Below are 57671 nucleotides of genomic sequence, written 5' to 3' on the forward strand. Positions count from 1 at the left end.
CGTTCCGGACCTGCGCGAGCAGGGCGTCCCGGACGGATTGTCCTCGGCGATCGAGCGTTCCATGTCGGTGGACCCGCAGGCCCGGCCCGCGACCGCCGCCGAGTTCGGGGAGCTGCTGCGCGAGGTGCAGGCCGACGAGGGTCTGCCGGTGGACGAGCTGCCGGTAGCCGGGGAACTCGAGCCGGGCTCGGAGCCCGGTCACCCTCCGTCGCCGTCCGTGTCGGAGCGGCGGAGCACCTACCGGTCCGGCGTGCGCGCCACCACCCCGCCGGTGCCGGCGACCCGGTTCCGTCCGCCGTCGACCACACGCCGGCTCGTGCCGCGACGGCGCCTGCTCGCCGTCCTCGACACGGAGCAGCGCCGGAAACTGACCGTCATCCACTCCCCGCCGGGATTCGGCAAGACCATGCTGGCCCTGCAGTGGCGCTACGCGCTCACCGAGAGGAACGTGCCCGTCGCGTGGCTCAACGTCGACCACGACGACAACAACGTGGTGTGGTTCCTGGCCCACCTCGTCGAGTCGATCCGGCAGGTGCGGCCCTCGCTGGCCCGCGAGCTCGGCCAGGTGCTCGACGAACACGGCGACGAGGCCGAACGTTACGTGCTCACCTCACTCATCGACGAGATCCACAGGGCCGGTGAACGACTCGTCGTCATCATCGACGACTGGCATCGGGTCGACGACCCCGCGACGATCGCCGCGATGGCCTTCCTGCTCGACAACGGCTGCCACCACATGCAGCTCGTGGTGGTCGGCCGGACCCGCGCGGGACTGCCGACGAGCCGGATGCGGGTGCGCGACGAGCTCGTCGAAATAGACTACGAGGCATTGCGATTCGACGAGTCCGAGGCGCGGACCTTCCTCGTCGACCTCGCCGGGCTGGACCTCGACGACGACGAGGTCGCCGACCTGACCGCCGCCACCGACGGGTGGGCGGCCGCGTTGCAGCTCGCGGCGGTGTCGCTGCGCGGACGCGAGGACCCCGGGGAACTGATCTCCCACCTGTCCGGCCGGCACCGGGCGATCGGCGACTTCCTCGCCGAGAACGTGCTCGAGTCGCTGCCCCCGGACGACGTCGAGTTCCTGCTCACCACCGCGGTGACCGAACGCATCTGCGGCAGCCTCGCCACCGCGCTCACCGGGCACGAACGTGGTCAGGCCCTGCTCGAGGACCTCGAGGACCGGGACCTGTTCCTGCACCGGATCGACGAGGACGGCCGCTGGTTCGGATATCAGCCGTTGTTCGCCGAGTTCCTCCGGCAGCGGCTCGAACGCGAGCACCCGGAGCGCGTCCCGGCCCTGCACCGGACCGCGTCCGAGTGGTACGAGGGCCATGCGATGGTCGGCGAGGCGGTCGACCACGCCCTCGCCGCGGGCGACGAGGACCGCGCCGTCGACCTCGTCGAGAAGAACGGGCGCCGGATGATCGAGCACGGGCACGCCACCACGCTGCTCGGGCTCGTCGCCAAGCTGCCGCGCCGCGCCGTGGCGGGCCGGATCCGCCTGCAGCTGTCGATCGCCTGGGGGAACATCCTGCTGCACCGCTCGGCGCCGGCGCTGCACGCGCTGGACGTGGTCGAGGCGGCGGTCGCGGCCGACGGTGTGAACGCCGAGGAGGCGGCCGACATCGCCGTCGAGGTGGAGGTCGTGCGCAGCATCGTCGCCCTGCGCTGCGACCGCCTGGAACGCGCCGACGATCTCGTCGAGCACTGCCTGGCCCGCGCCGCCACCCTGCCGCCGCTGGTGATCTCGTCCGGGCTCAACGTCGCCACGTTCGCCGCGGTCTACCGGGCCGACTACGACGAGGTGGTTCGGCTGCAGCAGGTGGCGCAGCCGTACCACGAACTCAACGAGGGCCCCTACAACACCATGCACGCCCGCGCCCTGCTGGGGCTGGCCGCGGTCGAACAGCTCGACGTCGCCGGGGCCGAGGAGCATTTCCGCGCGGGACTGCGCGCGGCGCGGCGCGGCAGCGGCCGGCACTCGTCGGCCGCGGTGCTGGCCGGGTCGATCCTCGGTGAGCTGCTCTACGAGCGGGGCGAGCTCGACGAGGCCGAGCGGCTGCTCGACGACGGCTTCGCCCTCGGCTCGGAGGGCGGGGTCGTGGATTTCAAGATCTCGCGGTACGTCGTCGGTGCCCGGCTCAAGGCCGTGCGCGGCGACCGCGAGGCGGTGGTGTCGCGACTGGCGGACGGCGCCCGTGCGGCCGCCGCCATGAACCTGGAGCGGCTCGCGGCGGCCGTCGAGAACGAACGCGTCCGGCTCGGTCTCGGGCCGCTGCCGTCGGCGCCGCGGCAGCAGCCGGTCGCCTACGGGACGCGGCCGCGCCCCGACCACGGCACGGCGGCGTGGACCGCGCAGCTCGAGGAGGCCACGGCCATCCGGGGGCTGCTCGCCGATCCCACGCCGGAGAACACCGAGCTGGCGTGCCGGTGGGCCGGCGAGTGGGTGCAACTGCTGCGCGGCAGCCGCCGGGCGCGCAGGCTGCTGCGCGCGGAGCGGCTCGAGGTGGCCTGCCTGGCCGCGGCCGGGCACGACGAGGAAGCGGCGACCCTGCTGGCCTCCGTCGCCGCGCGGTGCGAACAGGCGGGTCTGCTCCGGTTCCTGCCCGACGGCGGCCCGCTCGTGCTCGACGTCGCGCGCCGGCTCGCGGACGAGCTCACCGCGGGCAGGGGCCGCGCCGGTCGCCCGGACGTGTCCCCGGCGTTCCTGCTGGACGCGGTCGACACGGGCGCCGTGCACCTCCTGTAGGCGCCTGCGGCGCCGGTGTGTCCTTCGGGTCGCCAGGGCAGCCCAAAGGACACACCGGCAGCTCCGCTGCCTAGCGCCAGACGGAGTCGACGTCGGTGGCCTCGCCGGCCGGCGGGGCCGGCGGGCCCGCCGGGGTACGGGAGAACCGGGGCGCGGGGGCGTGCTGGGTGACGCCGTCGAGCTCGATCAGCGAGCCGCGGGCCGCGATGTGCGGGTTGGCCGGGGCCTCGCCGAACGTGAGCACGGGGGAGACGCACGCGTCGGTGCCGTCGAAGATCGCGGCCCATTCGTCGCGGGTCTTGGACAGGAACTTCTCGGTGAACAGCTTCTTCATCTGCGGCCACGCCGAGGTGTCGAGCTGCTGCGGCAGCTCGGCCGGATCGAGCTCGAGGCCCTGCAGCAGCAGCGCGTAGAACTGCGGCTCGATGGAACCGACGGCCATGTACCTGCCGTCGGCGGTCTCGTACACGTCGTAGAACGGCGCGCCGGTGTCGAGGAGGTTCACACCGCGCTCGTCCGACCACACGCCGCGGCCGCGGAACGCCCACATCATGTGCGAGAGCGCCAGCGCGCCGTCGACCATCGCGGCGTCGACGACCTGCCCCTTGCCGGAACTCTGACGCTCGACGAGGGCGGAGAGGATGCCGAAGATCAGGAACATCGAGCCGCCGCCGAAGTCGCCGACCATGTTCAGCGGCGGCACCGGCCGCTCACCCTTGCGCCCGATGGCGTGCAGCACGCCCGTCAGGGAGATGTAGTTGATGTCGTGGCCGGCGGCGTGGGCGAGCGGGCCCTCCTGGCCCCAGCCGGTCATCCGCCCGTAGACCAGGCGCGGGTTGCGGGCCAGCGCGACGTCCGGGCCGAGCCCCATGCGCTCGGTCACGCCCGGGCGGAAGCCCTCGATGAGGACGTCGGCGCGCTCGATCAGCCCGAGGACCTTCTCGACCTGCTCGGGATCCTTCAGGTTGGCCTCGACGACGCGGCGGCCGCGCTGGATCTGGTCGCGGTGACCGGCGGGCGGGATCAGGCCCGGCCGCTGCACGCACACGACGTCGGCGCCGAGATCGGCGAGCAGGGTGGCGGCGTGCGGGCCGGGGCCGAGTCCCGCGAACTCGACGACGCGGATACCCGCGAGCGGACCCTTCTTCTCAACAGCTTCAGCGGACACTCGTCGAACCTCACTCGGGGTGCGTTGGGACCATTCCACGAGGAGGCTACCTTAGCGATCGCTAGAATGTGCCGGGGGTCACGGCACGTCGCCTATCCCTCGTAGAGATCCCCCTCGTTCAGCCGGGTGGCCTCGAACGCCTCCTCGAGGGTGTCGTGCCGGTACACCGAGACGACATGGTCGCCCACCACCCGGAATGCGATCGCCTCACTGCGCGGGTGCTCCGGATCGGCCGCCCACGTGGCGGTCTCCTCGACCACGACGATCCCCTCGTGCACGAACATCCGGCCGGGCCGGAACGTCACGCCCGCCGTCGTCGCCCACTCCCGCAGCTCGTCGAGGCCCTGATCCTCGTCGTCGTCCCCGGTGGGGAGCACGATGTCGTCGCTCGACAACGCCAGCAGGGTCTCGATGTCGTTGGAATTGACAGCGTCGTGCCAGGCCAGGACGGTCGCGATCTCGGAGGTGCTCATACGAGCAGATGCTAGTACCCCGGACCCGCCACGCACGGGTTGCCGCAACCTTGCCTGGCCGCGGGGTGAGGCGCACAGTGGTTCCCATGACGATCCGCGGTCAGCTCGTGAGCTTCCTGCCCAGTACCGATCTCGACATCTCGGAGATGTTCTACGTCGACACCCTCGGCTTCGAGAAGCTGTCCCGGGACCACTTCACGCTGATTCTGGACGCGGGCGGCGGCTCGCCCGTGCGGGTGACGCTGGTGCAGTCCCGCGCCGATACCGGTTACACCGCCCTGGGGTGGCGGGTACCGAACCTGAACGAGACCGTCGAAGCGCTGCGCGCCAAGGGCGTCGAATTCGTCCGGTACAACGGCATGGCCCAGGACGAACACGACGCGTGGACGTCGCCCGAGGGCATGCGGGTCGCGTGGTTCCGCGACCCCCACGGAAACGTGCTGTCGCTGATGGAGGCCACCGGCTAGGGTCGACGTGGCCGCGAGGGGGCGGTTCTCGTCGACGCCACTCGCGTGATGCCGCGACCACGTCCCCCTCAGCGCAACCGCGACCGCGTCAGCTGCACCCGCTGGTGCTGCCGCACGACGGACAGGCGTGGCAGGAACCCGAGCGCTGCATCTGCACCCCGCACTGCATGCAGTACGGCGCGTCGCTTCGGCGCGCACGACCCTGCCGGGTGTCGGCCACCGCGTCGTCGAAGACGGGCGCGCTGCGCTCGGCACCGGTGCGGATGCCGAGTTCGGCCCGCTCGTCCGCGTCGAGGTACTCCACTGCCAGGCGCCGGAAGATGTAGTCCAGGATCGACGTCGCGATCCGGAGGTCCGGATCGTCGGTGATGCCCGCCGGCTCGAACCGCGTGCTGGTGAACGCGTTGACGAACGTGCGCAACGGAACCCCGTACTGCAGGCCGTAACTGACCGCCATCGAGAACGCGTCCATGATTCCGGCCAGGGTCGAGCCCTGCTTGGCCACCCGCAGGAACATCTCGCCCGGACGGCCGTCGTCGTACTGGCCGACGGTGACGAAGCCCTTGCAGTCCGCGACGCGGAACTCGAAGGTGCGCGACCGGCGCAGCCGGGGCAGCCGTTCCCGCCGCGGCGCCGGGGCCGTCGCGGCCGGGGCCGCCGTGGCCGACAACGGTTGGCCCAGTTTGCAGTTGTCGCGGTACACCGCGATCGCCTTGAGCCCGAGCCGCCACGCGTCGAGAAACAGTTCCTCGATGTCGGCCGCCGTCGCCGACTCCGGCAGGTTGACCGTCTTCGAGATCGCGCCGGACAGGAACGGCTGCACCGCGGCCATCATCAGGACGTGGCCGCGCGGCTCGATCACGTTGTCTCCCATCGACGTCGCGAACACCGGCAGATGCTCGGGCCGCAACTGCGGCGCGCCGACGACGGTGCGGTGCGTGTCGATGTGGGTGATCAGCTCGGCCACCTTGTCCGGGGGATAACCGAGCCGCGACAATGCCCGGGGCACCGTGCGATTGACGATGGACAGCGTCCCGCCGCCCACCAGCTTCTTCGTCTTCACCAGGGCCAGATCGGGTTCGATGCCGGTGGTGTCGCAATCCATGGCCAGGCCGATCGTGCCGGTCGGCGCGAGGACCGTCACCTGGCTGTTGCGTACCCCGTGTTCGGCGGCGAGGGCGCACGCGGTGTCCCAGTCCTCCCGCGCCGCGGCGAGAACGTCGGCGGGCGCGACCTGTTCGTCGATGTCGTCGACGGCACCGCGATGACGGGCCAGCACCGCCAGGGTGTGCTCCCGGTTCTCGGCGAATCCGTCGAACGGCCCGAGCCGGCGCGCGAGCCGTGCCGACACCGCGTACGCGTGCCCGGTCATCAGCGCGGTGAGCGCCGCGGCGTACGCCCGTCCGGCGTCGCTGTCGTACGGCAGCCCCAGGGCCATCAGCAACGCCCCGAGATTGGCGTAGCCGAGGCCGAGTTGCCGGAACCGGCGCGAGGTCCGCGCGATGCGGTCGGTGGGATAGTCGGCGCGGCCGACGAGGATCTCCTGGCCGGTGAGCACGACCGCGACGGCGTGCCGGAACCCGGCGACGTCGAACGTGCCGTCGTCGCGCAGGAACGTCAGCAGGTTCAAGCTCGCCAGGTTGCACGCCGAGTCGTCCAGATGCATGTACTCCGAGCACGGATTCGAGCCGTTGATCCGGCCCGTCGCGGCCGCGGTGTGCCAGCGGTTGATGGTGGTGTCGAACTGCAGGCCCGGATCGGCGCACTCCCACGCCGCGGCCGCGATGCGGTGCAGCAGTTCGCGGGCCGGCACCGTGCGCACCGTCGCCCCGGTGGCCACCGCGCGCAGCGGCCACTCGGCGCCGTCGGCGACGGCCTGCATGAACTCGTCGGTCACCCGCACCGAGTTGTTGGCGTTCTGGTACTGCACCGAATGGATGTCGCGACCGTCGAGTCCCATGTCGAAGCCGGCCGCGGCCAGCACCCGCGCCTTGCGTTCCTCGATCGCCTTGCAGTCGACGAACTCCTCGATATCGGGATGGTCGACGTCGAGGATCACCATCTTCGCGGCCCGGCGCGTCTTGCCGCCGGACTTGATGGTGCCCGCCGACGCGTCCGCGCCGCGCATGAAACTCACCGGACCCGACGCGGTACCCCCGCCCGCCAGCGGTTCGGCCGACGACCGGATGCGCGACAGGTTCACGCCCGCCCCGGACCCGCCCTTGAAGATCACCGCCTCCTGGCGGTACCACTCGAGGATCGAGTCGATGCTGTCCTCGACCGACAGGATGAAGCACGCGCTGGCCTGCTGCGGGGTGCCGGGCACCCCGATGTTGAACCACACGGGGCTGTTGAACGACGCCCGCTGCGTGAGGATCAGGTACGTCAGCTCGGCGGCGAACGCCTCCGGGTCGTCGAGATGACCGTCGGCCGCACCCCACGCGGTGACGGTGTCCACGATGCGGGCGACGACGTCGCGCAGCGAGCGTTCCCGCGCCTCGGTGCCGAGGGTGCCGCGGAAGTACTTCTGCGTGACGATGTCGGTGGCGATCTGCGACCAGGCGGCGGGAAACTCGACGTCGCGCTGCTCGAACACGACCGCGCCGGTGCCGTGGTGGACGATGCGGGCGTCGCGCCGCTGCCAGTCCACCTCGTCGGCCGGGTCGACGCCGGCCGTGGTGAAGAACCGTCCGGTGTCCGACTCGAGGTTCGGTTCTGCGACGTCCATCGCGTCCTCCAGGTGCGACCTGCGGGGCACATATAGTCCCCTCATGGTCTCACCCCGAATCGGCACCCCGCTCACTCCCGGCGCCCTGCGCGTCATGCTGCTCGGCGCAGGTGAGCTCGGCAAGGAGGTGGTCGTCGCGCTGCAACGGCTCGGTGTCGAGGTGATCGCGGTGGACCGGTACCCGAACGCGCCGGGGCACCAGGTGGCGCACCGCGCGCACACCGTCGACATGAGCGACCCGCAGGCCCTGCTCGCGCTCGTCGAGGCCGAACGACCCCACCTGGTCGTGCCCGAGATCGAGGCGATCGCCACCGACGCGCTCGCGATCGTCGAGGAACGCGGTCTCGCCGAGGTGATCCCGACCGCGCGCGCCACCCGGCTGACCATGAACCGGGAGGGCATCCGCCGCCTCGCCGCCGAGGAGCTCGGGTTGCCCACCTCCCCGTACCGCTTCGCCGAATCCCTCGACGAGGTCCGCGCCGCCGCGGCCGAGGTCGGCTTTCCGTGCGTGATCAAGCCGGTGATGTCCTCGTCCGGCAAGGGCCAGTCCACGGTCCGCACCCCCGACGAGATCGCCGCCGCCTGGGACTATGCGCTCGCCGGCGGGCGCGTCGACCTCGGCCGGGTCATCGTCGAGGGCTTCGTCGACTTCGAGTACGAGATCACCCAGCTCACCGTCCGCGCCGTCGGGCCGTCCGGGGAGGTCGAGACGTTCTTCTGCGAACCGATCGGGCACCTGCAGCGCGCCGGCGACTACGTCGAGTCCTGGCAGCCCCAGCCGATGAGCGAGCGGGCCCTGGCCCGGTCCCGGGAGATCGCGGCGACGGTGACCGGCGCGCTCGGCGGCCGCGGCGTCTTCGGCGTCGAACTGTTCGTCGCGGGCGACGACGTGTTCTTCTCCGAGGTGAGCCCCCGCCCGCACGACACCGGCCTGGTGACCCTGCGCTCGCAGCGCTTCTCCGAATTCGAGCTGCACGCCCGCGCGATCCTGGGCCTGCCGGTCGACACCGCGCTCCTCGCGCCCGGGGCGTCGGCGGTGATCTACGGCGGCATCGACGCCGCCGGCATCGCGTTCGAGGGCGTCGCCGACGCGCTGTCGGTGCCCGAAACCGACCTGCGGCTGTTCGGCAAGCCCGAGTCGTTCGTCCGTCGTCGCATGGGTGTGGCGGTGTCCACCGGCCCGGACATCGAGACCGCGCGGGCCCGCGCGGTCGAGGCGGCGTCGCGCGTGCGGCCGGTGGCGCCGTGACCGCCGGCGCGGAGGTCCTCGTCGGGCTCGCGATCCTCGTCGGCCTCGTCGGCATCGTCGTGCCGATCCTGCCGGGCACCCTGCTGATCTTCGGGGCGATCGCGGTGTGGGCCGTCCTCACCGGCGGCACCGTCGGGTGGACGGTCTTCGCCGTCGCGACGACGGCCCTGCTGGTCACCGGCATCGTGAAGTACACGTGGCCGGGAGGACGGATGCGCCGCGCCGGGGTGCCGACCCGCTCGATCGTCGCCGGCGGTCTGCTCGGCATCGTCGGCTTCTTCGTCGTCCCGGTGATCGGTCTGCTGCTCGGTTTTCTGCTCGGCACGTACCTGTCCGAGGTGCAGCGGCACCGCACCCACCGCGACGCCTGGCTCTCGACCGTGTACGCGACGAAGGCGGTGGCGCTGTCGATCCTCGTCGAGCTGTTCGGCGGTCTCGTCGCCGCCGGTGTGTGGCTCGGCGCGGTGCTGCTCACCTGAACGTCGCAGCCTCCGGATACGGCTGTGGCCGAATGTCACATCGTGTCGATCCAAACGACGCGATGTGACATTCGGCCACGGCGGGGGAGCGGGTGGCGTCAGGCCTTGTGCGGCTCCGAGGCGCGGAACATGTCCTCGCGCTCGACGACCTTGACGCGCTCGCGGCCCTCGGCCTCGCCGAGGCTGCGCTCGTGCGCGTCGAGGCGGTACCAGCCCTGCCAGGTGGTGTAGGGCAGCTGCTTGTCCTCGAGGAAGGCGACGATCGCGTCCTCGGACGGGTCCTCGGGGGTATTGAGCAGCCCCTGCGCCCGGTCGGCGAGCAGGTTCGCGACGGTCTCGTTCGCATCGCCCTTGGTGTGGCCGATCAGGCCGACGGGGCCGCGCTTGATCCAGCCGGTGACGTAGGTCGCCTGCAGGTAGCGGGCGGTGCCCTCGGCGGCGTCGTCCGCGACGACGCGTCCGGCCTCGTTGGGCACGGTGCCGGCCTGCTCGTCGAACGGCAGCTTGGCGATGTTCTGCGACAGGTAGCCCACGGCCCGGTACACGGCCTGGACCTCCCAGTCACGGAACTTGCCGGTGCCGCGGACGTTGCCGGTGCCGTCGAGCTCGGTGCGCTCGGTGCGCAGGCCCACGACCTTGCCGTCCTCGCCGAGGATCTCGGCGGGGGACTCGAAGAAGTGCAGGAACAGCTTGTGCGGGCGGTCGCCGACGTCGCGGATGGCCCAGTCCTGCAGGGTGTTGGCCACCATGTCGACCTGCTTGGAATTGCGGCGCGCCGCCTCCGAGCCCTCGTCGTAGTCGATGTCCTCGGGGTCGACGATGACCTCGATGGTGGGCGAGTGGTCGAGCTCACGCAGCTCGAGCGGGGTGAACTTGGCCTGGGCGGGACCGCGGCGGCCGAACACGTGCACCTCGACGGCCTTGTTGTTCTTCAGGCCCTCGTAGACGTTGGCGGGGATCTCCGTCGGCAGCAGCTCGTCGCCGGTCTTGGCCAGCACCCGGGCGATGTCGAGGGCGACGTTGCCGACGCCGAGCACGGCGACCTTCTCGGCCTCGAGCGGCCAGTCGCGGGGCACGTCCGGGTGGCCGTCGTACCAGGAGACGAAGTCGGCGGCGCCGTAGCTGCCGTCGAGTTCGATGCCGGGGATGTTCAGGGCGCGGTCGGCGTTGGCGCCGGTGGAGAAGATCACCGCGTCGTAGAAGCGGCGCAGGTCCTCGAGGGTGATGTCGGTGCCGTAGTCGAGGTTGCCGAGCAGCCGGACCTGGGGCTTGTCGAGCACCTTGTGCAGCGCGGTGATGATGCCCTTGATGCGCGGATGGTCCGGGGCCACGCCGTAACGGATGAGACCGAACGGGGCGGGCATCCGCTCGAACAGGTCGATGCTGACCTCGGTGTCGGACTTCATGAGCGCATCGGCGGCGTAGATACCGGCGGGGCCGGCACCGACGATCGCGACGCGAAGGGGACGAGTCTGATCGGTCATCAGGGGTCAACTACCTCTTCGGTGTGCGGACGGACGTGGTTCAGCTTAATTGAGGAAGGGAGCCGGCAGGGGTGGCTGCCATGGGCACGCGGGAGCGGCAGAAACTGCGCGACGAACCGGGCGTGACGAGAAATCGCTTCAGCGACAACACATGTGGGCGCTCACTCGACACAGGTCGACGGCGAGACGTCGAACGAGGTGCGTAGAGGCCATGGGCAATTCCTACCTCGAGAGGGTTTATTGGGGCAAATGCGCCCGCGGGGGGCCGTGCCCGCGCGGCCTAGGATCGCCCCATGGCAGCCGAACGCGCACCCGAACCCGACCCGGACGAAACGGACCGCAGCAGCGCGACGCCGTTCCTCGCGGCGCTCGCGATCATCGTGGTGCTCGTCGTCGGGGTGTTCGTCGCCCAGCTGGTGTCGCCGTCGGACAGCAGCACCTCCGGGACCGAGCTCGTCGTGCGAACGGTCGACGACTACGTCCGCGCGCACAACGCCGGCGACGCCCCCGCGCAGGACCGCTTGCGCTGCGACGGGCTCCCTGCCGACCGGGCCCCGCTGGCCGGCGTGGACGGCGAGGTGCAGCTCGAGGGCGTCGAGAACGTCGAGACGGACGGCGACCGGGGAACCGCCGACGTGCGCGCCCGGTTCGACGGGAACGAGCAGACCGCCACGTGGCAGTTCGTCCGGATCGACGACGTCTGGCGGGTCTGCACCTTCTGATCGGGGACCGGCGCCACCCGCCCGCCTGGTCGGCTCGCCGCGAACTGTGAAAAGCTGGTGCGGTGAGCTACGCAGGTGATATAACGCCGCAGCAAGCGTGGGAGCTGCTGCGCGAGAACCCGGACGCCGTGCTCGTCGATGTGCGTACCGACGCCGAATGGAAATACGTGGGGGTCCCCGAGACCTCCCCCATCGGGCGCCGCACCGTTTTCGTCGAGTGGGTGCGCTACCCGGACGGTGCCCGCAACGCGGGGTTCGTCGAGCAGCTGAAGGACGCCGGCGTGACCGGCGGGCCGGTCGTGTTCCTGTGTCGCTCGGGACAGCGGTCCATCGCGGCCGCGGAAGCGGCCACCGCGGCGGGCCTGGCCCCGTCGTACAACATCGTCGAAGGATTCGAAGGCGGCCTCGATGCCGAGAGGCATCGCGGAGCCGAGGGCTGGCGGGCCGCGGGCCTGCCGTGGAGGCAGTCGTGAGCGCAATTCCCAGGGGCGGCGCCTTCGAGCGGCCGCTGCCGGCATCGGTGCGTCCCGCCACGCTCGGCGTGCGCGGCGGCACCATGCGGTCCGGATTCGAGGAGACCTCCGAGGCGATCTACCTCAATTCCGGTTTCGTCTACGAATCGGCCGAGGCCGCGGAGCAGGCGTTCACGGGCGACGTGGACCACTTCGTCTACTCCCGGTACGGCAACCCGACCGTGAAGATGTTCGAGGAGCGGCTGCGGCTGCTCGAGGGCGCCGAGGGCTGCTACGCCACCGCCTCCGGCATGTCGGCGGTGTTCACCTCCCTCGCCGCGCTGCTCGGCAAGGGTGATCGCCTGGTCGCGGCCCGGAGCCTGTTCGGCTCCTGCTTCGTGGTGTGCAACGAGATCCTGCCCCGCTGGGGCGTGGAGACGGTGTTCGTCGACGGCGAGGACCTCGACCAGTGGGAACAGGCGCTGTCCGTGCCCACGACCGCGGTCTTCTTCGAGACGCCGTCGAACCCGATGCAGACCCTCGTCGACGTGCGCCGGGTCTCCGAGATGGCCCACGCCGCCGGTGCCAAGGTGGTGCTCGACAACGTCTTCGCCACGCCGCTGCTGCAGCGCAGCCTGGATCTCGGCGCCGACATCGTCGTGTACTCGGGCACCAAGCACATCGACGGCCAGGGCCGCGTGCTCGGCGGGGCGATCCTCGGCCCGCAGGACTACATCGACGGCCCGGTGCAGCAGCTCATCCGGCACACCGGCCCGGCGCTGAGCCCGTTCAACGCCCACACCCTGCTCAAGGGCCTCGAGACACTGCCGCTGCGGATCCGGCACTCGGTGGAGTCGGCCGGGCGGATCGCCCGCTTCCTCCAGGACCACGCCGCGATCAAGTGGGTCAAGTACCCGTTCCTCGAGTCGCACCCGCAGTACGACCTGGCGCGGTCCCAGATGAGCGGCGGCGGCACGGTCGTGACCTTCGAGCTGGACGCCCCGGAGGGCGAGGGCAAGAAGCGCGCGTTCGAACTGCTCGACGGGCTGCGCATCGTCGACATCTCCAACAACCTCGGCGACGCCAAGTCGCTGATCACCCACCCCGCGACGACGACGCACCGGGCGATGGGTCCGGAGGGCCGGGCGGCAATCGGCCTGTCCGACGGTGTGGTCCGGTTGTCGGTGGGGCTCGAGGATCCGGAGGACCTGCTCGAGGACTTCGAGCAGGCGCTGAAGTAGCTCGCTGCCACGTCGGGGGCGACAGCCACGTCGAGGCCGTACCGGCATCGCGGACTCTGATCCGCCCCCTGGGCCTGCCGAGTCGATGACACCGGCCGTACCGGACACCGAAGGAGAGCCGGCTCGGCGGTCGGGTGTGCTTCGGTAACGTACAAGTCGACCCGCAACTGCGTGTCGTTCGATCGGCTCTGCACAGCCGAACTGTGGGAGGTTCCCGTGGCTGGTGGTCTCGTCGCCCTGTTGGACGACGTCGCGGCACTGACAAAGGCGGCCGCGGCGTCCATCGACGATATCGGCGCCGCGGCCGGCAAGGCCGGGGTCAAGGCGGCCGGTGTCGTCGTCGACGACACCGCCGTCACCCCGCGCTATGTGCACGGGTTCACCCCCGATCGAGAACTGCCGATCATCCGCAAGATCGCGACCGGGTCGATCCGCAACAAGCTCCTGATCATCCTGCCGGTGGCGATGCTCCTGAGCCAGTTCCTGCCCCAGGCGCTGCCCTACCTGTTGATCGCCGGTGGTCTGTACCTGTGCTACGAGGGGGCCGAGAAGGTCTACGAAGCACTCACCGGTGGTCACCACGACGAGGACGCGACTGCGGGGCAGAGCGGGCCGGAGTTCGAGAAGTCGATGGTCAGCGGCGCGATCCGCACCGACCTCATCCTGTCGGCCGAGATCATGGTGATCTCCCTGGCGTCGGTCGAGGACGAACCGTTCCTCACCCGGCTGCTGGTGCTCGTCGTCGTCGCGATCCTCATCACCGCCCTGGTGTACGGCGCGGTCGCGCTGATCGTGAAGATGGACGACGTGGGCCTGTCGCTCGCCCGACGCCGATCGTCGTTCAGTCGACGATTCGGGCGGGGGCTCGTGGCCGCGATGCCGAAGGTGATGACGGTGCTCACCGTGGTCGGGATCGCCGCGATGCTGTGGGTCGGTGGCCACATCCTGCTCGTCAACGTCGGCGAGGCAGGATTCCATTGGCCGGCCGATCGCCTCCACGATCTCGAACACTGGTTCGGCGATCTCGTGCACGGCGGCTTCGGCGGTGTGCTGTCCTGGACTGCCGGGACCGTGGCGTCCGCACTCGTCGGGCTCGTCGTGGGCGCGATCATCGTCCTGATCGCGCACCTGATTCCGAAACGGAAGAAGCGCGGCGCGGCGCACTGACGATGTCGACGTCCTCCGATGGGGCACCGGGGTGGGGAACCGGTCGAAGACGGCGTCGGGCCGCCGTCCCCGGACCCGGCGTCCTGCGATACGCTGCGGTGACCCCGCTTGCCGGCGGGGTGCCGCAGCGTATCGGTGAAGTCCGGTGTAATCCGGCACTGTCCCGCAACTGTGAGGCCGGCAGCGCGCTGCCGGACGAGTCAGGTCGGCCGGCGCGGCGGTCACGTACTGGTCCTCGGACGAAGGACGGTGTCGTGCCGCAACGGTGATCCGTTGCAGCCGTGCTGTTTTCGTCCTCCGCCTCACGGAGGATGGCTGTGCCTGCCCCCACTGCGCCCGCCCGCCGGCTGTTCGCTACCGGACTCGCCGCGCTCGCCCTGCTCGCCGCCTCGTGCGGCTCGAGCGGCGGATCCGAGCCGGCCTCCGCGCCGTCCGGCGACGGCACCTTCCCGGTCACCGTGGGCTCCGGCGACGGCGCGATCACCCTCGACGCGGTCCCCGGATCGATCGTCTCCCTCAGCCCCACCGCCACCGAGATGCTCTACGCCGTCGGCGCCGGCGACCAGGTCGTCGCGGTCGACGACCAGTCCGATTTCCCCGCGGAGGCGCCCGTCACCGCCCTGTCCGGATACTCGCCGAACGTCGAGGCCGTGCTCGGCTACGAACCGGACCTCGTGGTCGCCATGGACGACGTCGGCGACCTCGTCTCCGGCCTCGAGGCGGCCGGCGTCCCCACACTGCTGCTGCCCGCCGCCACCACCCTCGACGAGGCGTACACGCAGATGGAGCAGCTCGGCGCCGCCACCGGGCACGTCGGCGACGCGGCCGAACTCGTCGCCTCGATGCGCAGCGACATCGACGAGGTCGTCGCCGGGCTGCCCCCGCGCCCGGCCCCGCTGACCTACTACCACGAGCTCGACGACACCTACTACAGCGTCACTGGCGGCACCTTCATCGGCGGCATCTACTCGATGCTCGGCCTGCGTTCGATCGGCGACGCCGCCGGAGCCGACGCCTACCCGCAGCTGTCCGCCGAGTACGTCCTCGACGCCGACCCCGACCTGATCTTCCTCGCCGACGGGCAGTGCTGCGGTGTCACCCCGGACACCGTGGCCGCCCGCGCCGGCTGGGGCGAGCTGACGGCCGTCCGGTCCGGCCAGGTCCACGTGCTCGACGAGGACGTCGCCAGCCGCTGGGGACCCCGGGTCGTGGACCTCGTGCGGCACCTCGGGACGATCGTGGCCGCCGCGCCCGCGTCCGAACCCGCCGCGCAGCCCACCCGGTGACCCGCGCCGCGCGCCACCCGGCCCTGGTGCTCGGCGCGGCAGCCCTCGTCCTGGTGGTCGCGCTGCACGTCGGGGTGCTCGTCGGCCCCGCCGGGCTCACCGTGCGCGGCGTGTTCCTCGAGCTGATCGACGCCCTGCCGTTCGTCGACGTCGACTCCGGACTGACGACGCGGCAGCAGGCCATCCTGTGGAACATCCGGATGCCGCGGGTGGCGCTCGGCGCGCTGGTCGGCGCGATGCTCGCCATCGCGGGTGCCACCTACCAGGGGGTGTTCCGCAACCCGCTGGCCGACCCCTACCTGCTCGGCGTGTCGAGCGGGGCGGGCCTGGGCGCCACCCTCGCGATCGCGCTCGGCGGGGCGCTCGGCGCCGCCGGGGTGCCGGTCGCCGCGTTCGCCGGCGGCCTGGTGGCCGTCGCCGCCACGTACGCGCTCGGGCGCAGCGTCGGCGGGATGCGTTCGGAGGTCGTCATCATCCTGGCCGGCGTCGCGGTCGCGGCGTTCGCCAATGCGGCGCAGACGTTCGTCCAGCAGCTCTACGACGACACCCTGCGGCAGGTGTACACGTGGCTGCTCGGCCGCCTCAGCACCGACGGCTGGTCCGACGTGGTCGTCGTGCTGCCGTACGTCGTGGTGTCCGCCGCGGTCATCCTGCTGCACCGCCGGATGCTCGACGTGATGGCGGTCGGCGACGTGGAGGCCGCGAGCCTCGGCGTGAGCCCGGCCCGGGTCCGGCTGGTCCTGGTGTGCGTGGCCACCCTCGGCACCGCCGCCGTGGTCGGCGCCAGCGGGCTCATCGGCTTCGTCGGAATCGTGGTGCCGCACGCGATCCGGCTGATCGTCGGCCCGGGGCACCGGCTGCTGCTGCCGCTGTCGCTGATGATCGGGGCCGCCTTCCTCGTCCTGGCGGACGTGCTGGCCCGGACCGTGATGTCCCCGGCCGAACTGCCCATCGGCGTGGTGACCGCGGCCGTCGGCGCCCCGTTCTTCCTCGTCGTGCTGCGCCGGCATCGGGGGGTGTCGTGAACGCCGTCGACTGCCGCGGCCTGAGCGTCGCCCGCGGCGGCAAGACCGTCCTGCACGGGGTGGACCTGCTTGTCGGACAGGGGGAGTGGGTCGCGCTCGTCGGGCCCAACGGCGGTGGGAAGACCACGCTGCTGCACGCGCTCGCGGGCCTGGTGCCCGCGACCGGCCGGATCCGCGTCGGCGGCCTGGACCCCGCCCACGCCGGACGCCGGGCGATGGCCCGGACGGTGGCGCTCATGCCGCAGCGGCCGGTGGTGCCCGAAGGCATGACCGTCGCCGACCTGATCCGGCTCGGCCGTACCCCGCACATGCCGCGGTTCGCGACCGAGTCGGCGCACGACCGCGAGGTGGTCGAGTCGGTGCTCGACCGCCTCGACCTGCGCGGGCTGGCTGCGCGGCCGGCGACCGAGCTGTCCGGCGGTGAGCTGCAACGGGTGGTGCTCGGGCGCGCACTCGCGCAGGAGCCGAAGGTGCTGCTGCTGGACGAGCCCACCAGCGCCCTCGACATCGGCCACCAGCAGCACGTGCTGGACCTGGTGGAGTCGATGCGCGCGGAGAACGGGCTCACCGTCCTCGCGGCCATGCACGACCTGACCTCGGCGGCGCTGTACGGCGGACGGCTGGTGCTGCTCGCCGACGGCCGCGTCGTCGCCGACGGCACGCCCCGGCAGGTGCTGACGGCCCGGCGGATCGCCGACGTGTACGGCGCGCGCGTCGAGGTGCTGGACCGACCCGGTTCCGGACCGGCCATCGTTCCGGTTCGCGGGAGCTGTTCCGGCCGAACCGAATCGGAGGGTTCGTGATGGAGGTCCTGCTGCTGGGCACGGGTGCGGCCGACGGCTGGCCGAACCCGTTCTGCACGTGCGCATCGTGCTCGGACGCGGCCGCCCGCGGCGAGATACGCGGGCAGACGGCGGCGCTGGTGGACGACGTCCTCATGCTCGACTGCGGGCCCGAGGCGCCGCGCGCGGCCCTGCGCCACGGCCGCACCCTCGCCGGGGTGCGGCACATCCTGCTCACCCATTCGCATCCCGACCATCTCGGCCCGCAGGCGCTGCTGTTCCGTGCTTGGGCGACAGTGGATTTCGAGATCGAGGTGATCGGACCCCCCGACACGCTGGACCAGTGCCGGGACTGGGTGGGTCCCACCGACGCGGTGCGGTTCGTGCCCGTCGCGGCCGGGGACGTGCTGACGGTGGGCGAGTATCGGGTGCGGGTCCTGCCCGCCGCCCACCGGGTCCTGAGAGAGGGAGACTCGGTGCTCTACGACGTGCAGGGCCCGGGCGGCGACCGGTTGCTGTGGGCGTGCGACACCGGCCCGCTGCCCGCGGACTGGTTCGAGCGGGTCGCCGGCGCGGGGTACGACGCGGTCTTCCTGGAGGAGACGTTCGGTGACCGCATCGATCTGGGGGACGCGCACCACACGCTGCCCGCGTTCGGCGAGACGGTGGGGGCGCTGCGCGCGTGCGGGGCGGTGACCGAGCGGACCGATGTGGTGGCCGTGCATCTGGGGCACCACAACCCGCCGGTCGCGCAGTTGCGGATCCGCCTGGCGGCCTGCGGGGCGCGACCGGGCGACGACGGTGAGGTGACGACGGTGGGACAAACGACCGGCAAAGCCGCTGCGACGCAGCGCACCCTGGTACTCGGCGGTGTCCGCTCCGGCAAGTCGCGGCACGCCGAGGAGTTGCTCGAATCGTTCCCGGCGGTGACGTACGTGGCGACCGGCGGCACGCGCGACGGCGACACGGAGTGGGCCGAGCGGGTGGCGCTGCACCGCGCCCGTCGGCCGCGGTCGTGGACGACGGTGGAGACCGACGACGTGGCATCCGTACTGCGCGGGTCGCGCGAGCCGTTGCTGATCGACTGCCTCGGGACCTGGCTCACCGCCCGCCTGGACCGTCACGACGTGTGGTCGGGCGGCGACGTCACCGCGGTCGAGGCGGACGTCGAGGAGTTGCTCGAGGCGTGGCGTTCGTGTGCCGCGCCGGTGGTGGCGGTCAGCAACGAGGTCGGCAGCGGCGTGGTGCCGCCGACGGCGTCGGGCCGGCTGTTCCGCGACCTGCTCGGGCGGCTCAACGCGCGCGTGGCCGCCGAGTCGGAGGCGGTGACCTTGGTCGTGGCGGGTATTCCGATGCGGTTGCGCTAGAGCATCGAACTTCGTTCTGTGCAAGTCGGATTCCCGGTCACACATAAACCTCCGATCGCACACGATTGTGTGCAGATGTGATCTGGAACACAGCCGTAACTGTTTAGTGACCCTTCGCATCGGGCGTGTTATCGTTCCGAAACGAACTGGGGTCCGAGCGGGGGTGTCGGTCCACAGTGCCCTTCGGGGCAGCACGCCAACGACACCTGAATCCGCCTGTGCGAGAAACCGACCGGTATCTCGCCCGACCTGACCAGAAGGCACATCCGAATCGACCGCGGCGGCCGCCCGCGGCCGTGATCAGCCGTGCCCGGGGGCGCCCGGGTAACCGCACACCTGAGTAGGGGAATGAATTGAGCATCAAGCACACGTCCGGCCTCCGCCGCGGCGCACGCATCGGTGGTGTCGCAGCTGCTGCTGCGATCGCCCTGGGCTTCCTGTCCGCGGGTGCGGCTAACGCCGACACCTTCGTGCCGCTGCCCGACGGCGAGATCGTCGCCGCGAACGGCAATGCCATGATCAAGCGCACCGCGGAGAGCGCCCTCATCTCGCCCTCCTTGGCTGCTAACGGCGCTGGTCGCGTGGCGTGGGTGTCCGGAACGATCGAGGTCGACGTCAAGGGCCTTCCCGCCGATCTCAAGGCCGGCCCGACCAATGGCGGCATCGCCACCGGTGATCCCACCGGTACGCAGGGCACCAACGGCACCTCGACGAACGAGGTTCCGCACCTGACGACCGGATACATCATTGGTTGCCAGATGGACATCACGGGCCTGAAGGGCAATCTCGGTGCCGGATTCGACATGGGCCCCTCGTCGGGTGGCGGAAGCCTCAGCGGCTCGATCAGTGTTCCGATCTCTGCAGGTCAGGTGAAGTTCGCGCGCATCGACGGCAAGGACATCCTCAAGGACGGCAAGTACAGCTACCGGTACCAGGACGCCCAGATCGAGGTTCAGGGCTGCGGTGGCTACGCACAGGCCCGCGCGTACACGGTCCTCGAGGTCACCGGAGCCAACTACTCCAAGACCACCCTGTACGGCCAGCCGTTCAGCATCGGCTGATCGCCACCGCCCTTCCCTCCGGCTTTTCGCTCCCGCGAACATCGAACCCTCGAGAGAGAGAACATGAAGACCAGCATCGCCAACGGCCTGCGCCGTGGTCTGAAGGCGGCCGGCATCGGCGCCACCGTCGCCGTCGCCATCGGATTCGCTTCTGCCGGTGCGGCAAACGCCGACACCTTCGTCCCGCTGCCGGACGGCAGCATCACCGAGACGCTGAACGGCACCACGGTGACCGTCAGCCGCGTCGGTGAGACCGCGAATATCTCCCCGTCGATGGGCGCGACGGCGCTGCACCGCAACGTGTGGGTCTCGGGCACCGCCAAGGTCGAGATCAGCGGCCAGGGTGCCGAGAAGGCCACCACCAAGTTCCAGCCGGGCTACATCGTCGCCTGCCAGATCAACCTGGGTGGCACCGCTGGCGGCGGCGCCGGCGTCAAGGCCGGCTACGCGGGTGAGAGCGCCTCGATCACCCCGTCGATCAACGGTAACGGCACGGTCACGCTCGGCCCGGGCCAGGCCCAGGACTTCAAGATCCTCGACCGCACCATCGCGAACGCCTTCGACGAAGAGCAGCATGTTCCGTTCAACGTCGTGAAGGGCCCGAACGGCAGCGTCACGTGGACCGATTCGACCCTCGCCGTGTCCGGTTGCGCCGGCTACGCGCAGGCTCGCAACTACATCAAGGTCACCGTCGACACCGGGACCAATGTCCAGCAGGTCACCCTCTGGGGCCAGCCCTTCAGCATCGGCTGAGCGAGGCGCCTTCAGAGGTGAGCAGCCCCGCCGACGAGAACCTCATCCTCTCGTCGGCGGGGCGTCGTCGCTGCCCGGTCCGGTGGGGGCCGGGCAGTGGCGTCATGGATGAACGGTGACGGGGAGGTTGTTGCGGCATCGCCCGAGTGGCATGCGCGACAACCTCCCCTTCGGCGTCGAAACCGCCCGCTCGATGCCGCTCAGAACGGATTCGCGGTGCGCCCCACCAGTTCCGCGATCGATTCGATGACGCGGGTGGGCCGGTAGGGGAACATCTCCACGGACTCCCGGGTGGAGATGCCGGTGAGGACCAGCAGTGTCTGCAGGCCCGCCTCGAGGCCGCAGACGATATCGGTGTCCATGCGGTCGCCGATCATGAGTGTGTGCTCCGAGTGCGCGCCGATCGCGCGCAGGGCGGACCGCATCATCAGGGCATTCGGCTTGCCCACGAAGTACGGTTCGCGGCCCGTCGCGCGGGTGATCAGGGCCGCGACGGCCCCGGTGGCGGGGAGCGAGCCCTCCCGCGACGGCCCGGTCGGATCCGGATTGGTCGCGATGAACCGGGCACCCCGCTCGACGAGCCGGATCGCCGTGGTGATCGCCTCGAACGAGTACGTGCGGGTTTCCCCCAGGACGACGTAGTCCGGATCGCTGTCGGTGAGGACGTAGCCGATGTCGTGCAGGGCCGTGGTCAGCCCCGACTCGCCCACCACGTAGGCGCTGCCACCGGGGCGCTGATTCGCCAGGAACGTCGCCGTCGCCAGCGCCGACGTCCAGATCGACTTCTCCGGGACGTCGAGCCCGGTGCGCAGCAGCCGGGCCCGCAGATCCCGCGGAGTGCGGATCGAGTTGTTGGTGAGCACCATGAACGGTGTGCCGTTCTCGCGCAGCTCGGTCAGGAACGCGTCGGCGCCGGGAATCAGGTGTTCCTCGTGGACCAGGACGCCGTCCATGTCCATCAGGTAGTTCCAGACCGGCGCGGGTGTGGGTTCGTCGCTCACCGTTCGAGTGTGTCACCGACCGCTCAGGCCAGCAGCCGGTACAAGCCGATCAACCCGACCACGACGATGACGGCACGCAGCGCCGTGGGCGAGAGCCGGCGGCCGTACCGGGAGCCGAGGGCGCCGCCGATCAGCGAGCCCACGGCGATCAGCGCCGCCACCGTCCAGTCGATCCGGTCGAACGCGACCAGCGTGTAGGCGGTGGCGGCCACGACGTTCACCAGCAGCGAGAGCAGATTCTTCGCGGCGTTCTGCCGCTGGATGTGATCGTGCAGCAGCGCGCCGAACAGGCCCATCAGCAGGATGCCCTGCGCGGCCGTGAAGTAGCCGCCGTACACGCCCACTGCGAAGGTGCCGACGATCAGCGCCGTCATCCGGGCGGGGCCGATCTGCTCCTCCGGGCCGCCGGAGCGGCGCAGCACCCACTGCTGCAGCTTCGGCTGGAACACGACGAGGAGCAGCGCCAGCACGAGCAGGACGGGCACGATCGTCTCGAAGGCCGACTCGGGCAGGTTCAGCAGCAGCCACGATCCGAGGACCGCGCCGGAGACCGACGCGGGGATCTGCCACCGTAGCCGGGGCCACTGTCCGCGCAGCTCCCGCCGGTACCCCCACGTGCTCGACACCCCACCCGCGACGAGCCCGACCGCGTTGGACATCGTGGCGGTCACCGGCGGCAGGCCGAAGGCGACGAGGGTCGGGAAGGTGATGAGGGTCCCGGAACCGACCAGCGCGTTGATCGCGCCGGCGCCCAGCCCGGCCAGGGCGACGAGGAACAGTTCGAGCGGTGTCACCGAGCCGACCTTACGGTAGGCGCCGCCGTGGCCTGTCGTCGCCACCCCGGAGCGTCGGGTGCCACCGAATATGCTGTCTCGACAAGGCTTTCGCGTGGATCGACGGCGGACGGCACCGGCCGCCGCGGGTGCCGGTGTCCCGCCGTCGTGGCCCGCCGGTGCACCGTCCCAATTCCGGACACTCCCCGTCCGCGGGAGCCGCCCACCCCTCCCGCCGGTTCGGGGGCCGAACGGCCCCGTTCCGGCGACGCGCGCTCGAATCCGCAGGTCGAGGGGCGTCCGGGGGCGGGAGATGAGCCACGTCATAGCGGGTGTCCGAAAGTGGCACACTTCACATCCTCGGGTCCGGACGCATGCTCTTCCTCATTCGAACCGCATCACCGCAACCCGAAACGGGGGACACCCGATGGACAGACTCATCAACATCGACAACGGTGGCACGCTCACCGACATCTGCGCCTGGGACGGCCACGAATTCAGCTTCACCAAGACCCTCACCACACCGTTCGATCTGTCGCAGTGCCTGTTCGACGGATTGACGAAGGTGTCGAAGGAGATCTACGGAGCCGAGGACCTGCCTGCACTGCTGCACTCGACGGCGCACATCCGTTACTCGACCACGCAGGGGACGAACGCGCTCGTCGAGCGCAAGGGCCCCCGCATCGGCATCATCACCGACTCGGCCGCCCTTGTCGACGAGCTGCGCCGCACCCCCGAGCAGCAGGCGCTGTTCGACGACCTCGTCGGGGCCCGGGTGGCCGTCGTCGACGCCGAGGCCGCGGACCTCGAGGGGGAGCTGGTCGCCCGGGTCAACCGTCTCACCACCGACGGTGCCGCCCGCATCGTCGTCGCCGTCGGGGACACCGACGACGGACGCGAGCGGAAGCTGCGCGGCATCCTGCTGCGCAAGTTCCCGCGCCACCTGCTCGGCTCGGTTCCGTTCCTGTACTCGTGGGACTTCACCACCGACCGCACGCCGGCCCGGCGGGTCTGGTCGGCCGTGATCAACACGTTCCTGCACCCGACGATGGAACGGTTCCTCTACAACGCCGAGCACCGGCTGCGCGACCACCGCGTCAAGAACCCGCTGCTGATCTATCGCAACGACGGCGCCTCCTCGCGCGTCGCGAAGTCCGTGGCCCTCAAGACGTACTCGTCCGGCCCGCGCGGCGGCCTCGAAGGCACCCGGGCGCTCGCCGAGATCTACGGCCTCAAGCACGTTCTCATGATCGACGTCGGCGGCACCACGACGGACATCGGCACGGTGGCCGGGCGGGAGATCCTCACCGACCGCCGCGGCTCGATCGCCGGCATCCCGATCTCCTTCCCGATGTCGAACGTCGAGTCGGCCGGCATCGGCGGCAGCTCCATCATCACCGTCACCGACGGGGCGATCACCGTCGGACCGGAAAGCGTCGGTGCGGCACCCGGACCGGCCTGCTTCGGCTTCGGCGGCACGTCCGCCACCATCACCGACGTCAACCTCCTCCTCGGCGTCCTAGACCCCACCACCTACCTCGACGGCGACTTCACCCTCGACGCGGACCGGGCCCGCGCCGTCGTCACCGCCACGGTGGCCGAACCTCTCGGCCTCACCCTCGACGAGGCGCTGCTCGCGATGGAGCAGGCGTACTTCACCGCGATGGGCAACGCCGTCGCGCCCGCGGTGTCGGAGGCCGACGAGACCACCATCGCCGCGTTCGGCGGCGCCGGCCCGATGAGTGCGTGTGGCGCGGCGCGGGTCGCGGGCGTACGCAGCGTGCTCGTCCCCAAGCTCGCGGCGGTGTTCTCCGCCTTCGGGATCGGGTTCTCCGACATCGGGCAGAGCTACGAGGCCGACGTCGCGGACACGGCGGAGGCGACGCTCGCCGCGGCCGTGGCCGACCTGCTGGCCAAGGCAGAACGGGACATGTTCCAGGAGGGGCACGCCCTCACCGACTGCGAACTCTCCTGGACCCTGACCACCGAGGATGCGCACGGGGCCACGGTCGACGAGGCGTCGTACGAACCCGGCGAGTGCGTCGAGCTCCTGCCCGGCGCGTCCACCGCGCTGACCCTGGTGGCCACCCGCCGGATGAACCGGATCGAGCTCCCGCACGGCTCCTTCGCCGAGGCCCGCGATCCCCGGGCGGCCGGGGAGCGCACCGTGCTCGGAGCCGGCGGCCGACGGGCGGTGCCGGTGTTCGCGCTGGCCGACCAGGAGCCCGGCGCCACCGCCGAGGGCCCGGCCATCGTCGAAGGCCCCTTCTTCACCGCCCGCGTGCAGGAGGGCTGGAAGTTCGACGTCACCGCCGGCGGCGACCTGCTGCTCACCGACACCCACTGACCGACAGAGCCCGAAGCCTGTTCGACCGCAGGCTCGTTCGAAGGATGCACGACATGCAGATCCCCATGACCGAATACCTGGTCATCGACCTCGACAGCGAACTGTGGGTGTGCCGGGTGTGCCGGCACGAACTCGGCAGCGCCCGCGGCAATTACAAGGAAGGCACCCTGGTCTACGACCGCGACCCGCGCGAGATCCACCAGCCGATCATCGATCCCGACCGCTACGAGTTCACCTTCTCGCCGGACCCGGCCTACTGCCGCATCCTCGAGTACTACTGCCCCGGCTGCGGCACCCAGATCGAGACCGAGTACATCCCGCCGGGACACCCCCCGACCGTCGACATGGAATGGGACGTCGACGCCTTGCGCGCCCAGTGGCTCGAACGCGGCACCGATCCCGGACAGGTCGTCACGTACGGCCCCGGCCAGGACGCCGAGGGCGAGTTCGAAGGCCGGCGCCACAACCACCACTAGTCACCGCGACCCGCAAGGAACCTCGTCACCATGAAACGAATCTCCGTCGACATCGGCGGCACCTTCACCGACTGCTTCTTCGCCTGGGACGACAAGTACGTCGAGGCCAAGGCCCTCACCACCCACCACAACCTGGCGCAGGGATTCAACGAGGCACTCGACCTCGCCTGCCGCCGAGCCGAACTGGACCGGGACGACGTCCTGTCCCAGGTGGATTCGGTCCGCTACGCGACCACGCTCGGCACCAACGCCCTCATCGAGCGCAAGGGCCCGCGCGTCGGTGCCATCGTCACCCACGGCTTCGAGGACACCATCCCGCTCTCCCGCGGCCGCGGATACGGCGAGGGACTCGATCCGTCGATGCAGCAGAACCTGCCGGCCGCGGAGCGGCCCGAACCGCTGGTCCACCGGAGCCTGATCCGGTCGGTCCAGGAGCGGGTCAACTCCGCCGGCGAGATCGTCGTCCCGCTCGTCGAGCAGAACGTGCGCACGATGGTGCGTGAACTCGTCGACGCCGGTGCGCAGGCGCTCGTGGTGTCGCTGGTGAACGCCACCGAGAATCCCACCCACGAGCTACGGATCATGGAGATCATCCAGGAGGAGTACCCGGAGCATCAGCTCGGCGCGATCCCGGTGCTGCTCGGCCACCAGGTCTCCGGGCGCAAGGGCGAGTACGTCCGCGCGACGTCCACCATCGTCGACGGCTTCCTGCACGGCATCATGTTCCACGCCATGAGCCAGCTCGCGAACAACCTGCGCGACTCGGGCTACGACAAGCCGATGCTCATCATCCACAACTCCGGCGGCATGGCCCAGATGAACTCGACCGATGCCCTGCAGACCATCCACTCGGGTCCCGTCGCGGGTGTCAGTGCCGCCGAGCATCTGTCGGAGTCCTCGGGGATCGGCAACATCATCACCACCGACATGGGCGGCACGTCCTTCGACATCGGACTGGTACCCGCGGGCGGCGTGAAGCACTACGACTTCCAGCCCACGATCGACCGCTGGCTGGTCTCGGTCCCGATGATCCACCTCGAAACCCTCGGCGCCGGTGGTGGTTCCATCGCAAGCTACGACCGGATCCACCACTCGGTCCGGCTCGGGCCCGAGTCCGCCGGCTCGGACCCCGGTCCGGCCTGCTACGACCGCGGCGGGCTGCGCCCCACGGTGACCGACGCCGACCTGCTGCTCGGCTACCTCGATCCGGACAACTACGCCAACGGCTTCATCAAGCTCAACCGCAAGCGGGCGGTGTTCGCCGTCGAGGAACAGCTGTGCGACGAGCTCGACCTCGACGTCATCGACGTCGCCAAGGTCATCAAGCGGTCCGTCGACGAGCAGATGGCGATCGGCATCGCCAAGGAGTTGCGGGTGCGCGGCTATCTGCCGGAGGACTTCACCATGCTCGCGTACGGCGGCAACGGCCCGCTGCACGCGTGCGGGATCGCCGACCAGGCCGGCATCCGCAAGATCCTCGCCCCGCCGTTCTCCTCGGTGTTCTCCGCCTGCGGCGCCGGCAACATGAAGCAGCTGCACATCCACGAGCGCGGCGTCCACGTGGTGCTCTACAACGCCACCACCCGCGGGCTCTACGACAGCTACGACGAATTCAACGACATCGTCGCCGCGCTCGAGGCCCGGGGCGCGGAGGATCTGCGACGCCAGGGTGTCGGCGACGGGGCGATCGAGCACCGCCTCGAGATGGACCTGCGCTACGGCAACCAGCTCGTGACGACGGCAGTGGCCTTCGACATCAACCGGATTCACGGCGTCGGTGACGTGCTCCACCTGATCCGTACGTTCTCCGACATCTACTCCAAGCGCTACGGCGAGGGGTCGGCCGCACCCGAGGCCGGCATCCGCGTCCAGACCATCAGGGTCGCGTCCTACGTCAACGGTGAGACCGTCGAGTTCGATTCCCTGCACCACGACGGGGAGCGGACGCTGCCGACGCCGGTCGGGCACCGCGACGTCCATTTCGTCGCGCATCCCCGGGCGATCACCACCGCGATCTACGACGCCGACGCGCTGAGTCACCACCACGTGATTCCCGGTCCGGCGATCGTCACCACCGAGAACACGACCTACCTCGTCGAGCCGGGCTGGCGCCTCGAACCCTCACCGCAGGGCGCCGTCTGGTTCCTCAAGGACTAGCGCAGAAACACAGGAGACACAGCCATGACCGCACTTCACGACGACCTCACAGCCGCTGCGGAGCAGCGCCTTGCAACCGCTTCGCTGAACGAGCAGGAGCAGCAGTGGGTCGACGACTTCATGGACGAGACGACGCTGTTCCTCGGGCCGGACCGGGAGATCATGCGTTCGCACCACATCACCTCCCGCAGCGAGTTCGAGCAGGAATGCCTCGCCGACGGGGTCGACCCCCTCCAGGTGGACCGCATCCGCAAGCGCCTCGCGGGCGCCCTCGACGAGGGCTTCGAGATGTGCGAGGCGATGGGCGCGGCACCGGGCGCCAAGTGGGGCGACCTCACCACGGCCATCTACACGGCGGCCGGGGACGTCACCTACCTGTCCTGCCACGGCGTGATCGCCTTCTCTGCGATCCTGCACCACCCCATCCGGTACATCATGAAGTACTGGAAGGACGAGCCGACCGTCGGAATCCACCCCGGCGACGGGTTCATCCACAACGACGCCCGCTTCGGCAACGTCCACAACACCGACCAGTCGATGATCATGCCGATCATCCGGGACGACCGCATCATCGCCTGGGTGGCCGCCACGATCCACGAGGGCGAGAACGGCGCCTGCGAACCGGGCGGCATGCCCTCCGGCTCGGAGACCCCGTTCGACGACGGCCTGCGGATGAGCCCGTTCAAGATCGTCGAGCGCGGCGAGCTGCGCCGCGACCTGCTCACCTTCCTGCAGCACTCGGTCCGCGACCCGAAGCTCCAGCTGGCCGACCTGAAGGTGAAGATCGGTGCGGTCCAGCGCATCCAGGAACGCGTCGACAAGATCATCGACGAGGTCGGCGTGGAGACGTTCGTCGCGGCGCTGCGGATCACCGTCGAGGACGTCGAGGCCGAGGTGCGCCGGCGCATCCGGGAACTGCCCGACGGCACGGTCCGGTTCAACCAGTTCATGGACTCCACCCTCAAGGAGAACATCCTCATCAAGCTCGCCTGCTCCATCACGGTCCGGGGCGACAAGATGACCATCGACCTGCGGGGCAGCGGACCGGAGATCCTGAACCGGGCCATCAACTCGCCGCTGTGCTCGGTCAAGTCGATGATGATGCAGGCCATCCTCGCGTTCTGGTGGCCGGACCTGCCGCGCTGCACCTCCGCGATGAGCCCGATCGAGATCATCTCCGACGAGCACACGTGGTCCGACGCCGGCTACGACGCCCCCATGGGCCAGTCGCTGCAGGCCTCCTTCCGCGGCTTCTCGGCGCTCCAGAATCCCTGGGCCAAGCTGCAGTTCTCCAACCCGGAGAAGTTCTCCAACGTCATCGCGCCCTGGTTCAACCAGATCAACACCTTCCTGTGGGGCGGGGTCACCCAGCACGGCGACCAGGTCGGCAACCTGTGCGCCGACCTGAACGGCATGGGCGGCGGCGCCAAGGCGTTCCGGGACGGCGAGGACGCGGTCTCCCCGCTCTTCTGCGCGATGGCCGACACGGCCGAGCAGGAGGTCATGGAGGAGGAGGTGCCCTTCATGCAGCTGGTGAGCAAGCGGATCGTCCGCGACAACCAGGGCTTCGGCAAGTACCGCGGCGGCATGGGCTACGAGATGATCGTGGCGGCCGAGGGCACCCCGCTGTGGGGCTTCATGACGGTGACCTCCGGTGCCAAGTTCTCCTCCATCAGCGGACAGTTCGGCGGGTACGGCTGCAACACCTACCCGCTCGCGACGGTCAAGGGCGTCAACGTCTACGACGAGCTGCGCCGCAACCCGGAACGGTTCGACCTGTCCATCGAGAAGGTGATGAACGAACAGCCCTTCGAGGGCGCCGAGTACAGCACCAGCCACATGGGTCTGCAGTTCGACGTCGCCAAGGACGGTGAGCTGTACATGATTTCGCAGGGCACGGGCGGAGGGTACGGAGATCCGCTCGAACGCGCCCCGGAGGACGTGGTCGCGGATCTCGAGATCGACCGGATCTCCGCGAAGGTGGCGCACGACATCTACGGCGTCGTGTATGCGCCGGACACGTTCGTCGTGGACGTCGACGCCACGGAGACGCTACGCGCGTCGATGCGGCGCGACCGGCTCTCCCGCGGTGTGCCCTACGGCGAGTTCGTCGAGAAGTTCGTGACGCCCGAACCTCCGCAGGACCTGCTGTACTACGGATCCTGGGGCGACACCGAGGAACTGACCGCCACACACTTCACCGTGCACGGCGCCGAGCGGGTCACCACGACGATCGACAAGATGCCGATCATCATGATGCCCGACCGGCGGGAGCTGAAGATCGCCGAGCTCACGGCCCGGGTGAAGGAACTCGAGTCCAAGCACGGCGAGATCGTCCACCGCAAGTCCTGAAACCGGTCCGGCCGGAGCCGGTTCCGGCCGGCTCCGGCCACCGGATCCACCCAAGCCGGGTGCCCGCACGTGTGCTCCCCTCACCGTGCGGGCACCCACTCCCTGGAGTCAGAAACATGACCATCTCGTTTCCCGCCGTACTCGACGCGCCGGTCTCCGGGCGCCGGGTCCCGCTCGTCGTCGACCATCTCGACTACAGCCGCCGGGTCCTGCTCCGCGGCAACCCGGTGCCCTGGGAGGATCCCACCGCGCTGTCGAACTTCCTCAACCAGGCCCACGGGCTGCTGCGACCGGACGTCACGCTGCTCGATCTCGGCGAGTACTACCGCCTCGCGGCGGACGACCCGCGCCTGCGCGAGGCGATGGCCGCACGGTCCCGGACCGGGTACGCGTTGCGGGCACTGCTGGCGGACGCCGCGACCGCCCGCGCCGTGGCGACGCTCGCCGCCACCGTGGCCGGCACGACGCGGCTGCCGCTGGTGCTGCAGATCCCCTCGCCGCGGGCCTGGCTGGCGGCGACCCACCCCGGAGACGTCGCGGATCTGGACGCGGACCGCGTCGAGGCCGCGGCGATGTACGTCGCGGACTGGCTGCGCGGCTTCGCCGAGGTGCCGGTCTCGGCGGTCCTGCTCGACGAGCGGATCGCGCCCGGCGCCGACGCCGCCGCGCTACCGCCGGTCGATCCGCAGTCGTACGTGCCGGTGACGAACGTGGCCGCGCACTACCGGTGGGAGATCGGACTGCGCGGCGAGGACACCGTCTCGGTCGGCGCGCACGAGGGTGACGTCCTCGGCTCCGGTTACTGGCTCGCCGACGACGCTGCCGTACCGGACGCCCGCGGAGCGTTCCGGCTCGCGCACCTGCCGGCGGATGCGGTCCCGGAGACGGTGCTCGCCCGGCTGGCCCGGCTCGACGGCCACGGTGCCTGAACGTGGACGACCTGCACACCGGTGCCGCGGGGAGCGGCACCGGCCCAGGGGCGGACGCTACCCTGGAGGCGTGACGTGCATCACGAGAGTGCCGGGGCGAGGCGCCCGATGAAGAGCGCGGACCGACGGCTGCGGGTGGCGGTCGCCCGGGCCGGATTCCTCGACTCCGGCGAACCGGACGATTCGCTGGTCTCCTCTGTCGTGTCCGCGTCGTGGCGGCGCTCCGCCGCGGCGGGCGTGCGACCGTCCGGTGGGGAGGTCCGGTTCGCGGGCGAGGTGGACCGGACCTCTCGGCTGGTCCAGTGCTCGCTGCCGGTCCTGGACCGCCTCGCGGAGGAGACCGTCGACGTCCCGGTGAGCATCGCCCTGACCGACGCCAAGGCACAGGTGCTGATGCGCCTCGACGGGGCCCGCGCCATCGGACGGTTGCTCGACCATGTCTCCCTCGCGCCGGGATTCGACTACTGCGAGGGGCAGATCGGCACCAACGGCGTCGGCACCGTGCTGGAATCCGGGCGCCCGGTGCAGATCGAGGGCGCCGAGCACTTCCACGAACGGTTCCAGCCGTTCGCCTGCTCCGGGGCGCCGATCCGGGACCCGTTCAGCGGACGCGTCGCCGGCGTCATCGACATCAGCTGCCTCACCGAGCATTCCTCGCCGCTGCTCACGACCGTCGTGCGGACCGCGGCGGCGGAGATCGAACAGAATCTGTTCCGGGACCGGAGCGCCCGCCAGCACGCGCTGTTCGACGCGTTCGTGCGGGCCGACGCTCGCGGCGGCACGGCCCTCATGGCAATCGGGAGCGCGATGTCGCTCGCGAATCCGCTCGCCCACACTCTCCTCGCGCCGGAGGACCAACGCCGTGTCGGTGAACACGTCGACTACGTCATCGGGCACCGCGCGCGCATCGACGAACTGGTCGAGCTGGGCACCGGCCTGTCCGTCCGGGTTCGCGCGACCCGGATCCTGGCGGGCGAGGACACCGCCGGATACCTCGTCGAGGTCTCCGAGGCGGCCGCGGCCGCGGCACCGCTTCCGTCCGTTCCGAACCGGGTCCGCGAGCACCGGCTGCACTCCGGGCGGGTCGGTCTGGCCGCTGCCGGCACCGATCGTCTCCGCTCGAGCGGTTCCTCCGCTCTGTGGATGCGCGCCTGCAACGAGATCGAGGAGGCCCTGTCCGCCGGGGCGAAGTTGCTCCTCACCGGCGAACCGGGCACGGGGAAGGCGTCTCTCGCGTCGGAGATCTTCCACTCCCTGTACGCCGGGGGCCGGAGCATCCTCGTGGACGGGAGCGAGACCGACCTGTCCGGGCTCACGGTGTCCTCCACCAACCCCACCCTGTACGTGCTGCGCAACATCCAGGCCATGCCCGCCCCACTCACGACGACCTTGGCCGAGACCCTGGCGGAACCCGTCCCCGAGCACATCTTCGTCGTGGCCACCATGGAGGAATCCGAGGAGCCGCCGTCCGAGACCCTGGCACCGCTGCTGGCGGCGCTCGACCGGACCGTGCACGTTCCTGCGCTGCGGCACCGCACCGACGACATCGCCGGGGTCGTGGCGCAGGTGCTCCGCAAGATCAGCGGATCGCAGAGCCGAGCGGTCGCTCCCGACGCCATGCGGGTGCTGGCGCGCTATCCGTGGCCGCGCAACATCCACGAGGTCGAGGCGGCACTGCGGAGCGCCGTCGCACAACGGCCTGCGGGCGCCATCACCGTCGAGGACCTGCCCGAATGGTGCCGGCACGGTCCGCGCAGGCAACTCAACGCGGTCGAGTCCGCCGAACGGGATCTCATCGCCAAGATCCTGCGGGAAACCGGAGGCAACCGTGTGCACGCTGCGCGCGCGCTGGGAATCTCGCGGTCGTCGCTGTACCGGAAGCTGACTCTGTTCGGATTCACCGGCGAGTAGTCACCTACGGGCGATCGTCGCGCCGCGCCGGTTGCCGCGACGAGGATCCCTGTCCGGATCTGGGACAGTTCGCGACCGCTCCTCCCGCCGAAGATGGAGATAGCACATCTCGTCGACTGCGTGAAGGAGGTAACGAGAGTCGTGAACACCACAGACGAGCCGTTCTTCAGCTGGAACACGAGGCGAATGGTCCTGCGCACCAACGGATGTCCGTTCCACGATCAGTCGGGGATCGACTCGGGCGGTCCCGAGCTCGTATCGGACGTGCCGCTGACGGTCGGAACCCGGAGAGGGCGTCTGCTCACCGTCGTGGACGACGACGAAGAGCACGTGGCGCTGGTGGTGGGCGACGTGCAGCAGCGGCATGATGTGCCGGTTCGCTGGGTGGTCGCGGAGGGCCTGCTGATCGAGGGGAGCCGCAGCCGGCTCGACGCGGAGATCCTGTTGCCCGTGTCGGAGGCCCCCGCAATTCCGGTACCGAATGTGCGGCGCCTCGCGGACCATCGGAGCCGGTACAGCGGGGCGGTGCATGCCCTCCTCGTGCATTCCGGTGCCGTGTCCGTCACCGTCGAATTCGGCCCGGCGTCGCTCCGGGCTGCGTCCCAGCTGGACCGCTCCGCGTGAACCGCCCGATCGACCCTCGGACGGGCCGATCGCGAACCACGTGCATTTCGGGCGCCGGAGGGCTTTGATGTCGGTATGAACGGCAGGACCGGCCCCGACCCGGTACGCGTGGCGGTCGGTGCCGCCGCGACCGTGGGCGACGGGATTCGTCGCATGCTCCTGTTCGGTGTCGACGCGGCACGTCGTCTACCGGGTGTGGACCCCGCGCTCGTCGCGCTCGAGGCGCGCGGCGCCGAGACCCTGCGCGCCGGGGACGAGATCGCGGACCGGTTGCTGCGCGCTGTGGTGCGCCGGGTGGTGAGCGCCGCGCTGGACGAGGTCGACATCACCGCCGTCGTGCGGGACCACGTCGACCTCGATGCCGTCGCCGAGGGCGTCGACGTCGAGCGGATCGTCGGTCGGGTGGACCTGGACGCGATCGCGGCGCGCGTCGACATCGCACCGATCCTGGACCGCGTGGACATCGACGCGGTGGCGGAACGGGTGGACGTGGGCGCGATCATCGATCGGGTGGACCTGGATGCGGTTGCGGCGACGATCGACGTGGGCGCGATCATCGATCGGGTCGACCTGGACGCCGTCGCCGCGACGATCGACGTGGGCGCGATCATCGATCGGGTCGACCTGGACGCCGTCGCCGCGACGATCGACGTGGACGCGATCATCGGGCGAGTCGACCTCATCGGCCTGGCGAACGCGGTGATCGAAGGCGTCGACCTGCCGACCATCATCCGCGAATCGACCGGGTCCATGTCCACCGAGGCGATGCGCGGCGTGCGCAGCCAGGGTATGCACGCCGACGATGCGGTATCCGGGTTCGTCGGCCGGTTGTTCGGGCGCGCCGAGATCCCGGAAGAACCGGCATGAGCAACCGGGAACCATCCCACCGACCCGCCGGAATCGTCACGAGGGGCATCGCCGCAGCCATCGACCTCGGCGTGGTCCTGACCGTGATGGGCGGGATCTATCTCGCCGTGGTACTCGTGCGGTTGCTGTTCTCGCCGCAGGAGTTCTCCTTCCCCGACGCCCACGTTCTGCTGTCCGTCGGTGTGTTCGTCGGTGTCGCGTCGCTGTACCTGACGGTGTCCTGGGCCACCACCGGTCGCACGGTCGGCGCGGTGGTGATGGGGCTGCGGATGGTGAGCCGCAACGGCGACCTCGTCGGATGGGTCCGGGCGGGGCTGCGCGCCGGGCTGTGCGTGATGTTCGGGTTCGGGCTGCTGTGGGTGGCGGTGGATCGCCGCCGCCGGTCCCTGCAGGACATCCTGTTGCGCACCAGCGTCGTCTACGACTGGAAACCCGACCTGCATCTGGCCGAGGCCGAGAGGTGACGTCGCGTCCGTCACAGGTGTCTGGGCATACTCGAACCCGGCCGGATTCGTAGACGGGTAGGAGTTCGTGGTGTCGCAGGGTCTGAAGTTGGGGTACAAGGCGTCGGCGGAGCAGTTCGGGCCGCGGGAGCTGGTGGAGCTGGCGGTGCTGGCGGAGGAACACGGGATGGATTCGGCGACGGTGTCGGATCATTTCCAGCCGTGGCGGCACAACGGGGGGCATGCGCCGTTCTCGTTGGCGTGGATGACCGCGGTCGGTGAGCGTACCTCGCGGCTGCAGTTGGGGACCTCGGTGCTGACCCCGACGTTCCGGTACAACCCGGCGGTGATCGCGCAGGCGTTCGCGACGATGGGGTGCCTGTATCCGGGGCGGGTCATGCTCGGGGTCGGCACCGGGGAGGCGCTCAACGAGATCGCCACCGGGTATGCGGGGGTGTGGCCGGAGTTCAAGGAGCGGTTCGCGCGGTTGCGGGAGTCGGTGGCCCTGATGCGCGAGCTGTGGACCGGGGAGCGGGTCGACTTCGACGGGGAGTACTACACCACGAAGGGGGCGTCGATCTACGACGTGCCCGAGGGCGGGATCCCGGTGTACATCGCGGCGGGGGGTCCGGTGGTGGCGCGGTATGCGGGCCGGGCGGGGGACGGGTTCATCTGCACCTCGGGTAAGGGGATGGAGCTCTACACCGGGAAGTTGTTGCCGGCGGTGGCCGAGGGTGCGGGCAAGGCCGGGCGGGACGCCGGGGCGATCGACAAGATGATCGAGATCAAGATCTCCTACGACACCGATCCGGAGCGGGCGCTGGAGAACACCCGGTTCTGGGCGCCGTTGTCGCTGACGGCGGAGCAGAAGCACAGCATCGACGATCCGATGCAGATGGAGGCGGCGGCCGATGCGCTGCCGATCGAACAGGTGGCCAAGCGGTGGATCGTGGCGTCGGATCCGGACGAGGCGGTGGAGAAGGTCGCGGCGTATGTCGACGCGGGGCTGAACCATCTGGTGTTCCACGCGCCGGGGCACGATCAGCGGCGCTTCCTCGACCTGTTCGAGCGCGACCTCGCGCCGCGCCTGCGCGCGCTGGCCTGACGCGGCTGCGCCGCCGGTGCGTCCTTTGGGCTGTTCCAGCCGCCCGAAGGACACACCGGCGACGACGTCGCCTGTAGGTCAGGCGGTCCCGCCGCGCAGCGTCTCGGACGGGCTGGCGCCGAACTTGCGCCGGTACGCGGCGGCGAACCGCCCGGTGTGCATGATGCCCCAGCGGACGGTGATATCGGATACCGTTGCACTGGAATCGCTTCGGGACAGATCGGTGTGCACCCGCTCGAGCCGGACGTCGGCGAGATACTCCATCGGCGTCATGCCGACGCACTCGCGGAAGCCCTGCTGGATGCGGCGGACGCTGACGCCGACGAGCTCGGCCATCTCCGCGGCGGTCCACGGGCGCGCCGGATCCTGCTGGACCGCGTCCATCACCCGTTTGACGATCCGTGGCCGCACCCCGGTCGGGCCGTCACCGTCGTCCGGTGCGGCGGCGAGCACGAGCGCGGTCGTGACGGCGCGGCAAAGTTGTTCGGCCACCTGGCCGCTGCGCAGCAGGACGTTGTCCCGCAGCGACTCGTCGGCGACCGCTCGGACGAGGCGCAGCCAGTCGGCCCCCGCTCCCGCCCGCAGATCCAGCTGCGCGGGCAGCTGCCTACCCGGACGGGGGAGCAGGCGGTCCATCTCGCGCTGCATGTAGTCGCGGTCGACCTTGAACCCGATGATCTCGCACGAACTGCTCCACCGGGTGATGACGGTGGGGGTGTCGGGTGGGCAGACCGTCGCCAGCCCGGGAGCCGACACGACCTCGTCGCGGCCGACGGCGGTGACCAGATGCCCGGTCAGGGGGATGTTGATGCCGTACGCGCCGGGATGCTCGGAACGGATCGACACGTCCACGCCGAAGCCGATCCGCGCCAGCCGCGCGGCGCCGAGCTGGGTCGATTCCAGCGACGTGCGGGCGGCGGGCCCGCGGCTGAGGAGCGTCAGCTGGTGCGGGAAGTACGCCTGGGACACCACGTCGTGCACTTCGTCCCAGTCCGTGAAGCCGCGGCTTTCCGGTGCTCGCATTCGCCCTTCCAACCCTCCCAACTGGTGCCGTGCCGGTATGTGGGCAGCTCCCCACGCTAGCACCGTACTGTGACGACGGTCACGTGCCGCCCGGATGATCCGGTGCGTTCCGAGCCCGCTTCGCAATGCGGATCGCGCCTTCGCAATGCGGATCGACGGAGTGTGATCCGGGTCATACTTTGGTTCTCGTTCCGGATCGACCTGCGATCGCACATCGTGCAGAAAGGCGGTCTCCTCATGGACCAGCGAGCACTTCGCAACATCTTCGGTCAGTTCGCCAGCGGGGTCACTGTGGTCACGTGCGCCAACGCCGAGGGCGCCCGGCACGGGGCCACGGTCACGGCCTTCACCGCCATCTCGCTGGAGCCGAGGTTGTGCCAGGTGACGCTGACGCGGACGTCGAAGGCGTGTGGCTACCTCGACGACGCGCCGTTCGCCGTGAACATCCTGGCGGCCGACCAGCTCTCCACCGCACTGCATTTCGCCGGCAGACCGCAGGCCGTCGCGCCGACATGGGACGACACCGGAATCGCACCCGCCCTCCTCGGCAACGCGGCCACCCTGATCTGCCGCCCGTGGGCCGAATACGACGGCGGTGACCACGTCATCTTCGTCGGCGAGATCGTCGACGCCTCCGTCGACGCCGAGAAGGACCCGCTCCTGTTCTTCCGCAGCACCTTCCACGACCTCGGGGACCGGTCCGGCTCGACCGCGTGGAACGGGTGCCTCGACGATCCGCACAGCGGATGGTTCGACGCCACCACCACATTCACCCCACTGCCCTCGCAGCTCGCCCGCACTGCCTCCTGACCCCGCTCCCACCTCTTTCGAAGGGAAGACCATGACCACCACCGAAGCAGCCCCCGCTACCGGCACCGTCGACCGGTCGAAGGTGAACGTCGCCGCGGACCACCCGGCCAATCAGCAGCAGACCTTCGCCTCGCGGCCGATGACCGGCGACGAGTACATCGCGTCGATCGACGACGGTCGCGAAATCTACCTGCACGGCGAGCGCGTCAAGGACTTCACCAACCATCCGGCGTTCCGCAACTCCATCCGCATGACGGCGCGCCTCTACGACGCGCTGCACACCGGCGAGCACGTCGGCACCCTCACCGCCCCGACCGACACCGGCAACGGCGGGGTGACCATGCCGTTCTTCCGCACCCCGAAGTCCGCCGACGACCTGCGAGCCGACCGCGACGCCATCGCCACCTGGGCGCGGATGACCTACGGCTGGATGGGCCGGTCCCCCGACTACAAGGCCTCCTTCCTCGGCACCCTCGGCGCCAACGACGAGTTCTACTCGCCGTTCCAGGACAACGCCAAGCGCTGGTACCGCGAGTCGCAGGAGAAGGTCCTGTACTGGAACCACGCGATCATCAACCCGCCGGTGGACCGGTCGCTGCCGCCGGACGAGGTGGGCGACGTGTTCATGAAGGTGGAGAAGGAGGCCGACGCGGGCCTGATCGTCTCCGGCGCCAAGGTCGTCGCCACCGGCTCGGCGATCACCAACTACAACTTCATCGCCCACTACGGCCTGCCGATCAAGAAGAAGGAATTCGCCCTGATCTGCACGGTGCCGATGGACGCGCCCGGCATCAAGCTGATCTCGCGGGCCTCCTACAGCCAGAACGCCAACGTCGTCGGATCCCCGTTCGACTACCCGCTGTCCTCGCGCATGGACGAGAACGACGCGATCTTCATCTTCGACAAGGTGCTCGTGCCGTGGGAGAACGTGTTCATGTACGGGGACGTGGAGAAGATCAACAACTTCCTCGGCGGCTCGGGCTTCCTCCAGCGCTTCACGCTGCAGGGTTGCACGCGCCTTGCGGTCAAGCTCGACTTCATCGCGGGCCTGCTGATGAAGGCCCTCGACGCGACCGGCGCCGGCGGTTTCCGCGGGGTGCAGACCCGTGTCGGGGAGGTCATCGGCTGGCGCAACCTGTTCTGGTCGCTCACCGACGCGATGGTCAACAACCCGGAACCGTGGATCGGCGACACCGTCATCCCGAAGCTCGAGTACGGCCTGACCTACCGGATGTTCGCGATGCAGGGCTACCCGCGCATCAAGGAGATCATCGAGCAGGACGTCGCCTCGGGCCTGATCTACCTGCCCTCGTCGGCGGCGGACTTCAAGAATCCCGAGGTGCGCCCCTACCTGGACAAGTACGTCCGCGGCTCCGACGGCATCACCGCCGTGGACCGGGTCAAGGTCATGAAGGCCCTGTGGGACTCGATCGGCTCCGAGTTCGGCGGCCGCCACGAACTGTACGAGCGGAACTACGCCGGCAACCACGAGAACGTCAAGGCCGAGCTGCTGTTCGCCGCAGAAGGCCGTGGGGACGTGTCCGCCATGAAGGGCCTGGCCGAGCAGTTCATGAGCGAGTACGACCTCGACGGCTGGACCGTGCCCGACCTCGTCGGCAACGACGACGTGTCCCATTTCCGCCGTGCCTGACCACTTCCCGGGAGACACCATGACCATCACCGAAAACCCCACCGCTGCCGCATCCGGCAACGCCGCCACCGACAAGTTCAAGGGCGAACGCTGCACCGCCGACACCTCACCGGAGCGTCTGTCCGCCATCGCGACCGAAGCCCTCGCGGGATTCGGCGCGCTGATCCGGAAACATGCCGTCACCTACGACGAGTACCGCGTGCTCAAGCAGTGGCTCATCGACGTGGGCGAGGGCGGCGAGTGGCCGCTGCTGCTGGACGTGTTCGTCGAGCACGAGATCGAGGACGTCAACTCCCGGAGGTTCCGCGGCACCAAGGGCAGCATCGAGGGGCCGTACTACGTTCCGGGCGCACCGGAACTACCGGCGCGGTGCACACTCCCGATGCGCGACGAGGATCGCGTCCACCCCCCGCTGGTCCTGCGCGGACAGGTCACCGACCTCGACGGCCGGGGCCTCGGCGGGGCCCGGATCGAGATCTGGCACGCCGACGACGAAGGCTACTACTCCCAGTTCGCCCCGCACCTTCCGCAATGGAATCTGCGCGGCACCGTCGTCGCCGACGCCGAGGGCCGCTACGACATCACCACCATCGAGCCGGCTCCGTATCAGATCCCCACCGACGGGCCCACCGGACAGTTCATCGAGGCAGCCGGATGGCACCCGTGGCGCCCGGCGCACCTGCACCTGCGGGTGACCGCACCCGGCAGGCAGCCGATCATCACCCAGCTGTACTTCGCCGGTGGTGAGTGGCTCGACGACGACGTCGCGACCGCGACGAAACCGGAACTTGTCCTCGAACCACAGGTCGACGACGCCGGCCGCAAGGTGGCCACGTACGACTTCGCGCTCGACCCGCTCGCGGACTGACGCGGCTGCGCCGCCGGTGCGTCTTTTGGGTTGCTCCCACCGCCCAAAGGACGCACCGGCGCAGCGTTAGGGTGTGAGCCATGAGCGCCGCCGCCGAGTCCGTGTCGAGTATCTACATCGCTGCGCCGGAGGGCGACACCGGCAAGTCCACCGTCGCGCTCGGCCTGCTCCAGGCGCTGTGTGCCTCCGCCGCCCGGGTCGGCGTCTTCCGCCCCATCGCCCGCTCCGACGGCGACACCGACTACATCCTCGAACTGCTCCTCGAGCGCATCACCGTCGACCTCGAATACGACGAGTGCGTCGGCGCCACCTACGACGACGTGCATGCCGATCCCGAGGCCGCCCTCAGCGAGATCGTCGTCAAGTACCACGCCGTCGCGGACCGGTGCGACGCCGTCGTCATCGTCGGCAGCGACTACACCGAGATCGCCAACCCCAGCGAGCTCGGCTACAACGCGCGCATCGCCGCGAATCTCGACGCGCCCGTTCTGCTCGTGTTGCGCGGCTCCCGGCGCACCCCCGACGAGGTGGCGCAACTGACCAGCGTGTGCACGGCCGAACTCGCCGCCCAGCACGCCCACCTGACCGGAATCGTCGTCAACCGCTGTCCCTCCGACCGGCTCGACGAGATCGCCGCGGCCGTCGGGGACCGGGGTGTGCCGCTGTGGACGCTGCCGGAGGTGCCGATCCTCGTCGCGCCGACCATGGGCGAACTGCTGACCGCGATCGACGGCGAACTCTACAGCGGCGATCCCGAGCTGCTGCACCGCGAGGCGCTGCGCGTCATGGTCGGCGGCATGACCGCCGAACACATCCTCGAACGCATCACCGAGGGGGTCGTGGTGATCGCCCCCGCCGACCGCTCCGACGTGCTCCTCGCCCTTGTGAATGCCAATGCCGCCGAAGGATTTCCGTCGCTGGCCGGCATCATCATGAACGGTGGGCTCCTGCCGCACCCGGCGATGGCGCAACTCGTCGCCGGACTCAGGCCCAGCCTGCCGATCCTGACGACCACCCTGGGGACGTTCGACACCGCGTCGGCCGCCGACCGGACGCGCGGCCGCATGGCGCTCGGCGCGCACCGCAAGATCGACACCGCCGTCGCGCTGATGGAACAGCACGTGGACACGGATCGGTTGCTGAGCCGCCTCGACGTGCCCCGGCCGTCCGTCACGACCCCGCAGATGTTCGAGTACCAGCTCATCGACTGGGCCCGCCGCCAGCGCCGGCACATCGTGCTGCCCGAAGGCGACGACGACCGGATCCTGCGCGCGGCGGGCCGCGTCCTGCAACGCAAGATCGCCGACCTGACGATCCTCGGCGACGAGACGCAGGTGCGGCGCCGGGCGGCCGAACTCGGGGTGGACCTGAGTGCGGCGACCGTGCTGGATCCCAGGTCGTCCGAACACGCCGAGCCGTTCGCCGAGGAGTATGCCCGGCTGCGTGCCCACAAGGGGATGACGATCGAACGCGCCCGCGAGATCATGAGCGACATTTCGTACTTCGGCACGATGATGGTGCACCTCGGCGTCGCCGACGGCATGGTCTCCGGTGCCGCGCACACCACCGCGCACACCATCCGGCCGTCCTTCGAGATCATCAAGACCGAACCCGGCGTGTCCACGGTGTCGAGCATCTTCCTCATGTGCCTGTCGGACCGGGTGCTCGCCTACGGTGACTGCGCGGTGGTGCCCGATCCCACCAGCGATCAGCTCGCCGACATCGCGATCTCCTCCGCCGCCACCGCCGCCCGCTTCGGCATCGAACCGCGCGTCGCGATGCTGTCCTACTCGACCGGCGAGTCCGGTTCGGGCGTCGACGTCGACAAGGTCCGCGCCGCCACCGCCCTGGTGCGCGAGCGCCGGCCGGACCTGCCGGTGGAGGGACCGATCCAGTACGACGCCGCGATCGAACCGTCGGTGGCCAGCGCCAAGCTTCCCGACTCGGAGGTCGCCGGCCGGGCGACCGTGTTCATCTTCCCGGACCTCAACACCGGCAACAACACCTACAAGGCCGTGCAGCGCAGCGCCGGAGCCGTGGCCGTCGGTCCGGTCCTGCAGGGCCTGCGCAAGCCCGTCAACGACCTGTCGCGTGGGGCGCTGATCCAGGACATCGTGAACACGGTGGCGATCACCGCCATCCAGGCGCAGGAGGCCGGCGAATGAGCTCCCAGACGGACGGCACCGTGCTGGTGCTCAACTCCGGCTCGTCGTCGATCAAGTTCCAGCTCGTCCACCCCGAGACCGGAGACTCGGTGGCGCACGGGCTCATCGAGCGGATCGGTGAGCCCGAGGGCAGGGTCGTGTTCCACCACACCACCGGCACCGAGGAACACGTCGGTCCCATCGAGAACCACCGCGCCGGACTGCGGATCGTCCTCGACTGGGTGGAGGCGCTGGGCCGCCCCCTGCGCGAGGCCGGCATCATCGCCGTCGGCCATCGCCTCGTACACGGCGGCGAGGTGTTCCACGAGCCGACCCTCGTCGACGACGACGTGGTGCGCACCGTGAAGGAACTGGCCGTTCTTGCGCCGCTGCACAATCCGGCGAACGTCATCGGCATGGAGGTCGCGCGGGAGGAGCTGCCCGGCATTCCGCACGTCGGGGTGTTCGACACCGCGTTCTTCCACGCCCTGCCCGCCGCGGCCGCCACCTACGCGATCGACCGGGACGTCGCCCGGGCGCACGGCATCCGGCGGTACGGCTTCCACGGGACGTCGCACCAATACGTGTCCGAGCGCGCCGCCCGGTTCCTCGGACGTGAACTGTCGGAACTGAACCAGATCGTGCTGCACCTCGGCAACGGTGCGTCGGCCTCCGCGATCGCCGGCGGCCGGCCCGTCGACACGTCCATGGGGTTGACCCCGCTCGAAGGACTCGTCATGGGAACCCGGTGCGGCGACATCGATCCCGGCGTGCTGCTGCACCTGAACCGCAGCGCCGGGATGGACGTCGATTCCATCGACGATCTGCTCAACCGGCGCTCCGGGCTCAAGGGCCTCTCAGGGGTCAACGACTTCCGCGCCCTGCTGCGGCTCGTCGCCGAGGGCTCCGAGGACGCGAAGCTCGCCTACGACGTCTACGTGCACCGCCTGCGCAAGTACCTCGGCGCGTATCTCGTCGAACTGGGCGGCGTCGACGTCGTCGTGTTCACCGGCGGGGTGGGAGAGAACAACGTCGACGTCCGCCGGGACGCCCTCGCCGGCCTCGAGCGTCTCGGCATCGCCGTCGACGAGACCCGCAACGCCGCCTCCGCACGCGGCGAGCGGCGCATCTCGGCGGACACGTCGCAGGTGGAGATCCTCGTGATCCCGACCAACGAGGAGCTCGCCATCGCGCGCGCGGCCGCGGCGCTGGTGTAGGCCGAAGGGGGCGAGGGCGCGACATCGTACAGGTGCCACTCCCGAAGGCCGCCCCCTCGAGGTGGTACCTGTGGACAGCTCCGAGTTGTCCACAGAGTGGCGTGAGCGGGCTTTCCCGGCCGCGGCGCGACCAGCATGCTGCGCGCATGACTTTCTCCGGTCGACCCTTCCTCGGCACGGAAGCTGTGGCTTCGGGCCGGGTCACTGCTCACGATCTGCGCTGCCGGTTCGATCGCATCCATCGCAATGTGTACGTATCGAAGGGCACCGTGCTCGACGCGGTCGGCCGTGCGCACGCGGCGTGGCTGTGGTCGGGACGGAAAGGCGTACTTGCCGGCATGTCGGCCGCGGCGGTGCACGGCACCAGATGGATCGACGACGAAGTGCCCCCAGAGTTGGCGTTCGGTGCTCATGTGCGGGCGCCCAAGGCAATCCTCGTGCGGAAGGCCGACCTGGCCGCACACGAGGTGTGCACGATCGGCGGCTTGATTGTCACGACCCCGGCACGCACCGCGTTCGATCTCGGTCGCGCGCTCGGCTTCGACCACGCCGTGGAAACCCTGGACGCCCTGTGCAACGCCACGGGGTTGCCGGTGACGGACGTATTCGACGTGGCGGCAAGGCGCGGAGCCGCCAGGGGCGTGGCACAGCTCCGGCGCGTGCTGGCCGTCGTCGACGGTGGAGCCGAGTCTCCACCCGAAACGCGAACTCGCCTCCTGCTCGTTCGACACGGGCTGCCTGCGCCCGAAACGCAGCTGATCATCCGAGACGGCTCCGGACGATTCCTGGCGAGAGCGGACATGGGATGGGGACGGTGGAAGGTGATCGTCGAATACGACGGTGAGCACCACTGGACCGACCGGCGGCAGCGAGCGCGGGACATCGATCGATATGCGGTCCTCGAGGAGAACGGTTGGAGAGTTGTGCGGGTGGGCGCCGTGCTCCTCAGGGAACGGCCGCACATCGTTGTCGAACGTGTCCGCCGAGCTTTGGACGCGGCTGGTGCCCGTTGGTGACGCGCGAAGGGGCGGTTGTCGGGAGTGCTACTCGCCCGATGTCTTCATAACGACCCCTTCAACGTTCGGCGCGGAGACGGGCTACAGGATGCTGCGGGGGCGGATGGCGTTGGCCAGGTCGACGAGGGTGTAGCGGTGGGTGCGGGCGGGGGCGTTGCGGGCGAGGGCGCGCAGGCCGGACTCGGTGCCGGCGCGAAGTCCCTTCTCGGTGAAGGGGACGTCGAGGATCGGGTCGAGTTCGCGGCGGGCGGAGTGGCCGGCGCGCACCCAGTCGAGTGCCGTCGACAACACTAGGGTGCGCATCTGCAGGAACCGGCTCTCGTCGGGCGACAACGTCCCCACCCGGCGCGCGGCCTCGCGCAGGTCGGCTTCCTCGAGTTCGTCGATCGGCCTGTCGTGCAACAGGATCAGCACCGTGGTCATGCGGGCGACGGCGTGGTGCCGGGAACTCGCGGGTACCTGGTCGAGCGCCGCGATCGCACCGGCCCGGTCGCCGCGGCGGGTGAGCTGCCGGGCGAGGCCGAACGCCGCGCTGACCACGTTGTGGTCGGTGCGCCACACGGTGCGGTAGTAGTTCTCGCAGAATCGGCGCCAGGCCTCGGGATCGTCGCTCTCCCAGTGCTGCAGGATGAGTTCCGCGGTTGCGGCGAGCGCCAGCTTGGGTGCGGTCTCGCCGGGCATCGCCGCGAGTACCTTCTCGAATCTGCCGAAGGAGGACTCGAATTCGCCGTTGACGAGTTCGGCCAGTCCGGCATACCAGTCGATGCGCCAGTCCGCGCCGAGGTCGCGTTCGAGCTTGCGCAGGATCTCCGCGGCGCGGGTGCCGTGGCCCAGGTCGAGATGGGCGCGCACCTCCGCGAGGGTGATCTCGCGGGAGAACGAGACGTCCGCGGTGCCGACGACGCGTTCGAGCCCGTTGTCGCGCGCGTGCCGCAGCGAGTCGAGGGTCTGCTGGGGCTCGCTGTGCACCGCGGCGGCGAGCAGCGCGGCGCTCGGATCGTTGGGGTCGAGCAGCGGCACCGGCAGCGCCGCCGCCACGTCGCGGGCCGAGAGGTTCTCGTCCCGCGCGACGCCGTCGACGATCGAATCCGTGCGTCCGACGGCCTCGTCCGTCCCGAACGTCGTCCGCTGGCGGCTGAAGACCGACGACAGGCCGGGATGCTCCTCGCCGGTCTGCTGCGACAGGATCTCCCGCAGGACCCCCGTCAGCTGGCTCGCCATCTCGTCGGCCGACCGGAACCGCTGCTGCGGATCGGCGTCGGTCGCCCGCAGCAGCAGCCGGTGGTACGACTCGTACTCCGCCAGCAGCGGTGCCTTCTCGGGGGTGGGCAGGCCGTCGGCCAGGCGGCCCTGCTGCCACGGCATGTCGAGGGTGAGCACGGCCAGGGTCCGGCCGACGGTGTAGATGTCGGTGGCGACGGTCGGGCCCGTGCGCACGATCTCCGGCGCCTGGTAGCCGGGCGTGCCGTACAGGTAGCCGTAGTCCTCGACGCCGGTGACGGCCCCGAGGTCGATGAGCTTGAGCTGCTCCTCGGTGACCATGATGTTCTCGGGCTTGAGGTCGTTGTAGACGAGTCCGATCGAGTGCAGGTAGCTCAGCGCCGGCATGATCTCGAGGACGTACGCGATGGCCTGTTCGACGGGCATCCGGGCCGGCTCGGGACAGCTGTCGAGCACCTCGCGCAGCGAATGCCCGCCCACGTATTCCATGACGATGTAGCCCATCGGGGTGCCGTCCGGGCGCGGGTGCTCGATGAAGTTGAAGATCTTCACGATGCTCGGGTGCGTCACCTCGGCGAGGAACTGCTTCTCGGCGACGGCGACGGCCTGCGCCTCGGCGTCGCCCGAGTGCAGCAGGCCCTTGAGCACGACCCACCGGTCGCTGACGTTCCGGTCGACGGCGAGGTAGATCCAGCCCAGCCCGCCGTGCGCGAGGCAGCCCTGCACCTCGTACTGCCCGCCGACGATGGCGCCGGGCGGCAGCATCGGGACGAACTCGAACGGGGTGCCGCACGAGGGACAGCGCCCGGAGGTGGGGCCCGGTCCGTTCGGCGTGCTGCGGCCGACCGGCTTGCCGCACTTCCAGCAGAACCGCTTGCCCTCGGCCACGTGCGGATCCGGGAGCACCACGGAGGCCGGGTCGACGGGTGCGGGGACCGGGATGTCGACGAGCCCGGCGAGGCGCCGCCGCGAGGGCACGCGCGGCCGGGACCGCCGCGACGACCGCTGCGACGGGACGCTGCCCCGGGAGGGGGCGCTGCGCTGGGCGGCGGGTGCGGTTTCCGGCGGGGCGCTGCGCTGCGTCGCGGGTCCCGTCTCCGGCGCGGCGCTGCGCTCGGTGGCGGGCCCGCCGTCCGGCGGGGCGCTGCGCTGCGTCGCCGCGCCCGGGTCGTGTTCGGTGTCGGACATGCGGCCTCTCAGTCCACGTACGTCGGGGTCGGCGGCGCCGGGGCGGGTCCGAGGACGAGGAGCCAGCGGTTGTAGAGCTGCGTCCACGTCCCGTCGCGACGGATCCGCTCGAGGGTGCCGTTGACGAACCGCACCAGGTCCTCGCGGCCCTTGGCGATGCCGATGCCGTACGGCTCGCTGCCGATCGACGTCCCGACCAGCTCGAGGTACGGATCCTGCGAGGCGAGGCCGGCGAGGATCGTGTCGTCGGTGCTCACCGCGTCCACCTGACGCTGCTGCAGCACCACGAGGCAGTCCGCCCACGTCGGGACGGTGAGGATCGCCGCGGACGGCTGCAGCCGCCGGAGGCGGTCGAGCGACGTGGTTCCCTGCACGACACACACCCGCCGGCCCGCCAGGTCGGCGACGTCGCGGACGTCGGACCCCTTGACCACCAGGACGCGCTGCTGGGCCCGGAAGTAGACGGTGGAGAAGTCGACCCGTTCGCGGCGGGCACACGTGATCGTCATCGTCTTGGCGACGATGTCGACGGTGGAGTCCTGCAGGGCCTGCTCGCGGTCCGCGGAACTGAGGATCCGGAAGTCGAGCAGGTCCGGGCTGCCGAGCAGGTCCCGCGCGATCTCCCGCGCGACGTCCACGTCGAATCCGGTGATCCGGCCGGTCGCCGGATCCCGGAAGCTCATCAGGTTGCTGCCGGTGTCGAGCCCGACGACGAGCCGGCCGCGCGCCCGGATCGCGTCGAGGGTCGGTCCGGTCGTCGCGCCGTCGGGACGCAGGCCGGCGGTGGGGTCGCCGCAGTCCGGTTCCGGGGGGACGGGCGCCGCACTGGGCGCGACGGTGGCGCGTTCCGGCAGGGGCGGCTCGGTGTAGGACGGGTCCGGGTCGGCGAGGATCTCCGGCGGTGAGGTCGCGCAGCCGCCCGTGAATGCGGCGACGGCGACGACCGTCGCGGCGACGAGACGACGCACGTTCACCGGTACTCCCGCAGGCGCGGCCACAGCCCGACGACGATGCCGAGCAGCGCCAGCCCCGTCAACGCCGTCGTGGCGGGGGCGAGCGCGGACAGGGTCTGCGCGGCGCGGTCCTCGTTGCCGCGCAGTTCGGCGCGGGCGAGGTCGATGCCGCGTTCGAGGGCGCGGTCGAGGGTGGCGAACTGGGCGACGGCCTCGTCGGGGCCGGGACCGGTCGCGAGGATCGCGGCGGCCGGGAAGTCCCCGCGGTCGAGCGCGGCCTGCATGCGGTTGTGCGACGCCAGCCATGCGGTGCGTGCCTCGGCGGCACGCACGGCGGGATCGGTGACGATCTCCACCTCCTCGCCGGACGCATACCCGGCGAGCAGCTCGCCGAGCCGGGACATGCTCTGGTCGAACGTCGCGTCGTACTCGCCGGTGGCGTCGCGGCGCACGAGCTGCAGGGTCTCCGCGGTGCGTGCCTGCTGCGCGAGGATGCGGCTGTCGGTGAACACCCCGAGCGGTTCGGCCCCGTGCACGATCGCCCGCTCGGTCGCGCTCGACGAGATCAGTCCGGCCACGAGCAGCCAGCACAGCAGGATTCCCGTCGCCGCGATCGACAGCAGCAGACCGGGATTGAGGGTGCGACGGCTGATCCGGGAGATGATGACGTGCACCGCGGTGAGCGCGACGACCGTCACCAGCAGCAGACCGATCGACGTCCACGGTGGCTGCACCGACGCGCGCTGCGTCGACGAGACCGCCGAGACGCTCTGCGTGTACAGCTCCTGCGCCATCGGCAGCAGCGCCGACTGCATCAGGTTCGACGCCTCGCCGAGATAGGCGGCACCCACCGGGTTGCCGACGCGGTTGTTCGCCCGCGCCGTCTCGACCAGGCCCGTGTACACGGTGAGGCGTTCGGCGATGCCGGACAGCAGCCGGGTGCCCGCACGGTCGCCGGTGGGAATCCCGCCGGCGGCGGCGACGAGCTGGGCGGACGCCTCGCCGACGGCCTGGGCGTAGCGGTCGCGGACCTCCTTCGGCTCGATGCCGCCGGAGATGAAGCCGGTGGCGGCCGCCGCGTCCGCGACCGACAGCGCGCTGTAGAGGTTCTGTGCGGCATCGGCGAGCGGTTCGGTGGTGGCGAGCAACCGATCGTGGGTGGCCTTGCGGCCGGTGACGGTCTGGCCCGCCGCGACCCCGGAGACGAGGAGGAGCACGGCGAGCAGCACACCGAGGGTGACGAGCTTGGCGGGGGTGGAGCGCAGCAGGTCGCGCACCTCGTCGGAGGGGCCGGCGTGGGCGGTCGCGGCGGCCGGCACGTCGTTACGCTGGAGGCGACTCCCCACCGCACCGAGCGTGGGGGTCACGCGCACGTCCACGAGAGCACCCCTTCCGATGTGGCACTGTGTGTGGCGAGCATATAAGCAGTAACGGGATGTTGTTGCCGTCCGAGGACGGTGGACGCCCGGCTCGCGGTCGGCGGCCGGGCGGCAGGGAGGCGGACGCGATGCGAGGTGACGGGGACGGCTGGGCCGTGGGACCCGACGGTGATCGCCGGTGGGGCAGATTCGGCGCGGCCGGATTGCTGCTGCGCGCGCCGCTGCCCGACGGCACGCCGGCCGTGTTGCTGCAGCACCGCGCGGCGTGGAGCCATCAGGGCGGCACGTGGGCGCTGCCCGGCGGCGCCCGCGACAGCGACGAGAGTCCCGTCGCCGCGGCCGTGCGGGAAGCGAACGAGGAGACCGGGATCGACCCGGCGGCGCTGAGCGTGCGCACCGAGCGGGTCACCTCCGGGGTGGCCGGGGGGTGGACGTACACGACGGTCGTCGCGGACACCCCGAGCCCGATGGAGACGACCCTCAACGGGGAGAGCACCGAACTGCGCTGGGTGCCGGAGGCCGACGTCGAGACCATGCCGCTGCACACCGGGTTCGCGGCGGCCTGGCCGGACCTGCGGACCCGTGCGGTGCGGATGCTGCTCGACACCGCCAACGTCCTCGGGTCGCGGCCGACAGGCTGGTGGCGTGACCGCCCGGGCGCCACCGCACGACTGCTCGCGGAGCTGGCGGAGGCGTTGCCCCGCACCGTCGAGCTGCCCGACGGGTGCTTCGGCTGGGTGAGCCGCATCGAAGCGGTCCTCGAGGGGCAGGCCCGCGCGGCGGTGATCCACGACGACCGGACCCCGGTGCACACCGCCGTCGGCAGCGGGGACGACGAGCTGGCCTCCCTGGCGACGGGCACGTCGGCCGTGCTGGACCAGGTGCTCACCGTGGTGGTGACGGCCGACCGGGGACTGCGCGCCCGGCTGCCCGGGGACGTGCCGACCCTGTCGCCGTCGACGGTCCTGGGCTGGCTCTAGCGGACTGCCGGCCGGCGGGCCGGCTCCAGCGGACTGCCGGCCGGCGGGCCGGCTCCAGCGGACTGCCGGACGGCGGGCCGGCTCCAGCGGACGGTCAGCCGGGCAGCGCGGCTTTCAGCGCCGCCGCCGCGGCCCGCGGATTCGGTGCCGCGGTGATGGCCCGGACCACCGCGATGCGGGTGGCGCCGGCGGCGAGCACCTCGGGCAGCCGCTCGGCGTCGATGCCGCCGATCGCGAACCACGGCCGCTGCGGCTGCGACCGGGCCACCTCCCGCAGTACCTCGAGTCCCGCCGGGGTGCGCCCCGGCTTGGTGGGGGTGGACCACACCGGCCCGTGGGCGAAGTAGTCGACGCCCTCCTCGATGTCGGACAGGCTCGCCTGCGCGCGGCTGCCGGTGGACCGGCCGATCACGATCTCCTCGCCGAGGATCTGCCGGGCGTATCGCACCGGCAGGTCGCCCTGACCCAGGTGCAGGATGTCGGCGCCCGCGGCGAGCGCGATGTCGGCACGGTCGTTGACGGCCAGCAGCGCACCGTGCCGGCGGCACGCCGCCGCCAGCACCTCGAGTGCCGCGAGTTCCTCGCGGGCCTCGAGCGGGCCGAACTTCTTCTCGCCCGCCGAACCCTTGTCGCGGAGCTGGACGATGTCGACTCCGCCCGCGAGGGCCTCCTCCGCGAATCGGGCCAGGTCTCCGGTGTCGCGACGGGCGTCGGTGCACAGGTAGAGCCGGGCCTGCGCGAGGCGTTCCCGGGGGGCGGGATGGTTGCCGCGGTAGGTAGTCACGGCGAAGACGGTAGTCTCTGCACTGAACGAATCGACACGGGAGTCCCGGGGATCGCGGGGCTGAGAGGGGGCCTGCCGGCCCCGACCGTCAGCACCTGAACCGGATCATGCCGGCGCAGGGAGTGAGGTGGACGAACTGTGGGAACCGTATCCGTCGTCGGCGGAGGCGTGATCGGGCTGTCGATCGCGTGGCGCGCGGCCCGTGCCGGCTGGACCGTGACCGTGCACGACCCGTCCCCGGGGGCGGGGGCGTCGTGGGTGGCCGGCGGGATGCTGGCACCGTTGTCGGAGGGCTGGCCGGGGGAGGAACACGTCCTCGAACTGGGCGCGGCGTCGCTGGCCCGCTGGCCGGAGTTCGGCGCCGAGCTGTTGCGGGAGACCGGACTGGACCTGTTCACCGCCGACGCGTCGCTGACCGTCGCGCTGGACGCGGCCGACGCGGCCGATCTGCGCACGATCGCCGAGTGGGTCTCGGCTCAGGGGCACGAGATGCGCGTGCTCGGTCGCGCCGAGGTGCGCGAGCTCGAGCCGTCGCTGGGGCCGCGCATCCGCCTGGGCCTGCTGGCCCCGGACGAGCTGGCCGTGGACAACCGGATCCTCGTCGATGCGCTGCGGCGGGCCGTCGCCGAGGCCGGTGTGGCCTTCGTCGATGTGCCGGTGCGCGACGTCGCGGACCTGGACGCCGACCGGGTGGTGCTCGCGGCGGGCGCGGCGTCGGCCCGCCTGTGGCCGGGCTTGCCGGTGCGGCCGGTCAAGGGGGAGATCCTGCGGTTGCGGACCCGCCCGGGTGCGGCGCCCGCCCCGCACCGGACGGTCCGCGGCAGTGTGCACGGCCGGCCGGCATACCTGGTGCCGCGCGCGGACGGCCTCGTCGTGGGCGCGACCCAGTACGAGGCCGACGACACGCAGGTCACCGTCGCGGGGGTGCGGGACCTGATCGCCGACGCCGAGGCGCTGTTCCCGGCGATCGGCGAGTACGAACTGCACGAGGCGAGCGCCGGGCTGCGGCCCATGAGCCCGGACAATCTGCCGCTCATCGGCCGGCTGTCCGAACGGGTGATCGCCGCGACCGGGCATGGCCGCAACGGGGTGCTGCTGACCCCGGTCACCGCGGACGCGGTGGTCGCGGAGCTCGCGGACGAACCCCTCGCTGTCTCGAAACATGCTGATCCACAACGATTCTCGAAGGGGAAAAGGTCATGAACGGTGCGCCGACGGTGGGTGTCACGGTCAACGGGGAGGAGCGCTGGTTCGCGCAGGCGCCGACGATGGCCGAACTGCTCAGCGAACTCGGTCTGCCCGACAAGGGCGTCGCCGTCGCCGTGGACGGTGCCGTGTTCCCGCGGGGGCGCTGGTCCGAACGCGTCGAAAAGGGCTGGCAGATCGAGGTTCTCACGGCGGTGCAGGGTGGCTGAGCGCAACACCGGCCGCGACCCCGGCCACGACCTGCCGCCGCTGACGATCGCCGGGCGGACCTTCTCGTCGCGGCTCATCACCGGCACCGGTGGGGCCGCCAACCTCGCGGTGCTCGAGGAGGCGCTCGTCGCCTCCGGCACCGAGCTGACCACCGTGGCGATGCGCCGCGTGGACGCGGCGTCCGGGACCGGCGTGCTCGATCTGCTGCGCCGCCTCGGCATCGCGCCGCTGCCCAACACCGCCGGCTGCCGCGGCGCCGCCGAGGCGGTGCTCACCGCCCGACTCGGGCGCGAGGCCCTCGGGACGGACTGGGTCAAGCTCGAGGTCATCGCCGACGAACGCACCCTGCTGCCCGACGCGATCGAACTCGTCTCCGCCGCCGAGCAGCTCGTTGACGACGGGTTCGTCGTGCTGCCCTACACCACGGACGATCCGGTGCTGGCGCGACGGCTCGAGGACGTCGGCTGCGCCGCCGTGATGCCGCTCGGCTCGCCGATCGGGACCGGACTGGGCATCGCCAACCCGCACCACATCGAGATGATCGTCGAGGCCGCCGGGGTGCCGGTGATCCTCGACGCCGGCATCGGCACCGCCTCGGACGCCGCGCTCGCGATGGAACTCGGGTGCGACGCGGTGCTGCTGGCGACCGCGGTGACGCGGGCGAAGGACCCGGCGCTCATGGCGTCGGCGATGCGGCACGCCGTCGAGGCGGGCTTCCGGGCCCGGCACGCGGGCCGCATCCCGAAGCGGTTCTGGGCGCAGGCCTCCTCGCCGCTCGAACCGTAGGGGGACCCGAGGGGACGGTGACCGGGTGGTCGCTCGACGTGCGTGTGGTGCCGGACGGGCCGCGGCACCACACGCGCCGTCAGGCGGCGGAGAGCAGCCGTGCGAGGGTGGCTCTTCCCTCGGGTTCGAGGGGCAGCAGCGGCGCTCGGGGATCCCCGACGTCCGAGCCGAGGATGCCGAGGCCCGCCTTGATCGTGGTGGGGAGGCCGCCGGCGACGATGAACTCGAGCAGGGGCCGCAGTTCGGCGTACAGGGCCTGAGCGCGGGCGAGGTCGCCGTCCTCGACGGCCGTGTACAGCGCGAGACACGGCTCGGGCCGCAGGCACGGCGCGGCGGTGCACCAGCCGGACGCCCCGGCCCTCAGCGCCTCGAGCACGAGCGGGTTGCTGCCGTTGTAGAACGGCAGGCGGCCCTCGCTGAGCTCGGCGATGCGCTGCATCCGGGACAGATCGCCGGTGGACTCCTTGACCATGGTGAGGTTGTCGATGGTGTCGAACATCGACACCAGCAGTTCCGGGCTCATGTCGATGCCGCTGGTGGCGGGGTTGTTGTACGCCATGACGGGAATGTCGATCGCCGCACCGACGGCGGCGTAGTGGCAGGTGATCTCGCGATCGGTGAGCTTCCAGTACGACACGGGGAGCACCATGACGGCCGAGGCGCCCGCCGTCTGCGCGCGACGGGCCCGGCGGACGGTGTTCGCCGTCGTCAGGTCGGACACTCCGACGACGACGGGGACGCGGCCGGCGACGGCGGCGATCGTGGTGTCGAGAACGGTGTCGAACTCCTTCTCGGTGAGATAGGCGCTCTCGCCGGTACTGCCGAGTGGGGCGACGGCGTGCACACCCTCCCCGACGAGGCGGTCGACGAGCGCGGTGAGCGCGCCGGTGTCGACCGTCGCATCGGCGCCGGAGGTGAACGGGGTGATCGGGTAGGCGATGATGCCTTCCAGTGTGGTCAAGGCAGAGAATCCTTTTCGTCTCGTGAAAGCGGGGGCGAGCAACCTCGCCGGGGGCCGGTGGGCGCTCAGCCGGCGATCGCGTCCGGGTGCCGGGCCAGGGCGCGACGTGCGTAGTAGGCGAAGTTGGCCTGGCTGCGTTTCGGGGTGAGGGTCCAGTCGTGCGCCTCTCGCGCGAGCCGGGCCGGAAGTTCGGCGATCGTGCCGGCCGCCATGGCGGCGAGTTGCAGCTCGGCGCCGCGTTCGATCAGCACGGCGAGCGAGCACGCCTCCTCGATGCCGGCCCCGGCGACGACGTGGCCGTGGTGGGCCAGGAGGATCGCCTTCTTCGAACCGAGCGCGGCAGTGATGATCTCGCCTTCCTCGTTGCCGACCGGCACGCCGGGCCAGGCGGGGAGGAAGGCGCAGTCGTCGTAGAGCGGCGCGATGTCCATCTGGGACACCACGAGCGGGACTTCGAGCATGGACAGTGCGGCGACATGGAACGGATGGGTGTGGACGATGCACTGCACGTCGGGGCGCGCGCGGTAGATCCAGCTGTGGAACCGGTTGGCGGGATTGGCCATCCCGGAGCCGTCGAGAACCTGGAGATCCTCGTCGACCAACAGCAGGTTGTCCTCGGTGATCTCGTCGAACCCGAGGCCCAGCTGCTGGGTGTAGTAGGTCCCCGGTTCTTCGGCGCGGGCGGTGATCTGGCCCGCCAGGCCGGAGTCGTGCCCGGCGTCGAACAGGATTCGGCAGGTCAGGGCGAGCTTCTGGCGCGTCGTCCAGCCGGACTCCGCAAGGTGGGTCCGCATGCGGGCCTGGGCCTGGTGCATCAACTCCGCTTTCGTAGCGGTGAACGTCCCGGACATCGATCGGCCTCCTCGATCTCGACTGTGGTGGACACGAGGGAGACTATAGGACACTTTGTGTCATATACAGCTACTTTCGTCGGGAGAGCCCTCGACAGGACACTTTGTAGACTCGCCGTGTGAGGGGTGACGACGGAAGGACGGGGCCGTGACCGCGCTGGTGCGAGCGTTACGCAAGGAGCGGGGGCTCACGCTCGAGGCCCTCGCGGCGCAGACCGGGTTGACCAAGAGCTACCTGTCCAAGATCGAGCGCGAGCGCAGCACACCGTCGATCGCGGTGGCGATGAGGATCGCCCGCGCCCTCGACGTCGACGTCGGGCAGCTGTTCGCGGACGACGCGTCGCGTTCGCGGATGACGATCGAGCGCGCCCCCGCCCGGGCCGGGGCGGACCGCTACCACCCCGTCGCCGCGGGAATGCTGGGGAAAGCGATGTCCCCGTTCGTCGTCCGGCCCGGACGCGACTTCGCCGACGACCCGCACCCCGAGCACAGCGGCCAGGAGTTCGTGTTCGTCGTCTCCGGATCGATCGAACTCGACCACGGGGGGACGATCGTCACCCTGGACTCCGGCGACTGCGCCTATTTCGACGCCTCCCTCGATCATCGGCTCCGCAGCACCGGCCCGGTGGACGCCGAGGTCCTCGTCGTCGCGTGCAACGACAACCACTGATCGAGACGCCTGCAGGACCGTAGGGCGACCCCGCGCGGCGCGATCCGCCCGAATCGGGCAGGCTGTGGGTCATGATCGAAGTGACCGGACTGACGAAGACCTTCGGTTCCACCGTCGCCGTCGACGATGTGACGTTCACGGTCCGGCCGGGGATCGTCACCGGATTCCTCGGCCCCAACGGCGCCGGGAAATCCACGACGATGCGGATGATCCTCGGCCTCGACCGGCCCACCGCCGGGACCGCGCTGATCGACGGCGTCCCCTACCGGCAGCTGAAGCGGCCGCTGCGGACCGTCGGTGCGCTGCTCGACGCGCGCTGGGTACACCCGAACCGGTCGGCGCGGGCACACCTGCGCTGGCTCGCCGCGTCCAACGGCCTGCCGAACTCGCGGGTCGAGGAGGTGCTCGCGCTCGTCGGCCTGACCGAGGTGGCCGACAAGCGCGCGGGCGGTTTCTCGCTCGGCATGTCGCAGCGGCTCGGACTGGCCGGTGCCCTGCTCGGCGACCCGAAGGTGCTGCTGTTCGACGAGCCCGTCAACGGCCTCGACCCCGAGGGCATCGTGTGGATCCGGCGGTTCATGCAGGCCCTCGCGACGGAGGGCCGCACCGTGCTCGTGTCGAGCCACCTGCTGTCGGAGATGGCGCAGACCGCCGACCACCTGCTGGTGATCGGCCGGGGCCGGCTCATCGCGGACACGTCCGTCGCGGAGTTCGTCGAGCGGGCGTCGGAGGCGACGGTGCGGGTGCGCAGCCCACAGCTCGACACGCTGCGGACGGCACTGACCGGGCAGGGCCACACCGTCCGGGACGACGAGGGCGCGCTGATCGTCAGCGGCGTCACCACCGCGCAGGTGGGTGAGGTCGCAGCTGCGCACTCGGTGGTGCTGCACGAACTGGCGGGCCAGAACGCGTCGCTCGAGGAGGCGTTCATGAAACTGACCGGAGACGACGTGCAGTACCAGGGAGCCGTGGCCGGGGGCCCGGCTGTGCAGCCGATGAAGGGGGAGCTGCGATGAGCGTGGCCGTGGACAACGCCGGCACGACGAGCGTGGTCGTGGACACCGTCAAGGCGGAACGGATCAAACTGACCTCCACCCAGTCGCCGTGGTGGTGCACCGTCGTGATCGTCGCGCTGGGCCTCGGCCTCGCGGCGATCCTCGGCGCCGCGTCCAAGGCGAGCATGTCCGTCGACGAGGAGGTCGGCCGGTTCTACCCGACCGTCGACGTCGCGGTCAGCGGCGTCGCCGGCTTCGGCGTGCTCGTGCTGATGATCCTCGCGGCGCTGTCGGTGACCAGCGAGTACCGGTTCGGGGTCATCCGTACCACGTTCCAGGCCATGCCGAACCGCAGCGCCGTCCTCGTCGTCAAGGCGCTGCTGATCGGGGTGTTCGGCGCGGTACTGACCGGCGTGCTGGCCCTCGCCTCGTTCTATCTCGCCAAGGCCCTCGCCGGCCCGGAGGCCGGGCGGGACCTGGTGCTCGAGGGCGACGATGCGTGGCGGTCGATCTACGGCGTCGCGATCTACGCGCTGCTGTGCGCGGTGCTCGCCGTCGCGGTGGGGGCGCTGTTGCGCCAGTCCGCCGGCACCATCGCGCTGCTGCTGCTGTGGCCGCTGCTGATCGAGTCGCTGTTCGCGCTGTTCGGTTCGTTCGGCCGGCAGGTGCAGCCCTTCCTGCCGTTCGCCAATGCCAACCACTTCCTCGGCAGCGAGCAGGGCATCGACTTCCACTGGGGGCCGTGGGGTTCGCTGGTGTACTTCGCGGTGTTCGTCGCCGTGGTGTTCGCGGCCGCGCTGGTCGTGGTGAACCGGCGCGACGCGTGAGTATTCTCGGCGGATGAACCGGGGAGCGCGGGTACGGGCCGGGGGCGCCGTCGCGGCGATCGTGCTGCTGGTGGCGGCATGTTCGGAGGAGCCGCCGGCGCCGCCGCCGGTGGACCCGGCCGCGCTGGCGGGGGCCGTGGGAATCGACGCGGTGGTCGGCCACCTCACGGAACTCGAACGCATCGCCACCGAGCACGACGGCAACCGCGCCGTGGGCACCGCCGGCTACGACGCGAGCGTCGACTACGTCGCCGGCCGGTTGCGCGACGCGGGATTCGACGTGCAGACCC

General features: G+C 70.6%; 51 protein-coding genes and 2 riboswitches (2 of these 53 only partly in view). Of the genes, 38 read left to right on the forward strand and 13 right to left on the reverse strand.

What is annotated here, in order from left to right:
- Nucleotides 1–2752: the 3' portion of a serine/threonine-protein kinase gene (locus OCS65_RS08365; RefSeq protein ID WP_251549558.1), read on the forward strand. Its footprint begins 728 nt before the window's first position; 2752 of the gene's 3480 nt are visible here — the last part of the coding sequence; the start codon falls outside the window, past its left edge; the stop codon is at nucleotides 2750–2752.
- Between the two features lie 70 nt (nucleotides 2753–2822).
- Here OCS65_RS08365 and OCS65_RS08370 read toward each other — a convergent pair whose 3' ends face one another.
- On the reverse strand, nucleotides 2823–3920 hold the full coding sequence (locus tag OCS65_RS08370) for a CaiB/BaiF CoA transferase family protein (protein ID WP_029545380.1): 1098 nt from the start codon (nucleotides 3918–3920) through the stop codon (nucleotides 2823–2825).
- A 92-nt stretch (nucleotides 3921–4012) separates the two neighbouring features.
- A complete protein-coding gene (locus tag OCS65_RS08375; protein WP_006945477.1) occupies nucleotides 4013–4393 on the reverse strand; it encodes a nuclear transport factor 2 family protein in 381 nt (126 codons plus the stop codon).
- A gap of 86 nt (nucleotides 4394–4479) precedes the next feature.
- Between OCS65_RS08375 and OCS65_RS08380 the strand changes: the two genes are divergently transcribed.
- Nucleotides 4480–4860: a VOC family protein gene (locus OCS65_RS08380; protein WP_029545379.1), complete on the forward strand. Its 381-nt coding sequence runs from the start codon at nucleotides 4480–4482 to the stop codon at nucleotides 4858–4860.
- Nucleotides 4861–4948: 88 nt separating this feature from the next.
- Here the strand turns inward: OCS65_RS08380 and OCS65_RS08385 are convergent, their stop codons facing one another.
- Entirely contained in the window at nucleotides 4949–7588 is a 2640-nt protein-coding gene (locus OCS65_RS08385; protein WP_029545378.1) for a vitamin B12-dependent ribonucleotide reductase, read from the reverse strand.
- 43 nt (nucleotides 7589–7631) lie between these two features.
- On the opposite strand from OCS65_RS08385, the gene purT reads away from it, so the two are divergent.
- Both purT and OCS65_RS08395 read left to right on the forward strand, forming a co-directional pair.
- Nucleotides 7632–8837: a formate-dependent phosphoribosylglycinamide formyltransferase gene (gene purT, locus OCS65_RS08390; RefSeq protein WP_043802341.1), complete on the forward strand. Its 1206-nt coding sequence runs from the start codon at nucleotides 7632–7634 to the stop codon at nucleotides 8835–8837.
- Nucleotides 8834–9316, forward strand: a complete 483-nt coding sequence (locus tag OCS65_RS08395) for a DUF456 domain-containing protein (protein WP_043802339.1) — start codon at nucleotides 8834–8836, stop codon at nucleotides 9314–9316. Before purT ends, OCS65_RS08395 begins: the two co-directional genes overlap by 4 nt.
- Before the next feature lie 98 nt (nucleotides 9317–9414).
- Here the strand turns inward: OCS65_RS08395 and OCS65_RS08400 are convergent, their stop codons facing one another.
- Entirely contained in the window at nucleotides 9415–10800 is a 1386-nt protein-coding gene (locus tag OCS65_RS08400) for an FAD-dependent oxidoreductase (protein ID WP_043802337.1), read from the reverse strand.
- Nucleotides 10801–11093: 293 nt separating this feature from the next.
- Between OCS65_RS08400 and OCS65_RS08405 the strand changes: the two genes are divergently transcribed.
- The 10 genes from OCS65_RS08405 to OCS65_RS08450 all read left to right on the forward strand — a co-directional run bounded on the left by OCS65_RS08405 (nucleotide 11094) and on the right by OCS65_RS08450 (nucleotide 20656).
- On the forward strand, nucleotides 11094–11522 hold the full coding sequence (locus OCS65_RS08405) for an Rv0361 family membrane protein (RefSeq protein ID WP_043802335.1): 429 nt from the start codon (nucleotides 11094–11096) through the stop codon (nucleotides 11520–11522).
- 62 nt (nucleotides 11523–11584) lie between these two features.
- Nucleotides 11585–11995, forward strand: coding sequence for a rhodanese-like domain-containing protein (locus tag OCS65_RS08410; RefSeq protein ID WP_006945501.1), 411 nt, complete (start codon nucleotides 11585–11587; stop codon nucleotides 11993–11995).
- Nucleotides 11992–13215: an O-succinylhomoserine sulfhydrylase gene (locus tag OCS65_RS08415; RefSeq protein WP_006945502.1), complete on the forward strand. Its 1224-nt coding sequence runs from the start codon at nucleotides 11992–11994 to the stop codon at nucleotides 13213–13215. Before OCS65_RS08410 ends, OCS65_RS08415 begins: the two co-directional genes overlap by 4 nt.
- Nucleotides 13216–13431: 216 nt before the next feature.
- Nucleotides 13432–14382 (forward strand): DUF808 domain-containing protein, encoded by a 951-nt coding sequence (locus OCS65_RS08420; RefSeq protein WP_029545373.1) that lies wholly within the window; start codon nucleotides 13432–13434, stop codon nucleotides 14380–14382.
- Between the two features lie 88 nt (nucleotides 14383–14470).
- Nucleotides 14471–14613: riboswitch (cobalamin riboswitch) on the forward strand.
- Nucleotides 14614–14693: 80 nt separating this feature from the next.
- On the forward strand, nucleotides 14694–15668 hold the full coding sequence (locus tag OCS65_RS08425) for an ABC transporter substrate-binding protein (RefSeq protein ID WP_037201082.1): 975 nt from the start codon (nucleotides 14694–14696) through the stop codon (nucleotides 15666–15668).
- Complete coding sequence (locus OCS65_RS08430; RefSeq protein WP_006945506.1) at nucleotides 15665–16693, forward strand: FecCD family ABC transporter permease; 1029 nt, start codon at nucleotides 15665–15667, stop codon at nucleotides 16691–16693. The genes OCS65_RS08425 and OCS65_RS08430 overlap by 4 nt, the downstream gene beginning before the upstream one ends.
- Nucleotides 16690–17496, forward strand: coding sequence for an ABC transporter ATP-binding protein (locus tag OCS65_RS08435; RefSeq protein ID WP_043802333.1), 807 nt, complete (start codon nucleotides 16690–16692; stop codon nucleotides 17494–17496). Before OCS65_RS08430 ends, OCS65_RS08435 begins: the two co-directional genes overlap by 4 nt.
- The gene (gene cobU, locus OCS65_RS08440) at nucleotides 17496–18842 is read left to right on the forward strand and encodes a bifunctional adenosylcobinamide kinase/adenosylcobinamide-phosphate guanylyltransferase (RefSeq protein WP_043802331.1); all 1347 of its coding nucleotides are present in this window, start codon (nucleotides 17496–17498) and stop codon (nucleotides 18840–18842) included. Before OCS65_RS08435 ends, cobU begins: the two co-directional genes overlap by 1 nt.
- Before the next feature lie 353 nt (nucleotides 18843–19195).
- A complete protein-coding gene (locus tag OCS65_RS08445) occupies nucleotides 19196–19903 on the forward strand; it encodes an MspA family porin (protein WP_168579951.1) in 708 nt (235 codons plus the stop codon).
- A 63-nt stretch (nucleotides 19904–19966) separates the two neighbouring features.
- Nucleotides 19967–20656, forward strand: a complete 690-nt coding sequence (locus tag OCS65_RS08450; RefSeq protein ID WP_168579950.1) for an MspA family porin — start codon at nucleotides 19967–19969, stop codon at nucleotides 20654–20656.
- Nucleotides 20657–20856: 200 nt separating this feature from the next.
- Here the strand turns inward: OCS65_RS08450 and OCS65_RS08455 are convergent, their stop codons facing one another.
- Both OCS65_RS08455 and OCS65_RS08460 read right to left on the reverse strand, forming a co-directional pair.
- Nucleotides 20857–21615: an HAD-IIA family hydrolase gene (locus OCS65_RS08455; protein WP_044476465.1), complete on the reverse strand. Its 759-nt coding sequence runs from the start codon at nucleotides 21613–21615 to the stop codon at nucleotides 20857–20859.
- Nucleotides 21616–21680: 65 nt separating this feature from the next.
- Nucleotides 21681–22451, reverse strand: a complete 771-nt coding sequence (locus OCS65_RS08460) for a sulfite exporter TauE/SafE family protein (protein ID WP_006945513.1) — start codon at nucleotides 22449–22451, stop codon at nucleotides 21681–21683.
- A 406-nt stretch (nucleotides 22452–22857) separates the two neighbouring features.
- Between OCS65_RS08460 and OCS65_RS08465 the strand changes: the two genes are divergently transcribed.
- The 10 genes from OCS65_RS08465 (at nucleotide 22858) to fgd (ending at nucleotide 35641) form a co-directional block, all read left to right on the forward strand.
- Nucleotides 22858–24777, forward strand: coding sequence for a hydantoinase/oxoprolinase family protein (locus tag OCS65_RS08465; RefSeq protein ID WP_050035681.1), 1920 nt, complete (start codon nucleotides 22858–22860; stop codon nucleotides 24775–24777).
- Between the two features lie 53 nt (nucleotides 24778–24830).
- Complete coding sequence (locus OCS65_RS08470; protein WP_006945515.1) at nucleotides 24831–25253, forward strand: acetone carboxylase subunit gamma; 423 nt, start codon at nucleotides 24831–24833, stop codon at nucleotides 25251–25253.
- 30 nt (nucleotides 25254–25283) lie between these two features.
- The gene (locus OCS65_RS08475; protein WP_006945516.1) at nucleotides 25284–27410 is read left to right on the forward strand and encodes a hydantoinase/oxoprolinase family protein; all 2127 of its coding nucleotides are present in this window, start codon (nucleotides 25284–25286) and stop codon (nucleotides 27408–27410) included.
- A 24-nt stretch (nucleotides 27411–27434) separates the two neighbouring features.
- Nucleotides 27435–29762, forward strand: a complete 2328-nt coding sequence (locus tag OCS65_RS08480) for a hydantoinase B/oxoprolinase family protein (protein ID WP_006945517.1) — start codon at nucleotides 27435–27437, stop codon at nucleotides 29760–29762.
- Between the two features lie 116 nt (nucleotides 29763–29878).
- Entirely contained in the window at nucleotides 29879–30691 is an 813-nt protein-coding gene (locus OCS65_RS08485; RefSeq protein WP_006945518.1) for a hypothetical protein, read from the forward strand.
- A gap of 108 nt (nucleotides 30692–30799) precedes the next feature.
- Nucleotides 30800–32602 carry a sigma-54-dependent Fis family transcriptional regulator gene (locus tag OCS65_RS08490; protein WP_006945521.1) on the forward strand — a complete coding sequence of 601 codons (1803 nt, stop codon included), beginning with the start codon at nucleotides 30800–30802 and terminating at the stop codon, nucleotides 32600–32602.
- Between the two features lie 141 nt (nucleotides 32603–32743).
- Nucleotides 32744–33226, forward strand: coding sequence for a GTP cyclohydrolase II (locus tag OCS65_RS08495; protein WP_231772580.1), 483 nt, complete (start codon nucleotides 32744–32746; stop codon nucleotides 33224–33226).
- Between the two features lie 75 nt (nucleotides 33227–33301).
- Entirely contained in the window at nucleotides 33302–34093 is a 792-nt protein-coding gene (locus OCS65_RS08500; RefSeq protein ID WP_043802318.1) for a hypothetical protein, read from the forward strand.
- Complete coding sequence (locus OCS65_RS08505; protein WP_065922261.1) at nucleotides 34090–34557, forward strand: RDD family protein; 468 nt, start codon at nucleotides 34090–34092, stop codon at nucleotides 34555–34557. The genes OCS65_RS08500 and OCS65_RS08505 overlap by 4 nt, the downstream gene beginning before the upstream one ends.
- A 70-nt stretch (nucleotides 34558–34627) precedes the next feature.
- Complete coding sequence (gene fgd / locus OCS65_RS08510; protein ID WP_231772581.1) at nucleotides 34628–35641, forward strand: glucose-6-phosphate dehydrogenase (coenzyme-F420); 1014 nt, start codon at nucleotides 34628–34630, stop codon at nucleotides 35639–35641.
- A gap of 78 nt (nucleotides 35642–35719) precedes the next feature.
- Here fgd and OCS65_RS08515 read toward each other — a convergent pair whose 3' ends face one another.
- The gene (locus tag OCS65_RS08515; protein ID WP_037201077.1) at nucleotides 35720–36664 is read right to left on the reverse strand and encodes an AraC family transcriptional regulator; all 945 of its coding nucleotides are present in this window, start codon (nucleotides 36662–36664) and stop codon (nucleotides 35720–35722) included.
- A gap of 237 nt (nucleotides 36665–36901) precedes the next feature.
- Between OCS65_RS08515 and OCS65_RS08520 the strand changes: the two genes are divergently transcribed.
- The 6 genes from OCS65_RS08520 (at nucleotide 36902) to OCS65_RS08545 (ending at nucleotide 44370) form a co-directional block, all read left to right on the forward strand.
- Entirely contained in the window at nucleotides 36902–37474 is a 573-nt protein-coding gene (locus tag OCS65_RS08520; protein WP_072635859.1) for a flavin reductase family protein, read from the forward strand.
- A 31-nt stretch (nucleotides 37475–37505) separates the two neighbouring features.
- On the forward strand, nucleotides 37506–39125 hold the full coding sequence (locus OCS65_RS08525) for a 4-hydroxyphenylacetate 3-hydroxylase family protein (RefSeq protein ID WP_231772582.1): 1620 nt from the start codon (nucleotides 37506–37508) through the stop codon (nucleotides 39123–39125).
- 19 nt (nucleotides 39126–39144) lie between these two features.
- Nucleotides 39145–39993, forward strand: a complete 849-nt coding sequence (catA, locus tag OCS65_RS08530; protein WP_168579941.1) for a catechol 1,2-dioxygenase — start codon at nucleotides 39145–39147, stop codon at nucleotides 39991–39993.
- A gap of 80 nt (nucleotides 39994–40073) precedes the next feature.
- The gene (gene pta, locus OCS65_RS08535; protein ID WP_231772583.1) at nucleotides 40074–42158 is read left to right on the forward strand and encodes a phosphate acetyltransferase; all 2085 of its coding nucleotides are present in this window, start codon (nucleotides 40074–40076) and stop codon (nucleotides 42156–42158) included.
- The gene (locus OCS65_RS08540; protein ID WP_006938194.1) at nucleotides 42155–43354 is read left to right on the forward strand and encodes an acetate kinase; all 1200 of its coding nucleotides are present in this window, start codon (nucleotides 42155–42157) and stop codon (nucleotides 43352–43354) included. Before pta ends, OCS65_RS08540 begins: the two co-directional genes overlap by 4 nt.
- 146 nt (nucleotides 43355–43500) lie before the next feature.
- Nucleotides 43501–44370 (forward strand): DUF559 domain-containing protein, encoded by an 870-nt coding sequence (locus OCS65_RS08545; RefSeq protein ID WP_231772890.1) that lies wholly within the window; start codon nucleotides 43501–43503, stop codon nucleotides 44368–44370.
- Between the two features lie 81 nt (nucleotides 44371–44451).
- On the opposite strand, the gene OCS65_RS08550 is transcribed toward OCS65_RS08545, so the two are convergent.
- The 3 genes from OCS65_RS08550 to OCS65_RS08560 are packed head-to-tail and all read right to left on the reverse strand — an operon-like array spanning nucleotide 44452 to nucleotide 49111.
- The gene (locus OCS65_RS08550; protein ID WP_006938196.1) at nucleotides 44452–46779 is read right to left on the reverse strand and encodes a serine/threonine-protein kinase; all 2328 of its coding nucleotides are present in this window, start codon (nucleotides 46777–46779) and stop codon (nucleotides 44452–44454) included.
- Between the two features lie 8 nt (nucleotides 46780–46787).
- Nucleotides 46788–47753, reverse strand: coding sequence for a glutamate ABC transporter substrate-binding protein (locus OCS65_RS08555; RefSeq protein ID WP_029545345.1), 966 nt, complete (start codon nucleotides 47751–47753; stop codon nucleotides 46788–46790).
- Nucleotides 47750–49111, reverse strand: coding sequence for a hypothetical protein (locus OCS65_RS08560; protein ID WP_006938198.1), 1362 nt, complete (start codon nucleotides 49109–49111; stop codon nucleotides 47750–47752). The genes OCS65_RS08555 and OCS65_RS08560 overlap by 4 nt, the downstream gene beginning before the upstream one ends.
- Nucleotides 49112–49239: 128 nt before the next feature.
- On the opposite strand from OCS65_RS08560, the gene OCS65_RS08565 reads away from it, so the two are divergent.
- On the forward strand, nucleotides 49240–50091 hold the full coding sequence (locus tag OCS65_RS08565) for an NUDIX hydrolase (protein ID WP_006938212.1): 852 nt from the start codon (nucleotides 49240–49242) through the stop codon (nucleotides 50089–50091).
- A 94-nt stretch (nucleotides 50092–50185) separates the two neighbouring features.
- Here OCS65_RS08565 and thiE read toward each other — a convergent pair whose 3' ends face one another.
- Entirely contained in the window at nucleotides 50186–50875 is a 690-nt protein-coding gene (thiE, locus tag OCS65_RS08570; protein ID WP_006938213.1) for a thiamine phosphate synthase, read from the reverse strand.
- A gap of 26 nt (nucleotides 50876–50901) precedes the next feature.
- A riboswitch (TPP riboswitch) is annotated at nucleotides 50902–51014 on the forward strand.
- Here thiE and thiO point away from each other — a divergent pair.
- The 3 genes from thiO to thiG all read left to right on the forward strand — a co-directional run bounded on the left by thiO (nucleotide 51014) and on the right by thiG (nucleotide 53077).
- Nucleotides 51014–52078 (forward strand): glycine oxidase ThiO, encoded by a 1065-nt coding sequence (thiO, locus tag OCS65_RS08575; RefSeq protein WP_006938214.1) that lies wholly within the window; start codon nucleotides 51014–51016, stop codon nucleotides 52076–52078. It overlaps the preceding riboswitch by 1 nt.
- Nucleotides 52075–52290: a sulfur carrier protein ThiS gene (gene thiS, locus OCS65_RS08580; protein ID WP_029545344.1), complete on the forward strand. Its 216-nt coding sequence runs from the start codon at nucleotides 52075–52077 to the stop codon at nucleotides 52288–52290. The genes thiO and thiS overlap by 4 nt, the downstream gene beginning before the upstream one ends.
- Nucleotides 52283–53077, forward strand: coding sequence for a thiazole synthase (thiG, locus tag OCS65_RS08585; protein WP_269151823.1), 795 nt, complete (start codon nucleotides 52283–52285; stop codon nucleotides 53075–53077). The genes thiS and thiG overlap by 8 nt, the downstream gene beginning before the upstream one ends.
- 79 nt (nucleotides 53078–53156) lie before the next feature.
- On the opposite strand, the gene OCS65_RS08590 is transcribed toward thiG, so the two are convergent.
- A complete protein-coding gene (locus tag OCS65_RS08590) occupies nucleotides 53157–54038 on the reverse strand; it encodes a dihydrodipicolinate synthase family protein (RefSeq protein ID WP_231772584.1) in 882 nt (293 codons plus the stop codon).
- Nucleotides 54039–54103: 65 nt separating this feature from the next.
- The gene (locus OCS65_RS08595; protein ID WP_231772585.1) at nucleotides 54104–54889 is read right to left on the reverse strand and encodes an aldolase; all 786 of its coding nucleotides are present in this window, start codon (nucleotides 54887–54889) and stop codon (nucleotides 54104–54106) included.
- A 148-nt stretch (nucleotides 54890–55037) separates the two neighbouring features.
- Between OCS65_RS08595 and OCS65_RS08600 the strand changes: the two genes are divergently transcribed.
- From OCS65_RS08600 to OCS65_RS08615, 4 genes are all read left to right on the forward strand, one after another.
- On the forward strand, nucleotides 55038–55559 hold the full coding sequence (locus tag OCS65_RS08600) for a helix-turn-helix domain-containing protein (RefSeq protein WP_231772586.1): 522 nt from the start codon (nucleotides 55038–55040) through the stop codon (nucleotides 55557–55559).
- 71 nt (nucleotides 55560–55630) lie between these two features.
- Nucleotides 55631–56575, forward strand: coding sequence for an ABC transporter ATP-binding protein (locus OCS65_RS08605; RefSeq protein ID WP_006938220.1), 945 nt, complete (start codon nucleotides 55631–55633; stop codon nucleotides 56573–56575).
- Nucleotides 56572–57381 (forward strand): ABC transporter permease, encoded by an 810-nt coding sequence (locus OCS65_RS08610; RefSeq protein ID WP_050035671.1) that lies wholly within the window; start codon nucleotides 56572–56574, stop codon nucleotides 57379–57381. Before OCS65_RS08605 ends, OCS65_RS08610 begins: the two co-directional genes overlap by 4 nt.
- A 13-nt stretch (nucleotides 57382–57394) precedes the next feature.
- A protein-coding gene (locus OCS65_RS08615) for a M28 family peptidase (RefSeq protein ID WP_231772587.1) crosses the window boundary here: on the forward strand, nucleotides 57395–57671 show its start. 1184 nt of this gene lie beyond the right edge of the window; 277 of the gene's 1461 nt are visible here — the first part of the coding sequence; the start codon lies at nucleotides 57395–57397; the stop codon falls past the right edge of the window.

The sequence above is a fragment of the Rhodococcus aetherivorans genome (assembly GCF_025722975.1).
Lineage (GTDB): Bacteria > Actinomycetota > Actinomycetes > Mycobacteriales > Mycobacteriaceae > Rhodococcus > Rhodococcus aetherivorans.

Bases quoted from the DNA above. Each gene is read 5' to 3' on its own strand.
- OCS65_RS08465 (WP_050035681.1), top strand. From the start codon at position 22,858: ATGGACAGACTCATCAACATCGACAACGGTGGCACGCTCACCGACATC.
- OCS65_RS08385 (WP_029545378.1), bottom strand. From the start codon at position 7,588: ATGGACGTCGCAGAACCGAACCTCGAGTCGGACACCGGACGGTTCTTC.
- OCS65_RS08405 (WP_043802335.1), top strand. From the start codon at position 11,094: ATGGCAGCCGAACGCGCACCCGAACCCGACCCGGACGAAACGGACCGC.
- OCS65_RS08605 (WP_006938220.1), top strand. From the start codon at position 55,631: ATGATCGAAGTGACCGGACTGACGAAGACCTTCGGTTCCACCGTCGCC.
- OCS65_RS08525 (WP_231772582.1), top strand. From the start codon at position 37,506: ATGACCACCACCGAAGCAGCCCCCGCTACCGGCACCGTCGACCGGTCG.
- OCS65_RS08505 (WP_065922261.1), top strand. From the start codon at position 34,090: ATGAGCAACCGGGAACCATCCCACCGACCCGCCGGAATCGTCACGAGG.
- OCS65_RS08565 (WP_006938212.1), top strand. From the start codon at position 49,240: ATGCGAGGTGACGGGGACGGCTGGGCCGTGGGACCCGACGGTGATCGC.
- OCS65_RS08485 (WP_006945518.1), top strand. From the start codon at position 29,879: ATGACCATCTCGTTTCCCGCCGTACTCGACGCGCCGGTCTCCGGGCGC.
- pta (WP_231772583.1), top strand. From the start codon at position 40,074: ATGAGCGCCGCCGCCGAGTCCGTGTCGAGTATCTACATCGCTGCGCCG.
- OCS65_RS08540 (WP_006938194.1), top strand. From the start codon at position 42,155: ATGAGCTCCCAGACGGACGGCACCGTGCTGGTGCTCAACTCCGGCTCG.
- OCS65_RS08610 (WP_050035671.1), top strand. From the start codon at position 56,572: ATGAGCGTGGCCGTGGACAACGCCGGCACGACGAGCGTGGTCGTGGAC.
- OCS65_RS08490 (WP_006945521.1), top strand. From the start codon at position 30,800: ATGAAGAGCGCGGACCGACGGCTGCGGGTGGCGGTCGCCCGGGCCGGA.
- OCS65_RS08475 (WP_006945516.1), top strand. From the start codon at position 25,284: ATGAAACGAATCTCCGTCGACATCGGCGGCACCTTCACCGACTGCTTC.
- OCS65_RS08470 (WP_006945515.1), top strand. From the start codon at position 24,831: ATGCAGATCCCCATGACCGAATACCTGGTCATCGACCTCGACAGCGAA.
- OCS65_RS08455 (WP_044476465.1), bottom strand. From the start codon at position 21,615: ATGGACATGGACGGCGTCCTGGTCCACGAGGAACACCTGATTCCCGGC.
- OCS65_RS08480 (WP_006945517.1), top strand. From the start codon at position 27,435: ATGACCGCACTTCACGACGACCTCACAGCCGCTGCGGAGCAGCGCCTT.
- OCS65_RS08515 (WP_037201077.1), bottom strand. From the start codon at position 36,664: ATGCGAGCACCGGAAAGCCGCGGCTTCACGGACTGGGACGAAGTGCAC.
- thiS (WP_029545344.1), top strand. From the start codon at position 52,075: ATGAACGGTGCGCCGACGGTGGGTGTCACGGTCAACGGGGAGGAGCGC.
- OCS65_RS08545 (WP_231772890.1), top strand. From the start codon at position 43,501: ATGACTTTCTCCGGTCGACCCTTCCTCGGCACGGAAGCTGTGGCTTCG.
- cobU (WP_043802331.1), top strand. From the start codon at position 17,496: ATGGAGGTCCTGCTGCTGGGCACGGGTGCGGCCGACGGCTGGCCGAAC.
- OCS65_RS08450 (WP_168579950.1), top strand. From the start codon at position 19,967: ATGAAGACCAGCATCGCCAACGGCCTGCGCCGTGGTCTGAAGGCGGCC.
- OCS65_RS08425 (WP_037201082.1), top strand. From the start codon at position 14,694: ATGGCTGTGCCTGCCCCCACTGCGCCCGCCCGCCGGCTGTTCGCTACC.
- purT (WP_043802341.1), top strand. From the start codon at position 7,632: ATGGTCTCACCCCGAATCGGCACCCCGCTCACTCCCGGCGCCCTGCGC.
- catA (WP_168579941.1), top strand. From the start codon at position 39,145: ATGACCATCACCGAAAACCCCACCGCTGCCGCATCCGGCAACGCCGCC.
- OCS65_RS08595 (WP_231772585.1), bottom strand. From the start codon at position 54,889: ATGTCCGGGACGTTCACCGCTACGAAAGCGGAGTTGATGCACCAGGCC.
- OCS65_RS08380 (WP_029545379.1), top strand. From the start codon at position 4,480: ATGACGATCCGCGGTCAGCTCGTGAGCTTCCTGCCCAGTACCGATCTC.
- OCS65_RS08550 (WP_006938196.1), bottom strand. From the start codon at position 46,779: ATGTCCGACACCGAACACGACCCGGGCGCGGCGACGCAGCGCAGCGCC.
- OCS65_RS08400 (WP_043802337.1), bottom strand. From the start codon at position 10,800: ATGACCGATCAGACTCGTCCCCTTCGCGTCGCGATCGTCGGTGCCGGC.
- OCS65_RS08500 (WP_043802318.1), top strand. From the start codon at position 33,302: ATGAACGGCAGGACCGGCCCCGACCCGGTACGCGTGGCGGTCGGTGCC.
- OCS65_RS08520 (WP_072635859.1), top strand. From the start codon at position 36,902: ATGGACCAGCGAGCACTTCGCAACATCTTCGGTCAGTTCGCCAGCGGG.
- OCS65_RS08375 (WP_006945477.1), bottom strand. From the start codon at position 4,393: ATGAGCACCTCCGAGATCGCGACCGTCCTGGCCTGGCACGACGCTGTC.